The 57,671-nt window shown below is 45.0% G+C and carries 48 protein-coding genes and 1 pseudogene (1 of these 49 running past the window's edge); 5 read left to right on the top strand and 44 right to left on the bottom strand.

Annotated elements, in window-relative coordinates:
* Nucleotides 1–355: 355 nt before the first annotated feature.
* The gene (locus tag PAHA3_RS08015; RefSeq protein ID WP_062834253.1) at nt 356–892 is read right to left on the bottom strand and encodes a GNAT family N-acetyltransferase; all 537 of its coding nucleotides are present in this window, start codon (nt 890–892) and stop codon (nt 356–358) included.
* 11 nt (nt 893–903) lie between these two features.
* Nucleotides 904–1,761, bottom strand: coding sequence for a MerR family transcriptional regulator (locus PAHA3_RS08010; RefSeq protein WP_062834252.1), 858 nt, complete (start codon nt 1,759–1,761; stop codon nt 904–906).
* A gap of 139 nt (nt 1,762–1,900) precedes the next feature.
* Here PAHA3_RS08010 and PAHA3_RS08005 point away from each other — a divergent pair, with 139 nt between their 5' ends.
* Nucleotides 1,901–3,406, top strand: a complete 1,506-nt coding sequence (locus PAHA3_RS08005; protein WP_062834251.1) for an MFS transporter — start codon at nt 1,901–1,903, stop codon at nt 3,404–3,406.
* 349 nt (nt 3,407–3,755) lie between these two features.
* Here the strand turns inward: PAHA3_RS08005 and PAHA3_RS08000 are convergent, their stop codons facing one another.
* The 27 genes and pseudogenes from PAHA3_RS08000 to PAHA3_RS07870 form a co-directional block, all read right to left on the bottom strand.
* Complete coding sequence (locus PAHA3_RS08000) at nt 3,756–4,118, bottom strand: hypothetical protein (RefSeq protein WP_062834250.1); 363 nt, start codon at nt 4,116–4,118, stop codon at nt 3,756–3,758.
* Between the two features lie 18 nt (nt 4,119–4,136).
* Nucleotides 4,137–4,742 carry a pentapeptide repeat-containing protein gene (locus PAHA3_RS07995; RefSeq protein WP_062834249.1) on the bottom strand — a complete coding sequence of 202 codons (606 nt, stop codon included), beginning with the start codon at nt 4,740–4,742 and terminating at the stop codon, nt 4,137–4,139.
* Between the two features lie 244 nt (nt 4,743–4,986).
* Nucleotides 4,987–5,595, bottom strand: coding sequence for a GNAT family N-acetyltransferase (locus PAHA3_RS07990; RefSeq protein ID WP_062834248.1), 609 nt, complete (start codon nt 5,593–5,595; stop codon nt 4,987–4,989).
* A gap of 32 nt (nt 5,596–5,627) precedes the next feature.
* Nucleotides 5,628–5,990, bottom strand: coding sequence for an Asp23/Gls24 family envelope stress response protein (locus PAHA3_RS07985; RefSeq protein ID WP_062834247.1), 363 nt, complete (start codon nt 5,988–5,990; stop codon nt 5,628–5,630).
* 162 nt (nt 5,991–6,152) lie between these two features.
* On the bottom strand, nt 6,153–6,629 hold the full coding sequence (locus tag PAHA3_RS07980) for a hypothetical protein (protein ID WP_062834246.1): 477 nt from the start codon (nt 6,627–6,629) through the stop codon (nt 6,153–6,155).
* A complete protein-coding gene (locus PAHA3_RS07975; RefSeq protein WP_062834245.1) occupies nt 6,626–8,644 on the bottom strand; it encodes a S9 family peptidase in 2,019 nt (672 codons plus the stop codon). The genes PAHA3_RS07980 and PAHA3_RS07975 overlap by 4 nt, the downstream gene beginning before the upstream one ends.
* Before the next feature lie 21 nt (nt 8,645–8,665).
* Nucleotides 8,666–9,595, bottom strand: a complete 930-nt coding sequence (locus PAHA3_RS07970) for an ABC transporter permease (protein ID WP_153028184.1) — start codon at nt 9,593–9,595, stop codon at nt 8,666–8,668.
* A gap of 16 nt (nt 9,596–9,611) precedes the next feature.
* Nucleotides 9,612–10,529 (bottom strand): ABC transporter permease, encoded by a 918-nt coding sequence (locus PAHA3_RS07965; protein ID WP_062834244.1) that lies wholly within the window; start codon nt 10,527–10,529, stop codon nt 9,612–9,614.
* Between the two features lie 103 nt (nt 10,530–10,632).
* Nucleotides 10,633–12,198, bottom strand: coding sequence for an ABC transporter substrate-binding protein (locus PAHA3_RS07960; RefSeq protein ID WP_062834243.1), 1,566 nt, complete (start codon nt 12,196–12,198; stop codon nt 10,633–10,635).
* The gene (locus PAHA3_RS07955; RefSeq protein ID WP_062834242.1) at nt 12,195–13,406 is read right to left on the bottom strand and encodes a M20 metallopeptidase family protein; all 1,212 of its coding nucleotides are present in this window, start codon (nt 13,404–13,406) and stop codon (nt 12,195–12,197) included. Before PAHA3_RS07955 ends, PAHA3_RS07960 begins: the two co-directional genes overlap by 4 nt.
* A complete protein-coding gene (locus PAHA3_RS07950; protein WP_062834241.1) occupies nt 13,403–14,155 on the bottom strand; it encodes a FadR/GntR family transcriptional regulator in 753 nt (250 codons plus the stop codon). The genes PAHA3_RS07955 and PAHA3_RS07950 overlap by 4 nt, the downstream gene beginning before the upstream one ends.
* 188 nt (nt 14,156–14,343) lie before the next feature.
* Nucleotides 14,344–15,057 carry a glycosyltransferase gene (locus PAHA3_RS07945; protein ID WP_062834240.1) on the bottom strand — a complete coding sequence of 238 codons (714 nt, stop codon included), beginning with the start codon at nt 15,055–15,057 and terminating at the stop codon, nt 14,344–14,346.
* 166 nt (nt 15,058–15,223) lie between these two features.
* Nucleotides 15,224–16,321: a Gfo/Idh/MocA family protein gene (locus tag PAHA3_RS07940; protein ID WP_062834239.1), complete on the bottom strand. Its 1,098-nt coding sequence runs from the start codon at nt 16,319–16,321 to the stop codon at nt 15,224–15,226.
* A gap of 12 nt (nt 16,322–16,333) precedes the next feature.
* Nucleotides 16,334–17,257: an AraC family transcriptional regulator gene (locus PAHA3_RS07935; protein WP_235599387.1), complete on the bottom strand. Its 924-nt coding sequence runs from the start codon at nt 17,255–17,257 to the stop codon at nt 16,334–16,336.
* A gap of 24 nt (nt 17,258–17,281) precedes the next feature.
* Nucleotides 17,282–18,286 carry a Gfo/Idh/MocA family protein gene (locus PAHA3_RS07930; RefSeq protein ID WP_062834237.1) on the bottom strand — a complete coding sequence of 335 codons (1,005 nt, stop codon included), beginning with the start codon at nt 18,284–18,286 and terminating at the stop codon, nt 17,282–17,284.
* Nucleotides 18,287–18,615: 329 nt separating this feature from the next.
* A complete protein-coding gene (locus PAHA3_RS07925; protein ID WP_062834236.1) occupies nt 18,616–19,149 on the bottom strand; it encodes a DUF5412 family protein in 534 nt (177 codons plus the stop codon).
* 88 nt (nt 19,150–19,237) lie between these two features.
* Nucleotides 19,238–19,885, bottom strand: coding sequence for a restriction endonuclease (locus PAHA3_RS07920; protein WP_062834235.1), 648 nt, complete (start codon nt 19,883–19,885; stop codon nt 19,238–19,240).
* Between the two features lie 208 nt (nt 19,886–20,093).
* Nucleotides 20,094–22,886, bottom strand: a complete 2,793-nt coding sequence (locus PAHA3_RS07915; protein WP_062834234.1) for an alpha-mannosidase — start codon at nt 22,884–22,886, stop codon at nt 20,094–20,096.
* A gap of 18 nt (nt 22,887–22,904) precedes the next feature.
* Nucleotides 22,905–23,729 carry a carbohydrate ABC transporter permease gene (locus tag PAHA3_RS07910; RefSeq protein ID WP_062834233.1) on the bottom strand — a complete coding sequence of 275 codons (825 nt, stop codon included), beginning with the start codon at nt 23,727–23,729 and terminating at the stop codon, nt 22,905–22,907.
* Between the two features lie 22 nt (nt 23,730–23,751).
* Nucleotides 23,752–24,618: a carbohydrate ABC transporter permease gene (locus PAHA3_RS07905; RefSeq protein WP_036608294.1), complete on the bottom strand. Its 867-nt coding sequence runs from the start codon at nt 24,616–24,618 to the stop codon at nt 23,752–23,754.
* A gap of 67 nt (nt 24,619–24,685) precedes the next feature.
* Entirely contained in the window at nt 24,686–26,065 is a 1,380-nt protein-coding gene (locus PAHA3_RS07900; RefSeq protein ID WP_062834232.1) for an extracellular solute-binding protein, read from the bottom strand.
* A gap of 79 nt (nt 26,066–26,144) precedes the next feature.
* Nucleotides 26,145–27,435 (bottom strand): annotated as a pseudogene (locus PAHA3_RS07895) (glycoside hydrolase family 125 protein).
* Between the two features lie 232 nt (nt 27,436–27,667).
* On the bottom strand, nt 27,668–28,831 hold the full coding sequence (locus PAHA3_RS07890; protein ID WP_371327930.1) for a GntR family transcriptional regulator: 1,164 nt from the start codon (nt 28,829–28,831) through the stop codon (nt 27,668–27,670).
* Nucleotides 28,832–28,985: 154 nt separating this feature from the next.
* Complete coding sequence (locus PAHA3_RS07885; protein WP_062834230.1) at nt 28,986–29,168, bottom strand: sporulation protein Cse60; 183 nt, start codon at nt 29,166–29,168, stop codon at nt 28,986–28,988.
* 140 nt (nt 29,169–29,308) lie between these two features.
* Nucleotides 29,309–30,070, bottom strand: coding sequence for a YheC/YheD family protein (locus tag PAHA3_RS07880; RefSeq protein WP_062834229.1), 762 nt, complete (start codon nt 30,068–30,070; stop codon nt 29,309–29,311).
* A gap of 200 nt (nt 30,071–30,270) precedes the next feature.
* A complete protein-coding gene (locus PAHA3_RS07875) occupies nt 30,271–35,520 on the bottom strand; it encodes a S8 family peptidase (RefSeq protein ID WP_062834228.1) in 5,250 nt (1,749 codons plus the stop codon).
* Between the two features lie 648 nt (nt 35,521–36,168).
* Nucleotides 36,169–37,626, bottom strand: coding sequence for an alpha-L-fucosidase (locus tag PAHA3_RS07870; RefSeq protein ID WP_062834227.1), 1,458 nt, complete (start codon nt 37,624–37,626; stop codon nt 36,169–36,171).
* Between the two features lie 122 nt (nt 37,627–37,748).
* On the opposite strand from PAHA3_RS07870, the gene PAHA3_RS07865 reads away from it, so the two are divergent.
* Nucleotides 37,749–38,582 carry an AraC family transcriptional regulator gene (locus PAHA3_RS07865; RefSeq protein ID WP_062834226.1) on the top strand — a complete coding sequence of 278 codons (834 nt, stop codon included), beginning with the start codon at nt 37,749–37,751 and terminating at the stop codon, nt 38,580–38,582.
* Between the two features lie 27 nt (nt 38,583–38,609).
* Here PAHA3_RS07865 and PAHA3_RS07860 read toward each other — a convergent pair whose 3' ends face one another.
* The 6 genes from PAHA3_RS07860 to PAHA3_RS07835 all read right to left on the bottom strand — a co-directional run bounded on the left by PAHA3_RS07860 (nt 38,610) and on the right by PAHA3_RS07835 (nt 45,217).
* Nucleotides 38,610–39,962, bottom strand: a complete 1,353-nt coding sequence (locus PAHA3_RS07860; RefSeq protein WP_062834225.1) for a glycoside hydrolase family 30 protein — start codon at nt 39,960–39,962, stop codon at nt 38,610–38,612.
* A 22-nt stretch (nt 39,963–39,984) separates the two neighbouring features.
* Nucleotides 39,985–41,625 (bottom strand): hypothetical protein, encoded by a 1,641-nt coding sequence (locus PAHA3_RS07855; protein WP_062836016.1) that lies wholly within the window; start codon nt 41,623–41,625, stop codon nt 39,985–39,987.
* Nucleotides 41,626–41,665: 40 nt separating this feature from the next.
* A complete protein-coding gene (locus PAHA3_RS07850) occupies nt 41,666–42,553 on the bottom strand; it encodes a carbohydrate ABC transporter permease (RefSeq protein ID WP_062834224.1) in 888 nt (295 codons plus the stop codon).
* Nucleotides 42,554–42,568: 15 nt separating this feature from the next.
* Nucleotides 42,569–43,558: an ABC transporter permease gene (locus PAHA3_RS07845; protein ID WP_201028075.1), complete on the bottom strand. Its 990-nt coding sequence runs from the start codon at nt 43,556–43,558 to the stop codon at nt 42,569–42,571.
* Nucleotides 43,559–43,669: 111 nt separating this feature from the next.
* Complete coding sequence (locus tag PAHA3_RS07840) at nt 43,670–44,692, bottom strand: LacI family DNA-binding transcriptional regulator (protein WP_062834223.1); 1,023 nt, start codon at nt 44,690–44,692, stop codon at nt 43,670–43,672.
* A 180-nt stretch (nt 44,693–44,872) separates the two neighbouring features.
* Nucleotides 44,873–45,217, bottom strand: coding sequence for a thioredoxin family protein (locus PAHA3_RS07835; RefSeq protein WP_062834222.1), 345 nt, complete (start codon nt 45,215–45,217; stop codon nt 44,873–44,875).
* 118 nt (nt 45,218–45,335) lie between these two features.
* On the opposite strand from PAHA3_RS07835, the gene PAHA3_RS30380 reads away from it, so the two are divergent.
* The gene (locus tag PAHA3_RS30380; protein WP_167350856.1) at nt 45,336–45,473 is read left to right on the top strand and encodes a hypothetical protein; all 138 of its coding nucleotides are present in this window, start codon (nt 45,336–45,338) and stop codon (nt 45,471–45,473) included.
* A gap of 79 nt (nt 45,474–45,552) precedes the next feature.
* Here the strand turns inward: PAHA3_RS30380 and PAHA3_RS07830 are convergent, their stop codons facing one another.
* Both PAHA3_RS07830 and PAHA3_RS07825 read right to left on the bottom strand, forming a co-directional pair.
* Nucleotides 45,553–45,846 (bottom strand): DUF3817 domain-containing protein, encoded by a 294-nt coding sequence (locus tag PAHA3_RS07830; protein WP_036608336.1) that lies wholly within the window; start codon nt 45,844–45,846, stop codon nt 45,553–45,555.
* A gap of 205 nt (nt 45,847–46,051) precedes the next feature.
* Nucleotides 46,052–47,020, bottom strand: coding sequence for a LacI family DNA-binding transcriptional regulator (locus PAHA3_RS07825; protein ID WP_062834221.1), 969 nt, complete (start codon nt 47,018–47,020; stop codon nt 46,052–46,054).
* A 380-nt stretch (nt 47,021–47,400) separates the two neighbouring features.
* Between PAHA3_RS07825 and PAHA3_RS07820 the strand changes: the two genes are divergently transcribed.
* Entirely contained in the window at nt 47,401–48,834 is a 1,434-nt protein-coding gene (locus PAHA3_RS07820) for a glycoside hydrolase family 1 protein (protein WP_062834220.1), read from the top strand.
* Nucleotides 48,835–49,017: 183 nt separating this feature from the next.
* On the opposite strand, the gene PAHA3_RS07815 is transcribed toward PAHA3_RS07820, so the two are convergent.
* The 5 genes from PAHA3_RS07815 to PAHA3_RS07795 form a co-directional block, all read right to left on the bottom strand.
* Nucleotides 49,018–49,623, bottom strand: a complete 606-nt coding sequence (locus PAHA3_RS07815) for a sugar O-acetyltransferase (RefSeq protein ID WP_153028243.1) — start codon at nt 49,621–49,623, stop codon at nt 49,018–49,020.
* Nucleotides 49,624–49,661: 38 nt separating this feature from the next.
* Nucleotides 49,662–50,228, bottom strand: coding sequence for a sugar O-acetyltransferase (locus PAHA3_RS07810; RefSeq protein WP_062834218.1), 567 nt, complete (start codon nt 50,226–50,228; stop codon nt 49,662–49,664).
* A gap of 289 nt (nt 50,229–50,517) precedes the next feature.
* Complete coding sequence (locus tag PAHA3_RS07805; RefSeq protein WP_062834217.1) at nt 50,518–51,468, bottom strand: hypothetical protein; 951 nt, start codon at nt 51,466–51,468, stop codon at nt 50,518–50,520.
* Nucleotides 51,469–51,806: 338 nt separating this feature from the next.
* Complete coding sequence (locus tag PAHA3_RS07800; RefSeq protein WP_062834216.1) at nt 51,807–52,970, bottom strand: MFS transporter; 1,164 nt, start codon at nt 52,968–52,970, stop codon at nt 51,807–51,809.
* A gap of 127 nt (nt 52,971–53,097) precedes the next feature.
* Nucleotides 53,098–53,850: a TrmB family transcriptional regulator gene (locus tag PAHA3_RS07795; RefSeq protein ID WP_062834215.1), complete on the bottom strand. Its 753-nt coding sequence runs from the start codon at nt 53,848–53,850 to the stop codon at nt 53,098–53,100.
* 308 nt (nt 53,851–54,158) lie between these two features.
* Here PAHA3_RS07795 and PAHA3_RS07790 point away from each other — a divergent pair, with 308 nt between their 5' ends.
* A complete protein-coding gene (locus PAHA3_RS07790; RefSeq protein ID WP_062834214.1) occupies nt 54,159–54,419 on the top strand; it encodes a hypothetical protein in 261 nt (86 codons plus the stop codon).
* Nucleotides 54,420–54,503: 84 nt separating this feature from the next.
* Here PAHA3_RS07790 and PAHA3_RS07785 read toward each other — a convergent pair whose 3' ends face one another.
* Nucleotides 54,504–56,147, bottom strand: a complete 1,644-nt coding sequence (locus tag PAHA3_RS07785; protein WP_062834213.1) for an extracellular solute-binding protein — start codon at nt 56,145–56,147, stop codon at nt 54,504–54,506.
* 118 nt (nt 56,148–56,265) lie between these two features.
* A protein-coding gene (locus PAHA3_RS07780) for a response regulator transcription factor (protein ID WP_062834212.1) crosses the window boundary here: on the bottom strand, nt 56,266–57,671 show its 3' portion. The gene runs 274 nt beyond the window's last position; 1,406 of the gene's 1,680 nt are visible here — the last part of the coding sequence; the start codon falls outside the window, past its right edge; its stop codon occupies nt 56,266–56,268.

Raw genomic sequence — 57,671 nt, 5'->3', positions numbered from 1 at the left:
AGTAAATTGACGGGATTTCACCATCGAACATGGCATGGATTCCCTCACTTTAATATTTGAACATAATCAGAATTTAGATCGCTTATACGATAAAGAAACCTGACGATATAACATTCAGCGCCAAGTAGATCTATGCATAGACGGGATAACGTGTCGGATTCTGATTAGTAATATTGTGAACCATGCCACTGTTCATGTTCGTTGACAGGTCCACATAAACATCTACAACCTCTAATTCAGTCATGACTCTATCCCCCTTTGAAAGCTCAAAATTTAATACAGAAAACTTAACATGGAATACAACATGGGTCAAGGCGCTCAATCAGATAAAACCTCATCTTATAACCCACCTTGATTAATATAAATATCCTAAAAAATCGAGTTCTCCTTCTTCCCATGGCAGGGTTCCGACTTCTTTAATCATTAACCCCTCTACCTTTTGAGTTCCAACTCCAATTGAGGTTAAGGTTTCATGATCAATTTTCAACCACTTACATATGTTACTTACCGTTTTAAATCCATTTTTGCTATACAATCCCTCATGATCCGCAAATAAAAGGACAAAATCAACACGCCCTTTGGCCATCCTATCCACTTCGGAAATTAACAATGACGCGATTCCTTGAGAGCGAATAGCAGGAGAAACACACAAATCGATTATCCCCAACACTCTTATGGGTTTTCCATTTAAATTCATCATCCTGTAATCTAGTCCTACATGCCCAACTAATTGGTTATCCGGGTTAAATGCCAGCACTCTGCCCTGTGGTATTTGCTTGAAAAACAATCTGTCCTTCGGATAAACCTCTGGAAAACTGGCTACAAGTAATTCTTGAAGAAGTGCTGACCATTCTTCACTTAGATCCACATCATATGCTTTAATTAATTCCAAAAAATATCCTCCTAAATCAAGTCATTCTGTTTTTTGCTTGTGTTATCAGCCTTACACACCTCTACATAAATCTTGATGAGATACTCGTCGGGATTACTTTCTGCAAAATAACTGAGCAGATCCAGTGCGTACACATGTCCGCAGACTCGTAGTCCTTCTCTTTCTATATCCTCTTTCATGATGGAATACGTCTCTGGCATGCTTTCATATGAACCCCGATGATTCATGACGGCATACATCCCTTTAGGCTTCATCAATATCGTTTGCCCTGAAATGGGAGCTTTTATTTGGTTGCCAAAGTAATCCGGATAGTATTCTCCTGCTTCAAAGTGCTCCTGACGTAAGATCGTCCATACCGGAAACTCATAGTCGATCATCTTCTCATCACAATGACTGCGATATTCAGTGAACTTACGGGAGAATTCCTTATCCCCATCCCCTTGCTCCAGTTGAACAGCAATAAAATACTCCAGCTCACATTGTTCAATATTCAGTCCTTCATGCTTAGCATCCGTGGCTTGTTTCGTCATTTCAATGGCACCACTTAGCAGCTTTTGCATACGTTTGATTCGTTGTTGCTCCAGCTCAAGTGCCTTTAATTTCTGTTCAAACAGCTCGATTAACAATGGCGTATTCTGGTTTTGAATAAACGACTTAATCTCTTGGAGTGAGCTTCCTGCTTTCTTCAGCACATGTATGACATCCAACACATACGTTTGTTGCACACCATAATAGCGGTAGCCCTTGTCATTGGTATATTCAGGCTTTAACAGCCCAATTTCGTCATAATGAAACAAGGTATGTTTGGTCACTCCGCAGACCTTGGCAAATTCACTGGTGGTAAAGTGTTGTGCGTGATGTCCAGCCATCTTTGGGCCCTCCATGTACATATGTGGTCTAAGTTTTATCAATATAGATGCATTATAGTATGCAAAGAAAAGTTTGACTATAGGGTTACCCGATAGTTTAGTCTGGGATTGTAAGTTATTCATATCGTCGGAGGGAAACATGTCAAAATTCAAACGTTGGATGATTCTTGTTATTGTCTCAAGTGCACTATTACTCATTGTGATGGATATGACCATCCTGTACACGGCTTTACCCAGCTTGACCCATGATCTCGGTGCATCAGCTTCGGAGAAATTATGGATTCTGAACGGGTACTCCCTTGTCATGGCGGGTTTGCTGCCTGCTATGGGAACGCTCGGGGACCGTCTTGGTCATAAAAAAATATTCACCCTGGGATTGCTCGTCTTTTCTGCCGCTTCCCTTGTTGCTGCCTTTTCTCCAGTACCAGCTGTGCTGGTCATGAGCAGAATTCTTCTTGCCGTAGGCGCATCCATGATGATGCCAGCGACATTGTCGATCATCCGGGTTACGTTTACGAATGAACGAGAACTCGCACTAGCGATCGGCATATGGGGTTCCATTGCATCCGGTGGTGCAGGACTGGGACCAATTGTCGGCGGATTACTCCTCCAACACTTCTGGTGGGGCTCTGTGTTTCTGATTAACCTGCCCATAGCCATTATCGCGTTTATATTCGCCTTGAAAATAATCCCTAAACATCAGGGGGATTCGTCGAAAAAGTGGGATTTCACCAGTTCCATTCAGATCATGATAGCCATGGTCGGAATTATCTATTCCATTAAGGAATTCACAAGACGTGAAGGATCTCTCACACTTGCTATCCTTGCTGCTGTGATCGGTGTTCTGTCCCTGATCATCTTTATTCGCCGTCAGAATAACAGTCCCAACCCGCTTCTGGATCTGTCCTTGTTCAAAATCCCAAGATTCAGTACCGGCTTTATTACCGCACTGGTTGGGTTGTTTGCACAAATGGGGGTGCAATATATGGTCACTCAGCGGCTTCAGCTGGTGGAAGGCATGTCACCGCTTCAAGCTGGACTATTCACCGTATCCATACCTGTTGCAGCACTCATTGCCGGACCTGTTACGGGGGCCATTATGCACCGTGTGGATGTTGTCTATATCAAAAGCTTATCCCTCTTCATCGCCGCTCTTGGCATGGGGACGTACCTGATATATTTCAATGCAGGGTTTACCGGGCAGATTCATGGTTTGGCATTGCTTGGTGCAGGTCTTGGATCAGGGATGACCGCTGCTTCCCATTCCATTATGAGTTATGCCCCACCTCACAAAGCGGGTATGGCCGCTTCCATTGAGGAAGTAGGTTATGAGCTGGGTGGAGCATCTGGTATTGCCATCATCGGAAGCATGTCTACCCTTTTCTACACACTCGCTATGAAGATTCCTGCGGGGATTAGTGTACCAGCCAATGCGAAGGACAGTCTGGATGAAGCGCTTATCGCTGCCGAAAGCTTGCCTGCGGCGTCTGCTGAATCGCTCAGAAATGCCGCCTTTGCTGCATTTGACCAATCCTTCTTTGTCGTCATTGCAGGTGTGACCATATTACTGATTATTGCTGCTCTGATCATGAGCTGGGTTGCCGTGCGGTTGAAACGAGCCAAAAATAAAACTGCGGAAGGTTAAACCTAAACATATTGCTTCTCAAAAGTGGAGGTGAATTCGGTTATGTGGTTTCCAATAACGAATGGAATTATTATATTAATCGGCATCACTTTTATTTATCTGGTCGTTAGAAAGTTATCCAAAGAAGAGGATTGAACCTGTGATCTAAATGTACCGTAACCGTAGCTAATCGACACCAAAAAAACCGCTCATCAAGCGGTTTCCTGGTGTCGATTTTTTAGTTAAGGACATGATCTTTCATTGCATCATGACTTTTCCTAAGCTCTCTCCGTAGATATTGCCCCGTATAACTTGCTTTTACATACTGAACGTTCAACCTGTATTATTCCAATATAATCCCTGAATTTCATCATGATCTATGAACGTTGAACTCCAGCTGACGCTTCTCCATATCCTCTTTCACATACGTGGAAGCATCTTTGGTAGCGGTATTTAACACATGCATGATCTCATTGACCAGCATCTCTTTCGCCATATGAAGGATGGATCTGTCATTATTATTCAGCTTCAAACTATAGTCTTTCGCACACAACGTATCCCTGATAATAGCAAAATGATCTTGAAGTAGCCCGGACTCCAGCTTCATCTGCAAAAGTATACGACGTTTGGATGGGTCCAAAGGTAACCGTTCAGGCTCTCCATTTCCTTCAGTAAGCGAGCCACTGCCTTTAGAAATGAAGCCCAGTACACGAGACGCGTAACTGAGCTTCATACAGGCATCGAAGTATGATTAGTCTACTTTCGCACCATAAGAGCGTGCAAACAGAACGGCTTGTTCGCGATCCAAACGTACGCCTTTGATATCCAGTGATTTCAGATCGATGCCTTCCAGGTTAGCCCCTCTTAGATCGGCCCCTTGCAGCTTGGCTCTGCTCAATACGACTCTGGTAAGGTCACAGTCTCTCAAATCCGCTTTGGTGAAATCCGTATCTGTAAAGTCAGCTTCATAGAAACGAATTCCTCGCAAATCCTGTTTGCCTAATCGGGTATGTCTCAGATTCGTATAAGACCAATCACCGTGACTTAGTGTAATGCCATCCATTTGCGCACCCGAGAAATCCGAGCCTGTCATCTTGCAAGAGCTGAATTTGGAAGCAAAGAGATTCGCACCACCGAAGGTGCAGTTTTCAAAAGCTGATTCCGTATGAATCGAACCATTCATCGAAGCTCCTTTGAAGTCACACTCGATAAAACGGCAGTTACTGGTTTCGATTTCTTCCATAGAAGCGTTCATGAAAGTACACTGTTTGAAAACACAGCTTATCAGTTCTCCATATCTCAGATCGCGTCCCTCAAAATGTACTGCTTCATATTCCTGATCCTTATATTGATACACTGGTTACACCCCACATTGTATATTTCTCCGTCTTTCTTCATTAAAAGAACTTTTTATACTATACCACACCCCTGTCAAGTACCTGCTTAAACACCCACAAAAGTCAAGTTACTTTTTTTAGAGGAAATCTCTGAAAACTAAAAAAGGGACGCATAAAGCGTCCCTCCAGCCCACACCCCTAACTGTTCCAATGCGGGCTTATGTATGTGAACCTTCAAGTTTACACTATTCTTCTCAGAGAGCACTACACCAGTATTTTGGACATCCGGTACAGGGATAGCGCAGGTTTATTGATTTCCCCAACTCTTTGGTATCCCAAACGTTCATACAGTTGGATAGCCCGTGCATTTTCCTTTTTAACCGTGAGCGAAGATTTGGATAGACCTTGTACTAAAGCTTGCTGTTCGGCAAATTGAATGAGCTGCGTCCCCACGCCAAGCCCTCTGCTTTCAGGCAATGTAGCCAATGTTCCAATATGGTACTCGTCGTTCTCCGCTTCTTTCAATGTCACCATGGAGTAGAACTCTTTCCAATGTTGAAGATTATACTTGATCAGGCTCCATTTCCGAAGTTCATACAGCTTGGAGAACGTTGGCAAAGCGAGTTTGTTCATTATGGTGGTCGGATAACACATGATCATACCCAGCGTTTGGCTACCCATTTTGGCTTCATAAGCGTATTGGTGACTGAATCGGTTCTGATTCGAGCGCCATAACTTGTTAAATGTTTTTTCTATAATGCCTTTATCCTTGGTACCTGCAAGCGAATATGCCATATATTCAAGTGCCATCTGATTTAGTTGCCCGCCGACTAAAGATTGTGGACTGGCTTTTATAATGGAAATCTTATTCATCGCTGTCACTCCTCTAGGTAGCTGAAATTGGATTAAAGCTTGGCAGCAGGTTGGTTAAATGATAACCCCTCAACGATCACATTCACCGTATCAATGGTTAATCCGGTCAGCTGTTCCACATGCACTCTCACATTGTTTTGTAATTCCCTGCAAACTTCATGCACTTTTGTACCATAACAAACGACAACCTTTAAGTTTATCTCCAGTCTGGATTCTACCTTGCGGATGGCAATGCCATTTTGCAGACTTTTGCCGCTCCACTTTTTGGTGATGCCTTCTACAAGTCCTGTCGACATGGAGGAAATCTCACTCGTGGTATTCGCGATCTTGCCGACAATTTTGGAGATCACATCATCCGATATTTGAATTTTTCCCAGAACATTTTGAATGGACATCCTAGGGCCCCCTTTTTACGCCTGTATTTTTGATAGATAATAATATCATTTAATATAAATATAAATCATACGAAGTCCGATTTCAACTTTTGATTTAAGTCGTCTACATTTCTACCTGTACATACCAAAAAAGCCGCGATCATCGCGGCTTCTGCTGGTCTATTATGGGAATTTTAATTGAATACGGACAGGAAGGTGGGAGGATGACTCGTCCTTTGTTCTGCCTTCTTCTGCTGTCTCTGTTTCTTCTACTTGCACGAGCCATTGTCTGCCAATTAACGATTGCAGCAGTTCAATCTCTTGTGCGGTCAGACGAATATGCTTCAGTGACAGTTCATCTTGAACATAATCCCGATCCATCTTACGGTCAAAACGGAAATCGAGCAATCGTTTCAATCCGTTAATATGCAGAAACTTGAACTCATAACCTTGACGTATCGCTTTTTCCCAATCGTCTCCGATATCCGTTGCTGTCTGTAGTCTTTCATCGAAATCCATCGCGGGTTCCTTAACCAAAGGCAACAACTGGGAGTAGTCTCGACGTTGTAAATATTCAATAATTACTTCTCTCGGTACCCCACTTGTCAGCACATTCTCTACAAGGAGCCCTACAGGAATGGACAGCTGAGTTCGACTCATTGCTCCCCCTCCTCATTGCCGAGATACTGATTGAACCAGGCATTCACCTGTTCGAAGCTATCGATTCGAAGTGAAGGTTTACCACTTTTGAGCAAACTGTGGTTAGAGCCTGGGTAACGAATCAGTTTGGTCTTTTTGCCGTATCGTTTTAGCGTGGTGTATAATTCCTCCGCTTGTGCAATCGGTGTCCGATAGTCCTGCTCTCCGTGCATAATCAGAAGTGGCGTCTCAATGTGATGTGCATGGGCAAGAGGTGAGCGGGACCACAGGAATTCAGCGTTTTCTGCCGGATTCCCCCCAATGACTCCCTGAACATAGGAAATTCCGATATCGCTCGTTCCATACATGGATAACCAGTTGGAGATGCAACGCTGAGTTACAGCCGCCTTGAAACGGTGTGTATGCGCTACGATCCAGTTGGTCATCACCCCGCCATAACTGCCACCCGCTACACCCAAACGTGATGCATCTAGGAAATCATATGTAGCCAGGGCATAATCAACAGCTTCCATCAGATCCCGGTAATCGCCTCCGGCAAAGTCACCACGGCATGCTCTGGCAAACTCCTGACCGTATCCTATGCTTCCGCGAGGATTGATCCACAGCACAGCGTATCCTTGCGCAACGAGTGTCTGCATCTCATGACTGAATGTTCCCGTATACATCGCGTGAGGTCCACCATGAATTTGCAAAATCAGTGGCAGCTTACCATTGGATGAACGTACTGCCGATGTAGCTAACCACCCTTGAATCGGCCATCCATCGGAAGACGTAAACTCTATACGTACAGGTACATTAACAGCTAATTCAGCCAAGAATTCATCATTTCGGCGGGTGAGTCTGAACATTTCACCACTGGCGATATCCACGCGATATAACTCTCCAGGATGTTCAGCAGTCAATGCAGCGATAACCAGCGAGGTACCGTCGGGTGTTAAGGTATACTGATACACATCCTTTTCACCAGCACCCGTCACCACTTTACAAGCCCCATTTTCTTCAATGCGATACACATCCACATTCCCGTTATGCGTTCCGAGCACATATACACCACGTTCCGGATGATGGGCATCTGAAATAGGAGAAGGTGAACCACCTGCCGACTTCATATCTCCAAGCGCCGCATTACCAATCTGCATATCTACTTGCGGTGCGATTGACCTGGGTACACCTCGATGAACGGGGACTGCATATAACCTGTTGTGACTCCCACTTCCATATACGCGATCACTGGCGATCAGGATCAACTGCTGTCCATCGGGTGAATAGGAAAACTGGCTAATCGCCAGACTGGAATCCGTCACTTTGAAGAGATCACTCTCTCCCAATCGAATGCTGTATACATCCGTAAAGTACAACAGGTCTGCATCAAGTTTTTCATCCTCCACTTGCTTGGATATGAAGGAAAGGTGCTGGCTATCTGGCGACCATGCCGGAGCACTGATATTCCATAGCCCGGAAGTCACCTGCGTGATCTCCCCGCTCTTGATCTCATATACAAACAAATGGCTGTATTGACCATCCCACCAGCCGGCCCCTTCCGCCTTTGGCGTTGTACGCTCGAAGACTTTACCTCGCAGCACAGGTGCAGACTCCTGTTGGGTTTCGGCTTTCTTCTGTTGGTCCTCCGGTTGCACTTTGCTGGTAAACGCAATGTACTGCCCGTTCGGCGACCAGATATAACTCAATATTTTACGTGCGGGAGGTATCAGCATGACCGGCTCTTTTTGATCTGTATGGAGCGTCCATAGTCCTTTGCCACCATCCACTGAGCGAATAAATGTGAGCTGTGTGCCATCCGGCGACCAAGCAGGTGAGGAATCCTTCGTTCCATCCGAAAGTGCTATATCTTCATCACCATCGAGGGAAATTCCTCGAATTTGTGTGTTATATTCGTTTTTATCCTGATCTACGGTCTGTTCCACATAAGCCACTTGTCCGTTAGGACTGATCACCGGCTGACTGATCCAACGATAGTGAAGCAGATCCTCCGGCATAATTGGTCTTTGATTCATAATGATGGCTCCCTTCTCCGTTTATTTTTGGGTTGTCTCCGTACGTGGATCAAGCACATCACGCAGCCAATCTCCAAGGAAAATAACACCGAGTACGGTAAATGTAATGGCTAGTCCCGGGAATGTAGCGACCCACCAGCTTGTTGCAACGTATTGTCTGCCATCACTGAGCATACCTCCCCAGGATACATCGGGTGGTTTGATACCCAGACCCAGGAAACTGAGTGAAGCTTCCATAATAATGGTCGTGCCCACATTCATACCGCAGATCACGATAAAGGATGAAAGGATATTCGGCAAAATGTGTTTGAGAATCAATCTGCCATTCTTCGCGCCAATCGATCTGGCCGCATGAACAAAATCACGCTCTTTGATACTAAGGACCTCACTTCTTACCACACGGGTGAATGGAACCCAGTTCGTCACCCCGATGACAAAGATCAGCGTCGTAATACCCGGGCCAACAATCGCCATCACAACGAGCATGAACAGAATGGTTGGAATCGCCATGAATGCATCACCTACACGCATGATTACAGCGTCTACCCACTTCCCGTAGAATCCGGATACCAGCCCCAGAATCGCGCCAATGATTCCGGACACAATCACTGCACCCATACCCACGATTAAGGAAACCCGAGCACCATATACAATTCGGCTCCACATGTCTCTACCCAGATTATCCGTACCGAGCCAGTATTCGGCCGTTCCGCCCTCAAGCCATGCTGGTGGTTTAAGTCGATTGAGCGGATTCACCGCTGCCGGATCATGACTCGTTAATAGAGGTGCACCTATGGCAATTAACACAACCAACAATACAAGCACAGCACCAAACATTCCGGTCTTGCTGATGATCAGTTGTTGCCAGATATAACGAAATCCCGTTGGTGCACGCCCATTGTCTTGTTCCTGTTCTGTACCCGGAATTGGCATTTCATTGCTGCCTGTCATATGATTGCACCTCCTTCTAGTCGTATTTGATGCGCGGATCAAGTAGCCTGTAGGCCACATCCGTCAAGATGTTAGTTACTACAACGATAACCGCAATGACAAACACTGCTGCCTGCACGATCGCCATATCATGTGTGTTGACTGCAACGACCAGCAATTGACCCAGTCCAGGCCAAGAGAATACCGTTTCCGTAATCAAGGTTCCCCCGATCAGACTTGTAAACTGCAAACTCATAATCGTTACGACTGGAATCAGTCCATTCCGAAACGCATGTTTCACAATGACAACCATCCGGCCTAGCCCTTTGCTACGGGCTGTTCGAATATAGTCCTGGTTCAGAATCTCCAGCATGCTGGAGCGAATCAGCCGGGTCATCTGCGCGGCCAGTCCGACGCCAAGCGTAAATGCCGGCAAGATCAGATGTGACAATCCTCCACGACCAGAGACAGGCAATACCCCCAACATGACGGAGAACAAGAGGATAAGCATAATCCCCATCCAGAAGTTTGGCATCGCCTTACCAATGACGGATATCCCGGAAATGATGAGATCGGTAAACGTATTACGTTTGACAGCTGAAATGACACCAAGTGGCACAGCCATCAACACGGCAAAGAACATGGCGGCTACCGCCAGTTCGAAGCTAGCAGGCAATCTCTCCAGCACAAGCTCTAATGCAGGCTGATTGTAGCGAAAAGACTGACCAAAGTCTCCCTGTAACGCACTGCCCAGAAACTTCACGTATTGCGTATATAAAGGCTGGTCCAAACCGAGTGCCTGCGTCAAGACAGCACGATCTTCAGCGGTAGCCGTTTCGGGCAACATTAGCGCAACCGGATCACCGGTAACTCGAACCAAAATGAACACAATTAATGAAACAATGAACAGCACCGGAATGATCTGTAGTAATGACTTAAGTACGTATTTGCCCATTCCTTGTTCACCTCCCTTTTAAAAAAGAACGGCAGGAACATGGTTATCCAGTCCCTGCCGTTCACGGCCTTAACTTTTCAATGACCGGTTATTATACTCGATGTTACTGTGCAACAGGTGTAATCTCGTCAGCATAGAACATCTCGTCACTGCGCGGCGCGAAGTTCACTTTAGCATTCGTTCCGTACACACCTTCCATTTGATACAGATATACAGCTGGGCGCTCTTCGGAGAAGATCTGTTGTACTTGTTGATATTCTTTCTCACGAGCTGCAGGGTCCATGTTCACCAATGCCGATTGAAGCAGTTTTTCTACTTCAGGATTGTTATAATCCGATTCGCCTTTTGCTTCTTCCAACATATAACGATTGTAGTTATTCGAAGCATCGAACAAGGAATTACCAATACCGATCATGAAGATTTCTTTGAATGATTTGGAGCTGTAACGTTCACTGAATGCACTTGCTTCAAGGACATCCAGGTTAACTTTGAATCCGGCTTGTTCGAGCATCGCTGCAACAACTTCAGCCTGTTCTTTGTACTGTGCGGAAACCGAGATCGTCATCTCTGCTTCACCTTCTGCATAGCCAGCTTCTTGCAGGAGCTGTTTTGCTTTTTCCTGGTCATAAAGTGAAGTTTTGTACAATGAAGGATCAGCACCGAAGTTGCCCGGCGTTACGGATGTGCGAGTTACGATACCTGCTCCGCCGGCAATGCTGTCCACGATTCCTTGTTTGTCGATAGCCAGGTCAATCGCTTCACGTACTTTCGGATCAGCCGTGATGCTACCTTCTGTCTGACGGAAGATCAACTGAAGCACACGCTGGATTGGGGCTTTGACAATCTTCTTATCTGCTTCGCCTTCGATCCGGGCAATATCAGTGGACGGAATGGAAGACGCCACATCTACACCACCAGCAAGCAATTCGGATACACGTGTGGAGGCTTCAGGAATAACGCGGAATACCACTTCATTCCATTTTGGTTCTCCATCGAAGTAGCTCTCGTTTTTCACCAGTTCCACACGATCATCTTTCGTCCATTTACTGAACTTGTAAGGGCCTGTTCCAACCGGTTGTTTCAGGAAAGCATCAAAACCGTTGTCTGCAATATATTTTGCCGGCAGAATGCCTGCTCCCATTTTGGACAAACGATTCAGGAGCAATGGATCTGGGCCATCCGTAATAATGTCTACGGTATAGTCATCCACCACTTTAACTTCTACAATATTTTTGAAATAGCTGTTTTGTTTCAGTGTCTCGTCCTTGGCTACGCGCTCCAGCGTGTATTTTACATCTGCCGAAGTAAATGGATCGCCATTGTGGAAGGTCACGCCTTCACGCAGCTTAAATCTCCATGTTGTATCGTCTACCTGATCCCATGATGTCGCAAGTCCTGCAACTTTCTTCTGTTCACTGTCGTTTTTGATCAGATAATCGAAAACGTTGACCAGTACCGCTTCACTGGATGTATTGTTGTTGTTGTGCGGATCGAAACTCTCGATGTCTGTTGCTGCAGCAATGGTCAGTGTTGTACTTGCGCTTCCACTGCCCGTTCCTTCTGTTGAGGCACCATCATTCGTGCTTGTCGTTTTTCCTCCGCAAGCGCTGAGTACCATTACGACTGCCAGTAACGTGATCCACATGCCTGTCCATTGTCTTTTTTTCATTGTGATTGCTCCCCCTCAGAAGTTGTATTCCTTGCCAAAAATTCAAGTGCTACTGCAGACAACATGCCCACACCATAAGGCATTGCTGTCTCATCGAGATCAAACATGGGATGGTGAAGTGGATAACGAGTACGTTCCTCATCATTCCCAGATCCTAGTCTGAAAAACACACCCGGAACCTGCTCACAATAAAAAGCGAAATCCTCGCCCCCTGTGGAGGGTTTGATATAATTCCAACCCTTCTCCGCATTAACCTGATCACAGGTCTCTGTTAGCAGGTCAACCATACCGAGATCATTCACGACAACAGGGTATCCATCGCCGTAGACAACTTCGTATCCTGCACCGAAAGAATCACAGACCCCTTTAACAACCTGTTCGATCAAAGCTGGCATCCGCTCACGAATGGCAGGTGAGAGTGTACGAACCGTACCGATCATCTCCACTTCCGGGGCGATGGCTGTTCCCATATAACCTCCGGTGATTTTGCCAATCGTGACTACAGCGGGTTCAAGCGGATCGACCATGCGACTGACGATATTTTGCAATGCGGTGATGACCTGAGCAGATACCGCAATCGCATCGATGCCCTCATGCGGACGAGCTGCGTGGCCACCCTTGCCGAAGACCTTGATAATCAAGGGATCAGCTGATGCGAACGCAACGCCCTGACTTACACCCAATGTTCCCGTGTTCTGTCCAGGTGTCATGTGTAATCCTGCGATGGCATCAACCTTCGGATTCTCCAGAACTCCGTCCTGGATCATGGCTCTTGCCCCTGCAAGTCCCTCTTCTGCTGGCTGGAAAATGAATTTGATGTTGCCTGATTTCGGTCTTCCAAGGCCGGTAAGCAGCTGAGCTGCACCCATCAGGATGGAGGTATGAGCGTCGTGTCCACACAGATGCGCTTTGCCTTCCACTTGCGAGCGGTATTCCACCGCTTTCTGATCCTGGATTGGCAGGGCATCCATGTCCGCGCGCAAGGCAAAGGTTGGTCCATCTGTCTCTCCGCGAAGCAGGCCTGTAACCCCGGTCTGTCCCACATTGCGTGTAACTTCCAGCCCCAGGTTTTCCAGATGCTCAGCTACGATAGCAGATGTGCGATGCTCCTCGTAGCCGATTTCCGGATGGCGATGCAAATCTCTGCGCCAGGCGCTTAACTGGGCTTGTAGTGGCTGAGCCAGCTGTATTAGTTCTGAATGATTCATTCGCTGTCATTCCCTTCATTTTCGTCCGATTCAGAAACCAAACGGGCATAGATCGCGTCAGCCGAGAATTCGATATGTCTTTTCATCGTCTCCCGGGACCTAATACTGTCATGTGCTTTCAGTGCTTCAAGAATCTCCATATGTACACCGTAGTTGACGGTACGTATCCGGTCATCATAAGGCATCAAATCCAGCGCCGGATTAATTTTGGTCCGGATCTGTCTGACGGCTCTCTCGCAATATGGATTCCCTGACGCTTTGGCAATCGTCAGATGAAATTTCACATCCAGCGCCCTGAACCATTCCCTTGTACAATCTGGCTCTATACTTTGTTCCATATAGCCCTCAAGCAGCTCCAGTTCGCCTGCGGTGATCCGCTCAGCAGCCAGAAAAGCCCCCTCCGGCTCGATGATGGTTCGATATTCAAACACCTTCAGCATCTGTGCCCAATCTCGTTTAATTTCTTCTCTGGTCCGTTTATGCGAATTGGCTGTCAGAGGCAGTACAAACGTTCCACCTTTGGCACCCACCCGTTTCTCAATCAATCCTTTATCTTCCAGTGAGGAAAGTGCCTCGCGAACCGTAATGCGGCTTACATTAAAGATCTCTGCCAGATCTCGCTCGGCTGGAAGTTGTTCTTCACTCATTAATTCTTTCAAAATAATGGCTTCTTCCAGTTGTTCCCTAATGAATTCACTAACCTTTTTGGTGGATACTTTCTCAAAACGAAATGAAAACGTACTGGACATCTAAACACTCCGATCTGTATATGGTCTAGACCTTATACCATTAATATAATTCCGACTAAACTTATATGCAATACTTTTTTCTAGTAAATTCATAAATATTTTTTTCACTACCTCCAAATTGAACCATTTTGGGCACAAAAAAGACGCATCTGCACGAGCAGATGCATCTTTACTTTCGTTATTCTCCTCTATAACTTCTTATTGGCAAAGGGTCTGAAATCCTCTGTAACCGCAAGTTTGGTGCTTCCCTCCAGGTAAAAGCTATCATCCGCTCTCCACGTATGACTTTTTTTGTTCTGTCTGCGGTGATAGACATAATTGTATGGTGAGGTCGCATACGCTTTGAATCCTCTTTTCCTACATTGTCTCAGGAAGGTTACATCTTCCCCTATTGAACGGTCCGTGAAGCGGACTTTTTTCAAGACCTCTCTTTTAAATAAGATAGTACCTCCTTGTACAAATTCAACCGGTTTATTCTTTTCTGCTGGAGATCTGACCAACAGTGTCTTGGATGCACCCAAGTAGACCAGGCATGAATGTTTGCCCACAATATCACTTTTGGTCCGTTTAAGCTCTCTCACCTGTTCTGTTAAATAATACGGCGAATAGTAGTCATCATCATCAAATTTGGCAATCAACGAAAAGCGAGCCCTTGTTATTCCAGCATTCAGGCTTTGTCCTAACGAAATGCTCTCCGGAACTTGATATACATGAACATTGGCAAGATTTCGAACCCGGTTTTGATATAATGCCAGATTCATACGGTCATGATTCAGGACAATGATCAGCTCTTTGCTTTTATAACGCTGCCGACTGTAATTTTGCAGGATGTTGTCAAAAAATTGCGGCCGATTGGTACACACAACAATGGAAACACCATGACCCGTTTTGTGTTTAGTCAAGACATACCCTCTTTTCAGCTCAATTTTCTCCTATCATATGTGCCGAAATAGAGTCTGGTATGGACCAATAGCTAGGGCGTGTCTCAAAACTCGCTGAATTTACCAAAAAAAACCCTCTGTCTCCAAATACCAGGACAAAGGGTTTTGTAATCTATTCTATTCTGTTCTATGCTTCGCTAGCATTATTCAAGTAAACAGCCTTGCCTGTGCGAGCAGATTCATAGAGTGCTTCCAAGATTTGAGATACAACCAGCGCTTGTTTTGGTGTAACGACTGGCTCCTGATCGTTCTCAATCGCTTCAATCCACTTTCTCATCTCGACATCAGGCGCGCTCTCACTCTTGCCATCGTAGAAAGCTACCCCACCTGCACTCAGTTCAATCTCGTTGGTATATAGACGGCTGAATTTCTCGCCATTGATACGCAGTCCGTTCTTCATATCCGCACCTGCTTCGCTGCCGCTCAAGCTACATTTGGCCTCATCCACGTCCAGGGAGTTCAGTGCCCAGCTGGATTCCAGCATAATCGTTGCGCCATTCTCCATCACAATCATGCCGAAGGCCGAGTCCTCTACAGAGAATTGTTTAGGGTCCCACGGGCCCCAGGCATTGGCTGCATTTTCACGTTGCGAAAGCTCATGATAAGTCGTGCCCAGAACGACTTTTGGCTGATAGTTATCCATCATCCAGAGCGTCAGATCGAGTGCGTGCGTACCAATATCAATCAGTGGACCTCCACCTTGCTTCTCCTCATCCAGGAAAACACCCCAAGTTGGTACTGCTCTACGTCTAATCGCATGTGCTTTGGCAAAATAAATATTACCCAGGTCACCCGCTTCGCACACCTTCTTCAAGTACTGACTGTCTTCTCTGAAACGGTTGTTGTATCCGATGGTAAGTTTCTTGCCGGTACGTTCTGCCGCTTCCAACATGAGTTGTGCTTCAGCAGATGTCTTCGCCATTGGCTTCTCACACATCACGTGTTTGCCTGCCTCCAGAGCAGCAATAGAAATCTCGGCATGAGAAATATTCGGTGTAAGCACATGCACAATGTCCAAAGACTCATCCTTAAGCAATTCCTGATAATCCGTGTAGACTTCGGCTTCAGTAGTGCCATATTTCTGCTTGGCTTCATCCGCACGTTCCTGAACGATATCACAGAAAGCCACCAGTTCAACATTATCCAGTTTACTCAGACTCGGCAGATGTTTACCATTTGCGATTCCACCACAGCCAATAATTCCGATACGATATACTTTACTCATATATATTCACCCTCACTTAAGTATTGGTTGTTTCATTTTACGAAAAGCCGACGGGGTCATCCCCAGACGTTTGCGAAATACAGCATGCAAATAGTTGGCATTATTGAAACCTGAAGCGAGAGCGATCTGTTCAATGGACACGTTACTTTCCTCCAGATTGCGGCACACGGCGCGCAGACGAATATCCTCCAGTACGCGGCTGAATGGCATCTCCGGCTGTACCTGATAGAAGATTCGCTGCAATTGTCTGCTGCTAATATGAAGTTTCTCAGCTACATGCTCCAGCGTGACCACTGTAGGGTGGTTCGCCTCCATATACTGCACTGCATACTCATAGCGATACACCGACATATCCCGCACCGGGGCTTCCGGTCGATTCCCGCCGGTGTCGTAGGCTCGCACGGTTTTAAGTAATATGCTGATGACCAGTTGTTTAATGGACGTATAATATCCTATCAATTTGTGATCACAAGCCTCATAAGCTTCCAAAAAGCAATGCATCGCCCGATGATAATCATTCACTGGTGTATGCGGAAGCGTTCTCAGCTTCTCCATCGTTTCCTCGGATTCAGCGGCTTCCCAGGGATCGACATACTCTCTTGGCTTATGGACAATATCCACATGAAGACATAGTTCATCCATATCCTCTTCGGTGTCGGCCTCCTGATAATGAACAACACCCGGTCCTGTTAGATACAGCATACCTTCCGAGAGTGCATGTGTCTGATCATCCAGAATAACTTTGCCTTTACCTCTCGGGATAAAATGAAACTCAAACTCCGCATGATTATGGAAATCCACAACTCGGCCCGCTGGAAAAGAAGTCAGATGAAATCGCATCACACGAATCTCATAATGTCCCCAAACCATTAAAATATCCAGTCTCTCCAGGAGATCCTGCCGCTCAAGCATTTTCTCATAAGGATACAGGCTCAAGATTGCACCCCTCCCTAATAAAACCTAATCCTTCAACTCATTCAGAGCTATTCTGCGCCCTTCCTTGGCAGAGAGATTCGCAGCTTCCATCAACCGGGTTAGCTCCATAGCGATCTGCACGTTTTCGGTTGCATCCGCATCATTTTGTATATGTGCAACCCATTTATTGAATGCGCTTTCTCTTTGGTCTACCAAAGGAAGTTCAGTCCACTCTTGATACTGTCCCTGTACTGCTTTCGTGCGAATCAATAACTTTTCATCAGGTGTTCCATACAGAAGTGTACCTTCCGTACCATGAACCTCAATCGTAAATGGAGAATGGCTGTTCACAAAACCAGCTTCAACAACGCCGACTGCTCCAGAATCCGTAAACAAGGTTGCGACGGCATTATCTTCCACTTCTTTGCCTGTAATATATCCAAAGTTCGCATTAACCGCTGTTACTTCCTGACCCAGAAACAGTTTGGCGAGATACATTGGATGACAACCCAGATCAATTAGTGCACCGCCCTGACAATCCTTCAGATCATAGAAGTGTTCAGGCAACCAGTTCGAAATCGCTCCATCATGCGATAAACGCGCTCTAACATAAGTCACTTTGCCAAGTAATCCTTGGTTAAGTACATCCTGAATCGTTAGCGTATATCCTGCATTCAGGCGTGGTAAGGAGACTGTCATCTTGACCTTGTTTGCCTTTACCTCATTAAGGATTCTGTTGGATTCCGCCTGTGTCGACGCAATGACCTTCTCCGTAAAGATGTGTTTACCTGCTTTTGCAGCAGCGGTGATTACCTCTTCATGAATGCGAGTTGGCGCATCTACAATAACGGCATCGATGTCGTCCTTGGCGAGCATATCTTCGAGTGAAGCATAGAATGGTACGTTTAAACGTTCAGCTGCTTCCTGCCCCCGCTTGGCATCCTCATCCCACACGGCGGCGATGACTGTATCCTCATGTTCCTGTGCTTGCTTAATGTAATCCCATGCGTGAACATGCCACAAGCTAATTTTACCAATTCGAATGGTCACTGTTGTCTAACCTCCATACTATATAATATTCTGACATTTATCTATAAGTTATCACAGACTTAATCTATTTTTAATAGAAACTCACGACAATTATTGTATAAAATCACGACATGTATTACTTCCCTATTTCATTCATAAAAAAACAAACCAAAGGATTTCAACACAATCTTTCAGTGCAATCCCTTATCGTATCCTTAGTGCATATCAACTAAGTGTAGCCGATCCAACTTCTCTTAACCTTTTTTTCAATATAACGTAAAAAAAAGCGAAACTCCGTAAAGGAATTTTGCTTTAGCTGTCAGTTAACTCTCAAAGAAAATCTTATAAAGTTAAGGGCTACGGCGTACCATTTCACCGCTCAATACATTAACTTTTTGATCATTAATTGAAATCGTGTGGTTATCGACCCATTCCAAGTCTACCTGATCCGTCTTTCCCTCATAGTAAAATACTCTTTTAAACCAGAGTGGACCTTTTAATTCCCCTACAACGCCAAAGGATCCCATGGCTCCAGCGTCAGTTTTATAGAAACTTATTGTATTGTGCTTATCTGGTGAATGCGTAGTCGTAAGTAATTGTTTTGATCCAGAAAATATCGATGTAAATGACAAAGCACCCAACAGTATGAAGATCAATACTACGGAGAGAACCGTCGAGATCCAACTTCTTACCTTCGTAGACTTGTTAGATGTATCTTTAAAACCAAGTATAGCTAGAGCTAGTCCTAAAATAGAGAGAATTAGAATTACATAGTTGGGAGGACTAACTAGCCATTTATTATTCATATGAGAATATAGTGAGTAGATCGAAATAAAGTACAAAAAAAGCACTAAAAATAAAGCAACCCAACTCAATTTCCTCACTAAAATTGCCCCCCTCTTCCCACTTAGGTTATGTATGAATAGTCAACGTAATTAATCATTTTACTACTGAATACTATGCTATGTGTTTTCAGTTACTCATCACTTTTTTTACATACTTTTCTGCCTTGTAATCTTTTCGAACCTCATGTAGCGTGTTGCTATTCGCTTCCGACCAGGATTCAAGTATCATCCTCGGTTCCCCTTCAATGATGTCACGCGCCTCAATCACATCACCGTCTTTAAAAGCCTCAATCACATGAATTAAGTCAGTTCGATCAATCAACTTTACAAAGTTAATACCAGCTAATGTCTCACACGACTCTGTGAAATGAGATGAAGTAATTACGATTGCTTTCTTAGCCTTGTAATATCTCATGCAAGAAAACACCTCTTGTACAGCGCTGATGCCAACTGGATACTCTATTGAGTATCGCTTTGCTTGGATGACATTTCTTACACCTTCCCGATCAGTGAAAACTACGTCTGCACCAAAATCGCGACTTCCTAACGTTTTGTAGACTCCTGAATAACCCAACTCAATTAACAATCTGTACAAGTACATCTCGAAGCCAGAGCCATCCTCCATCCTGTCTATATCAGCGATAGTAATGGCTTTTAAGTCGTAATTCTCCTCAAAAAGCACCGCTGATTTCTTTTGTTTACGTGCTAAACTCAGAACCCAAAGGCTAAGTGCAATAATCACTACAACGAATAATACAAATAAAATATAGATCATTAGCTCTACCTCCATTACAACAAACTAGCACAATAATACCACATTTTTCTATATTGGAAATTAATTATTTTATTGGATAAAAAGAACTTGTACCGTGCAATAAAGTTACTATAGCCTTCAATAAGACCATGTTTTGACTAACAAAAACCTCCTGTCCACACTACCGTGAACAGGAGGTTTCGAAAAGTTATAATGTTCAATAATCAACTCAACGGAACGCGTACCCTTGTGTAACAATCTTGTACCCCGATACCGTCTGGCTGTGCCCCTCCAACGTGTCCTTAACCCGTTCCAGCACATCGCTCTCATAGACGGTGATACATTCAACTCCGAGCTGTACGTTCAATTCAACGGATTCGGAGTTCAAATTATACCACCGAGCAATCAAATCTCCGGTTTCCTCTGCGATCTTCAGTGACGAGAACGCCAGTGCCGAACCTTGTGCATTCCACGCCAGCCATTGCTTCGACAAAGGAAGTTCCACCTTCTGCCCATTAGCTTCGACGTGACTTTCCCGCTCAAACGTACGCGCTAATGACCCTAGCTGTACAGTCGTCCACGGAATCGGATACACATATGCGGATGCACATGCACCTGACTGAGCAGCATCGCCCGCAAATGGAATAATCGCATATTCCACGCTCTGAGGTCCCAGACATTGGGCTTCCGGTGTTTCAAACACACCCCAATCTCCCAGCTCCGAAGAGGCACGGAGCAGCGTAACCGCAATCGTACTGCCCTCTTCATGCTGTAAAATTTCGTATTCATTCAGCCCTTTGTTCGCAATCATCAAGCCATGATCACCATCGGTCACATGTACAAATGCCTGCTGATGCTGTGCATTACTCGGATTCACCCATTCTTTGGCCGGTGTATTGGAGCGTTTGGCGATTTCAAAGATGGAGTCCGCATAATGATCCTCTGTCACCAGTCCTGATGGAAAGAGTGCGCGCAGTCGATGATCCTTGGCCTGATTATTAAAGTCAGACTTTACCTTGACCATATTACTGCCTGCTTCCAATGTATACGTTGTCGTAATCATCAATGGAACAGTGTTCTTGACTCGCTGCGCCTTCCGTTCAGTAAAAGGAACCATCTGTCGCTTCTCCAGCTCGAACAGTTCGTCTGCTCCAGCCGGAATATCCCAGCGTAATACACTTTCCATAACTGCCCGATACGGAGACTGCTCCACAATCCGCAGGTCTGCCTTCAGATGCTCCGTGGTCAGCGTCGTCTCTCCCTCAGGCTGACGATAAACGTATTCATTGCCGATATCACCGGTATTTTCATATGAATTCAATCCCTTGTATACAGCACCAGAGACCTTATCTTCAATCGTTGCCGTACCATTCTCTTCAACTGTCACCCGCAAATGACCGTTCTCCATCATCATTCCCTCAACCTGGATGAGTTGGCTCGAATGGGGCACTTCAGCCATTTCTGCTTGTTTCGCGACTGGAATGAGAGCATACGTTTTATAACCCAGAGAAGGTATATCCATCGCCTGGAAAGTCACTTTTACTTTACGAGCCATATAGGGCTGTCGGAAACGATCCTTCGGAAGTTCATAACCGAAATGTGCACCCAGATCCTTGATTTCTGCCGAATACGTGCGTCCATCCGAATCGACCAGCTGATACACTGGCAGTGCCTCTTTTTCCACTTTCTGAGCAAGCGCTTGAGGATTAGGACCTTCTGGGAAAAATGCTTTATCCACAATCAGATCCATCTCAATTATCCCATTTCGATTCCACCCACTCGTGTTGAACACAGTGAACAGCACTGCTTCCTCTCCCCAAACCTCAGCAGGTTGCACTTGTATAGACTCAGCAATCGCCTGCGCGCTCTGGGAAACCAATTTCTCTGCAAGCTGTCTGCTCTTCGCAAAGCGGGTCACCATCTCACGGTGAACCTCATCGACACTGCATCCGCAGATGCTATCATGCGGGTGGTTCTGCATCAGCATCTTCCAGGCATGTGTCAACAGATGATGCGGATAATCTTTTACCCCAGCTATATGGGCCATGGCGGCCAGTGGTTCGGCTACATTTTCAAGTAACGTCTGCCCCTGCTGATTCAACTGTTTCAAGTAAACTCGTGCGGATGCCGTATTCACCAGTGTTCCCCAACCATCCGTGTGCTGACTCCGAAGCTCCCCCTCAATAGTCGCCAGATGCTCAGGGACTTCCGTCGTAACAGCCTCAATGTAATCGTCAAAATTGGAGTGGATAAATTCTACATCAGGATACAAAGCCGCTGCCGTACGTAATGCCTCGGGCAGATCCGTCTGGATCGGCTGGTGATCACAACCATTCATGAACAACAGATGTGGGGTCGAGGCGAATTTCTCGGCATCTTCCAGATTTTTATCCCAATAGGCTCGGGCTTTCTCCGGATCAACCGGAACTTCCATCCCATTGCAGTACCAATTCGCGAACAAAATGCCGAGTACTTCCGAACCATCCGGCGAACGCCAGATCATCTCGGAATAGGGAGATTCATAACTGTCTGCATCAACCACCGCATTATTGAATCCGGTAGGCTTCACCCCGCGCCCGAAGATTGCGTTATGGATGTCCGCCTGTTGCAGAATCTGCGGTGCCTGTCCCATATTTCCAAACGAGTCTGGAAAATATCCCGTCTTGGATATCAAGCCCAAAGGTAGAGCATCACGATGACCGATGAGCAGATTACGCAAGTTGGCCTCGCTGCTGGTCAGAAATTCATCCTGTAACACATACCATGGGCCAAAATGGATGCGTCCTTCACGAATATAACGGTCGAGCCTCTCCTGTTGTTCAGGCCGAACCTGCAAATAATCTTCACGAATAATCGTCTGCCCATCCAGATGGAAATAGCGATATTCCGGGTCCTGATCGAGCGTGTCCAACAGTTTATCCATCAGCTCAATGAGCAGTACATGATGATGTTCATAAGGCATATACCATTCGCGGTCCCAATGGGTATGCGAGATGAGATGTGCCGTCTTTTTGGTTGTCATGTTGCGTACCTCCTGTCATTAACCTTTGGTTGCCCCGCCCATGCTGAAGCCCTTGGACATGTAACGCTGGGAGAAAATATATAGCACAACCGAAGGCATTGTATAAAGTAGTGAAAATGCAGCCAATCTTCCGTATTCAACCATACCGTGGCTGCCGAAAAATTGATAAATCGTGACCGATGCCGGAAGTTTCTCCGGTGTCTGGAGCAGGATGTATGGCACGAAGAAGTTACCCCAACTTCCGGAAAAGGTAAATATCGCTATCGTTGCAATACCCGGCAGCATCAACGGAGCTACAATTCGTCTCAATCCATTCCACACGGATGCACCATCAATCCATGCCGATTCTTCCAGATCAATTGGCACCGAATCCATGAAGTTTTTCATCATCCAGATGCCGTACGGAAGTGAGGATGCCGTCAGGAACAGCATCGTGGCAATGATGCTATTTTGCATTTTGAAGAACAGAAACATTTGAAATACCGGAACCATCACGGCAGTAATCGGAAGAGCTGTCATGAACAGAATGGATAACAGGAAGCTTTTTTTGAATCTCATTTCATAACGGGATAAAGGATACGCAGCAAGAACCGATACCACAACAACTAATATCGCTTGCCCTCCCGACAGAATCAGGCCTACACCGAATGAACGAAGATTGCTCGAATCCCCGAGTACATCTTTGAAATTTTGAATGGTCCAGGTACTGGGCATTTTGATGCCCTGCTGCGCGTTCGGGTCAAATGAAGCCAGAATGATCCAGAGCAGCGGCAATAAAAAACAGAGCCCTAGAAAAACTAGAATCCCGTACTGGATTTTGCGTTGAAGCCCATGTTTGACCATAGGGATCGAACCTCCTTCATGGTTACACTTTCACTTTCATGGATCGCATGTAGAACAGGCTGGCGATAATACCGATGAACAACAGAACCAACGAGATGGCTGTGCCGTATCCAAATTGATAGTTCACAAAGGCCTGGTTGTACATGAAGATCGGTAAGGTTTGTGTTGAAGTACCCGGGCCACCACCCGTCATTGTATAGATCAGCGTGAACACACCCAGTGTCTGTAGGGTAACCAACATCATGTTGGTCACGATGGACCCTTTTACCATTGGAATCGTAATGTGTCTGACAATCTGGAACCCGGTGGCACTATCAATAATCGCAGCTTCTTCAACTTCCTTCGGGATATCATCCAGTGCCGACTGATAGACCATCATCGAAAAGGCTGTGCCGTGCCAGATATTTGCGATGATGACACTCACCATAGGGAAACTGAACAACCAGGAGACTGGATTCGCTCCAAACCAGCCGAGAATCTGATTCAATGAACCATTGTCACTGAAAAAGGCCACCATACAGAATGCCACGACAATCTCAGGTGTCACCCAACCGGCAATGACGATGATGCCAATGACCCGGCGGAACGTCACATTTTTCTCCTTCATTAGAAGAGCTAGAATGAACCCAAGCAATACCTGACCAATCACTGCGGAGAAGATGAGAAAGACCAGCGTGCGCCAGACACTAATCCTGAAGTCCGGATCATGGAACATATTAATGAAATTCTGGAATCCGACAAATTCCAAACTCTTGGCTGCCGCCCCGGTCAAAGCCATGTTCGTAAAGGCAAAACAGATCGTCAGAATGATGGGAACAATGAAAAACACAAGTAATAACAGTACGGAAGGCATTAGAAACAGAAATGAGCCTGGTGCTTTCCTTTTCATAAGTCACTCTCCATTCGAACCGGAAAAAGGGGAGATTGTGCCTCCCCCTCCGAATATATCGATATCCTTATTTCTCTTCGATGCTGTCCGCGCCAAGGGAACGGGATACGTTGTCCTTCAATTGCGTAATTCCCTCTTCCGGCGTCAGCTTGCCAGAGGCAATGCTCTCAACAATGCTTTGCAATTGTGCAGATACCGCTGCATATTGATCATTCGCTGGACGGAAGTGGGCCACATTCAAGAGTTCCTGTGCTTCTTTGGTATATGGACGATCCGTATAACCTTCAACTTCAGTGGAATCATTACGCGGACTGAGGCTGCCTTCTGCTACTACACGAGCAGTCGCATTTTCTTTATTCATCAGGAACTCGATAAATTTCCAAGCCTCTTCCTTGTTCTTCGCTTGTGCAGGAACAGACCACGCCCATCCTCCAGACATCGTAGTTGCTCCAGGTTCTTCCCCATTTTGTGTTGGGAATGGCGCAAAGCCTATTTTCTCTTCGACGTTGGCAATTGGAGCAGCACCGTTCTCGGCCCATGTCGAACCTGCCCAGCTACCATCTACAGCCATCGCCAGTTTGTCTTGTGGGAACTGTTGCTGGAATGCAATACTGCCAGCTTGTCCATTCAAGGCTACCTGCATGGTCGGACCTGTTTTATCCGTGTTAAACACTTGATCTATGAATTTGAAGGAATCCAGCAGTCCCGGGCTGTTCACGACCCATTTCTTGCTGGTGTCGTTATACAGCGTATCCGCCGTACCATAGAGCAGCATTTCCAGTGTTTGCATAGTAACTCCTTCACCGTTCGCTTTGCCCACAATCATATTAAGTGGTGTCACACCCGGCAGTTTTTGCTTGATGGTACGTGCTGCTTCGAGTACTTCTGCCCAGCTTGCAGGTTTGAAAGGAACTTCGAGACCCGCTTGTTGGAACAGTTCCTTGTTGTACCAGATCCCGCGTGTGTCCGAGGTAGCCGGAACGCCATACACCTTGCCGTCTTCACCTGTAACCCCTGCCTTCAGGTTGTCGATGATGTGTTCTTCCCAATCGGACCATCCTTGAACCTGTGAATCCAGCGGCTCCAGATATCCGGCAGCAGCATCGGATTTGATGATGGATGTATCTTCTGCAATGACATCTGGCGCCGTATCAGGCGATTTCATCTGCAAAACCATTTTGGACGTATAATCACCCTCACTTGCCAATACAGGCGCGATGTTGATTTTGATATCCGGATTTTCTTTCTCAAATTGATCCACCAAACCTGATTGGAAAAACTTCGTAAGTGTATCTTCAGATCCTGAAGAACGGAACGATACAGTTACTTCCTTCTTGCCATCACTGGTTGTGCCTGTGCTTGAGCTTCCGCCCGAACAGGCTGTAGTAAGAATGAGCAAGGATGTCATAACTGCTGCTACCGGCATTTTCAATGATATTTTTCTCATGATTCGCTCTCCTCTTGTCGGAATTCAACGAACTCCGAACGTTATGATGTACTCGCAGGCTATCTCTTGCTTTCCTATCCTATTTCTGTACGCGGAATCCGCAATAATCCATCATCAGTTCACTAAAGAGCATGTTGGACCATGAAAACCATGGACGTGTATATTCATGTGGATTGTTGGCCGAAAAACCTTCATGGGTCCGCATCCGTCTTATGGATGAGCTGCAGCAATCGTAGTTTTTCGTTGCGATCCTCTGTAGTCAGCCCCTGCATCGATAAAGCGATATGCCAGATGTACCCTTCCGGTGTATGCGGACTACCAATTCCCGCTGCCGCTGTTCCTTCATAAAAATACGGGTTGTGCGAGGATAGAATGAAGCGGCGTGTATTCTGATACACCACGTCGTTCTCATCCACATATCCGAGATAAGGTAAAGACAGCAGACTCGGCACATTGGCATCATCCATCAGATTGTGATTGCCTTTCCCATCCGTTTCGTATGCATATATGGTTCCATATTCCGGATGTTCAACGGTGCCGTAATCCTGAATACCTTTGTTGATCTGTTCCTCCAACTGCTTAGCAGTCGCTGCCAGCGTTTCATCCTTGAGCACAGCTTCAGCAATTTCCTGCAGATATCGAAGCGCCACAACGGCGAACATATTGGATGGAATCAGATATCCATATTCACAGCGATCGTCGCTGGGACGGAATCCCGACCAGGTCATGCCTGTGTATACCGTTTCAGTACCTCGTCCCTCTCGGGTGAGCGTATCGGTTTCGGGAGCATCCAGACGTTGGAACGTGTAGGGTGATTTCGTCTCATGATGTTGCTCCACTTGCCATAACTGCATGATGATCTCGGCTGCTTTACGGAACGTATCATTGAATTGAGCTGTTCTCCCCGTGTTCTTCCACAGGAGATAACTGAGCTGAATCGGATAAGCCAGTGAGTCGATCTCATACTTCCGTTCCCAGATCCAATCATTCATCTGCGTCAGGTCTTCCTGATGTCCTTTTCCACTCTCCGTCTCATTAAAAGCGTTTGCATAAGGGTCCAGGAGAATATAATTCAGTTGACGTTCAACCAGTCCAGCGATCATGTCAGCGATATCTTCATCCTCTAAAGCGAGAAGCAGATAAGGTCTGACCTGAGCGGCAGAATCACGTAACCACATCGCAGGAATATCTCCTGTAATCACAAAAGTTGTTCCATCTTCTTTGCGCTGAATTGTGGTCGCCATCGTATTGGTGAAACAATTTTTGAACATTTGGTTAAGTTCCGGATGGTCCGGCATACGTTTGTTAACCTGATCAACCATGTCGTATATCGAGGGGGAAATTTCTTGATTATCTCTGGGTGTCAGCATGTTGTCCTCCTTATGTAATCCAGTTTGTTAACCGCTTTCATCATCCTAAAACGAATATAATGTTATGTCAATATATTTATTTATATATTAGCATGTTATTTTAATTAAACGACAACAAATAGTATACCAATCAAATTAACTATCCCCTTTTTATCCGCACAAAAAAGAGGCCTCGTTTACACGAAGCCCCTGATTCAACACAATGAATATTAAGCCATTAAAATTCACCTTTTTATCTCACCGTACTCGTCGATTTCCCCTTCACCAAGCGGGCAGGAAGAACGACTCTATTCACTGCAGTTTCGTTGTTCTGCATACTTTGAAGCACCATTTCGAATGCTTGTTTTCCCATATCAAACTGGCTTTGTCTCATATGTGTTACACGACTGCCTTCGGCAGCGTTCGGACTATCAAAGCATATGATGGACACATCTTCCGGAATCCTCAGACCAAGCCGATCTGCTGCCTGCTCTGCAAGTAAAGCAATATGATACTCCGCAGCAAAGAGTGCAGTAATCTGCGGGTATTTCTGTAAATGTTCCACCAGTGTCTCCACATCACGGACCTCGACTTGAGGATCGAACACACTGGGCAATGTCGAAAGAAAAGATTCCAACCACAGTTCCCTGTTTACCAGCACTCCTTGATCGTGATGAGCCTCAATGATGCCTTCAATTCGTTCTTCAATTGGAGTGGTGTTCGCTGGAGGCTCTGTCAGAAAAGCGATGTGTCGGTGACCTAGGTTGAACAGATAATTCGTCCCTTCTCTCGCCGCGCCTACGTTATCCGTACTGACAGATGAAGCCGGAATGCCTTTCAAATACCGATCAATCAGGACAAACGGGAATTTGTTAACGACCAGTTTAAGAATCTCATCGCTGAAGTATTCACCCTGTGCGGGAAAGATAATCAATCCGTCCACACCCAGTTCCAGCAGTTCCTGAATACTCTGTTCCTCCTGCTCGGGAATCCCGAAGGATCGTCTAAGGACGAGAAAACAATCATGCTCTCGCGAAGCTTCTTCCATCCCATATAACAGTTCTGTACCGTACATGTCACTGAAGTTGGTCATGACCAGGCCAATGAGCAGCTTCTTCTCCGGATCTTTAACCGCAGCACGCGGAGCAGATTTGGCAGGTCTTTCCTGTAACATATCTGCCGTATCAGCTACAAAAGAACCCCTTCCCGGCTGACGAACAATTAATTGTTCACTCGCCAACATCTCAAGCGCTTTTTTCGTCGTAATCCGGCTAACTCCGAATTCATCACATAATTCCTTTTCCGAAGGAACACGCTCACCCACTTGATATTGATGAAGCTGTATCCGTTCACGCAAGGATTCAAAGATCTGTTCATACATCGGCTTGGATGCCGAGTCTTTCCCCAATACAAGCACCTCCATAAATACCCATACTTCTCATGTTCTACATCCTAATATATCATGTTATATCATTAATGTGAAGAAAGAGAAGACTCACCTTCTGTCATATGAGCGCAAAAGAAAAAGCATCCCCATGGAATGCTTCATTTTCTAAAGTTCATGATTAAATTTATTTGGCATACATAACCATAGCCGAGAAATGATTTATAACATAACCACCGTTAGAAACGGCTACTTGAGAATACTTGATATCCACTACATTTACAGTATTGATCCCATTTAAAAATTCATTCATTTCTTTCTCCAACTCTAAAGTACTTGCATTTTCAAATATTTTCACTTGTGTTCTCATCGTTCATCTCCCTATCCATCTGATAATGACTTAAGGGATATACGTCTTTTAGGCATTTAGGTCGCATATCAAACTGCCTTTCTCCCACCCGCCCCTTGCAAAACTTATATTTTTTGGCTTCTTTTTGACTACGGTATCTTTTAGGGTCTGTTCTGACGATCATATTGGATCACCTTACGATACATCGTCTTGTCCTTTAGCTGATTGAAAATATAGGGATCTGGCTTGGCATTTACCTCAATAATCCATGGCGTTAGACTTCGATCAAGCCCGATATCCACCCCAATGCTCTTCAAACGAGTGTACTTCTTACTCATGTGTCGGGCTATGTCAATGCCCAAGCGGTTCATCTCTTGGATCAATTTTTTAATCCGCTTGTCGGAAGCGTGGGATTTAAGCAAGGTGTGAATACTCATTGGCTTGGCACCACTATGGTAGTTGGTCACGATTTTCTTGGGATGACCCAGTCGGCCGATGACCCCGGTCGCTTCCCATTTCTGCCCGGGATTCAACTGGACCATTACCCGTATGTCAAAGCGCCTGTTGTGATATTGCAAGAGATGAATACCTCGCTGAATGAGATAGCTTTTCTGCTTAACCAGATGGGTCAGACTTCGATGAAACGACTCGAAGCTGTTGAACGTCAGGCGCTTTTGATGGATCTGGTAGGCAAAATGGTGATGATTGTGCATCTCAGCCTTAATGACTCCCATTCCAAAGGTGCCTATCTCAGGTTTGATATATACCATTCTATATTTCCCCAGCATGGACTTAAGGTTAGATTGGCTATATCGCTGTGTATCAGGGATGAATGGTTTGATAGCCGAGTTGTTCAGCAGTATTTTAGTTTTGAGCCATTTACTTCGTAACGGTTGGGATCGTTGTAATGCATCAACTCCCACTGTTCACTCCTCCTGTTGTCGTATTTGTTGATCCTAATGCTGCAAACCATGCAGTATATGCAATTCTCTCGAACTAATCTTAGGCGTCAGCTATGAAAAGAGAATATAACAAAAAGCCGACAAGCCCTGATACCTCGGCTTATCGGCTTCTTGCTTAGATAGTCAAAACACAGTTAACATCCGGTTCACACTTTGAATAATTAAGATTGCAAACCCTCAGTGGACGGTGGACTGGATTCATTAGATTCCGTCTCTGCTGGGCTCGAATCTGGTTCTGGAACTGATTGTTCTTGTGCTGCGCTGACGAACAATCGTCCAGCTGCTTCCGTCTCTACTTTGTTGCCAGCTGCATCCTGGGCACGAATCACGATAACTCCGCCCTCAAGAACAAGGGATGAAGGTGTAGTGTACGTACCTGTGTAGCGACCAGGCGCAGTCTCCACCAACGGAATCTCTCCTGCCCCTTGGGCACTCAGATTCAGCGGTAACTGAATTCGGAAAGAGGCTTGCAGACCAGGTTTACTGTCAAATGAAACGGTGACACTCTCCCCTGATGTGATGCGAACATCTTCAGCTGGCGTAATGTTCGTAAGTTCTGGCAATGCCGTTTCCACGTAGACGGTACGCGTTACGGTTGTTTTGTTGCCAGCGATATCGGTTGCTGTAATGGTAATCGTGTTCTCGCCTTCATTGACCAATACGCGATGACTGAAGCTTCTGTCTTTGCCCACTTGTACGGTTTGTCCGTTAACGGTTACTTTATCGAGGAATTGTTCCACGACATTACCCGTTACGTGAACCACTTCTGCATTGATGCGATCCCCTTGAGCAGGCGTGAGAATCGTCAATTGCGGTTTGGTCTGATCCAGAATAAGGACGACGGGGAGTGAACGGTCGGTTGTTTTGCCATCCACCACGGCCTCGGCAGTAATCGCATTAATCCCAGAACGGAGTTTCACACCGTACGAGAATTTCCCATTCGCCACGGTTGTAGTGCCAGCCAGATCCTTGCCGTTGTAAAACTTGATCTGGGCACCGGATGCCGGAGACGTTCCCGATATCGTAAAAGTTGACTGATTCGTGTATGTGTTCGCTGGTGTCGTAAGCACAGGTGCATTTACCGGATATCTCACAACTGCACGAATCATGTAGTTACCTTCTTCTGCAGGTGAAGTGCTCCACGCGCCACCTACTCGCTGCCAGCTTCGACCTGCATTCGTACCATTCTCATCAGTAGCCAGTCCCGGAGCACCAGTTCCAGCTACACTCTGTACATACACAATATAGAAATCACCTGTTACAATGACCGGTTCCGGGAATTCAACGGTTGTCCATTGATCGTTACGAAGTGCAGTACCGTCAAATGGTCCAGCCAGTTGTCGTCCCGGAGCACCGCCAGTACCCGAAGCATCATAGACAGCATATTGGAACGCTGTACCTCCAGGTACAGGCCATTCGGTGTTCCAGAATCGGAACGATGCACCTGTTAGTTGAGCGGTCTCCAGCTCTGGTGTCATTCGAACCGCCCAAGCGTTATCCGCAGCGTTAAAAGCTCGTGCGTTCTCTGCTGTTCCATCATCATAAGCAATTTCCCCTGGGAAACCGATGAATGGTTTCAAGGCAACATTCGCCTCTGCCGTACCATTACCAGGTACAGTTACAGTAACGGTTTTACTGTAATAATCAGCAGCACGGATGGACAGAGTATAACTTCCTTCCAATACCTGAATAACGAAGCTGCCATCTGAACCTGTGCGGACTTCACCTACCTTCGCATCTTCCACCACGAGAACGGAAGCATCAGCCAGTGGTTGTCCTGTCCGCTCATCCGTTACTACACCTTCAATCTGTCCATGCGGAATTGCCTCCAGATTAAAGTTGGCTTTGGCTCCACTGCCATCGGTGATCGTTACCTGCTGAGTTCGAGGATAATATCCATATGCCTCAGCTTTTAACGTGTAATCACCAGCTACGTGTGTGAAGCTATACTTGCCTGTAGCCGAATCCGTTTTCACTGAACGACCGGTTTCCAGCACCGTAACCGTTGCACTTGCAGGCAGGCTTTGCGGATTAACCGAACCTGTTCCTGGTTTTTCAACTTCCGGTTGTTGCTGTTTCGTTTTATTAAATTCGGCTTTGTCAGTCCGTGAAATTTTGTACCATGGGTTATCATAGGACGGTTTCGGTTTGTCGCTATTAAGCACAACCGCACTGTCCTCGGTTACGGTCTCCGCAGAAACACCCAGTACACGGAAATCATCAATGAACCAGCCTGTCTTCACGACACTGTTGTCTGAGGTCAGACGGAACCGGAATTGAACTTCATTGCCGGTAAGTGCATCGAGGTCATAGAATACCGGTGCCCATTGTTTGCCGTTTGTACTGTGTGAGAATTTGCCCAATTCCGACCATGTTGTTCCACCATCTTTGGTAGCTTCCACATAACCGTAATCGTATCCACTCTCAATCTCGTACCAATGATTAAACGCAAGGGTCCCTTCGGATACATTCGTCAAATCAATAACCGGAGATACGAGTGAATAGTTAGAGCCATTCTCGTACGTATTGTCCAGATCAGTCGCCCAGACATTCGGCGGAGAAACAGCACTGGCAGGTCCCGTTACCGGAATGCCCCGTTCCCACTCATCTTTGGTTCCCGAGTGAGTCCAGCCATTATCATCACTGCCGTCAAAATGATCGATATAGATGTCCTGAGGCACCTCTACTGTAATGGATACCTCATTCGACTTGTCGCTTTCATTGCCACTATAATCAAGTGCGGCAACGGTATAGTAATACGTCGAATCCGTCACGGTAGACGTATCTGTAAACGTTGTTCCTGTTGCAGTTCCAATGGATTCATAACCTGTACCTGCGGTTGTGGAACGATATACGATATAGGATTCGAGATCCTCATCGCTCGGCCCAGTCCAGCTCAAGGCTACATTGCCCAGAATATCAGCAGTCGCAGACAATCCGGCAGGTGCCCCCGGCGCAATCTCATCCAAGGCTTCTACTGCGAAATCATCAATGTACCAACCTGCCTTTTGCACCGAGTTATCACTGGTCAGATTGAATTTGATAAATACCTGCTGTCCCGCGTATTCGCGAAGGTCCACATATTGTGTCTTCCAGTTACCGCCAGTGCCCGTGAAGCTCAGCAACTCTTCAAACACATAGTCGCTGTCCTCGGAAGCAATGTATACCTTGCCAAAGTCGATGTTATTCTCCAAATCATACCAGTGCTTGAAGGATAATAATGCACCTTCCGGACTCTCGGTAAGATCAATTGGCGGCGCAAGCAGATATGCATTACTATTCGCCACATAAGTCCCTTGCAGGTTAGTTGCAATCACCTTCTCACCAGAGTATGCACTTCCAGGACCGCTGCTTGGCGCTCCCCAGACCCAGGTACTTCCGGTCCCACCAGTGGTGAATCCCAGCTGATCTTCTTCAAAATCCTGAAGATATCCTGGCTGAACACCATTGGACACAGCCACTTTGTATACCTGACTTTCGAATCCGTTGTTGCCGTAATCGTTCACACGAATATAATACTCCACGCCTTGTGGCTCAATAAGAAATGCCGGAATGGTCGCTGTATACGTACCATCTTTGCTATCTCCAGCAATTCGATTCATCGGCAGATAAACGTACTGGTTGGTACCTGTCGTTTTGGCAAAAGCCTCGACGGAGACTACCGCGACGTTATCTGTCACATGAGCGGTTAATGGTATATCGATGCCTGTAAAGGCAGAATTGACAGGGGTATGTGCCAGTACCGGCTCTTCCAGATCATCTCCGGCAGTAACTACTCTGCCGGATACCGTACCGATTCCTTCGAGTACAGAACCCACAGCATCGAGGGCATTAATGATGCCGTGACCGTAACCGTTATTAGGGGAGGTCGGATATTGACTGTCCGTTCTCGGTGTTGCTGTATCTGTAATGATCTGCTCCAGCTGATCCACAGTAAGGGAATGATTGGCCTGTAGCAGGAGTGCGGCAAGCGCAGTTGTATGCGGGCCTGCCATCGACGTGCCGTTCCAGCCTCCCTCATATACACCACCCGGAACTGCTGAACGGATATTTACCCCAGGGGCAGATACTTCTGGCTTGATCTCACCATACGGAGATGGACCCAGCAGCGAGAAGGAAGCCAGGTTACCATTAATATCTGTGGCTCCCGTGGCGAAACTTTCAGGGTAATTGGCAGGGTTCGCGACAGAGCCAGGACCACCCGGATTCGTCAGTCTTACATTACCTGCGGAGAACTCGGGAAAGATCTGCGCATCACGCCAGGCTTGGACCATAGGCCGGAACCATTCATCCAGTCCTGCGCCTCCGCCCCACGAGTTGTTTACGACATCCGGTGCAAGTTCAGGATGCAGATTGCCTTCTGCATCGACCGGAGCGATCAACCACTGTCCACCATCCAGAATAATGGCATCCGTTGTTTCCGGATTGAATATGCGTACACCAATCCATTTTGCACCGGGAGCAACCCCGATCTGGTTGGTGCCATCCGCTTCAGAGCCAACCATCGTACCCATCGTGTGTGTACCATGTCCGTCTTCGTCCGCAGGAAGGGAAGCATTACTATGCGGATCATACCAGCTCAGTTCGGGATCAACGATATTGCCCGAAGCATCCAGTCCCCGCCATTTGCTGCGAAGCGCCGGGTGGGTATAGTCCACACCGCTGTCCAGATTGGCAACGACAATTCCTGTTCCATCAATGCCCCGATCCCACACGGCTGGCGCATTGATGTAATCCAGGTTCCATTCCACATTCTCTGTCGCAAGCTTGTCCTTCGCAGCAGGTTCCTTGTCTTTAACTCCGACTGCCGAGTCTTTAGCTGGCGTTTGGTCAACATCCTTGGCTGGAGCCGCATTTGCCGCTTCTTTACTTACTTCCGCTTTCTGTAAGTATCTTGTCTCATTCGGTAGAACTTTCTCTACCTCAGGCAGCAGCGCAATCTGCTCCATGACTTCTTTGGTACTCGTTACTGCCAATGAATTGACGATAAAATAGCTTTTATATTCTTTGACCTTGCCCAGGTCAATTTCCTTTTCCAGATAACTTTCCAATGTATATTGTGTACGTGAGGCCGTTTCCCGCAGAGAGCTGACGACGGAATTTCGAACGGACAGCTTCGTGGCTGAGGCCGTTTGTTTGGCGATCGTCGCCTTTTCCAACGCCTGTTTGGAGACCGCTGCTGTATCCACCTGCTCCTTCATTTTCACCAGATAGGTAACATATTCACTACCTTCAAATTCTTTGGTCAACTTGGCGTTTACTTTGGATTCCGTAACTTTGGCGAGTCCAGATTTCATATCCAATTTGGATGATGGGGAGTTTTCAGCTGAAACCGGATGAACGATCGAAAATGCAAGGAGAAGCGAGAGCCCCATGGAGATGGGCTTGCGTAACCGATTAATCTTTATCAAACTTTTCCACTCCTTTTACCCGGTTTTGTAATTTAGTCTGGTACATATGCCCTTCTCTGCAGAATAAAACGGTAAAATGATCTTTATTACGGACGAAATAGACGCCCTGGTTTTCACATAAAGCCTCACCTCCTTTACAGGTCTGGTTAGGGAACAATATGAGTCAGAAGAGATAACTAGATCATTCTATGATTTTTCGCTTGGACGTTTAGGAGATGGAACAACTCGGATTAAGCCATGAGAGTGAAAGGTGTGGGTGTTTGAGTAATGCAACGAGAGTGAATGTCTATAAGCATTCATGTGGAAGGGTGATCTAGAGCGTTAGCAGAACGCTTGCTAAGGAGTAGTCAATATGTATTTCGATCGTGGTTCGAGTGAGTTAGAAAACAGTTTAAATTACATATAATAGGCAATTAGGAATTTAATTGGATTTTCTTGGTATAGTATAGAATCATTATTCGATATATACAAGTACTTTTATTGAAAAATATAGAAAATAAGTCTATTTAATGCTTTTATATGTCTCATGTCGCTTGTACTTCTCCTTACACTTTGCGTATTCACGCAAATACACCTATTAAAAAATAGTCCAAACAGACCCTGAAAAACAAAAAAAGAACCGGCTCTTTAACCGATTCTTTTTCCCTCTTAATCCAATTCAATTTTGAAAACGACAGGTGCTATACTCTTCACGTTGGTTGTAGTAATCGTCAGTGCCTCCGCTGTTCTCTCCCATTTCGGTTGTTCCTCGTACCCAAGGACCTGAATGTCCTGAATAACGCCTTGAAAATGGTGAGAATGTTCCTTCAGCGATTTAATGTGAATCACCCCGTTATCCGGGTAGGCAAGAACCGTCGCGTACAGACTGCTTTCTTTTACCGTAAACCGTATATCTTCACTCGTAAATACCTTCGTATCCCCATCCGTGAATTGCCCTTCCTTCACCTCTGTTGGACCCTCGCCAAACGTACGCCAGAATGACGTGTCATAGATCGCTTCCCCATTCACTTCCAGCCACTTGCCGATGGTCAGTAGAATGTCCCGATCTTCATCCGGTATGCTGCCGTCTGCTTTGGGTCCAATGTTCAGCAGCAGGCTTCCGTTTTTGCTTACAATATCCACGAGATCCCGAAGGATTTCCTCGGCCGATTTATAGTTATTATTTTCCGTGTAACACCATGAGTTTTTAGCGACAGCCGTATCGGTTTGCCAAAAATAGGGCTTGAGTTCAGCAAACTGCCCCCGCTCCACATCCGGAACGGCGCTACCAAACATATAGGCCTCATGTTTATAATTGATCGCTACAGGCACGCCCCATTCTTCGCCTTTGTTATAATAATAAGCAGTGAATTTCTTAAGATAGGGTTTGAATGCAACCGTTTGAATCCACCAATCGAAATAGAAGACCTTTGGCTGATATTGATCCACCAGCTCACAGCAACGAATCAACCAGTCTTCCAGATACTCCTCGGTTGGAGGCGAACCATACAGATCATGATGATCCGGTTCCGGCATGGCAGGCCAATAGAAATCACCGCGCTTCAGGGGCTCCTGAATATCTGACTCAAATTCCTTCCCGTGAGACATGAAGAACCAATGCTCGGCACGGTGGGACGATACACATAAGGTCAGTCCCTGCTTCTCATAAGCAACCTTCATCTCACCCAGAAGATCCCGTTTGGGGCCCATTTCATATGTGTTATAGTGAGAGATATCGCTCTTGTACATCTGAAAACCATCGTGGTGCTCAGCTACAGGCATAACATATCTGGCTCCGGCCTGTTTAAATAACGTTGCCCATTCATCTGCATCGAACTTCTCTGCACGAAACATCGGAATGAAGTCTTTATATCCAAACTCCTTATGAGGTCCGTACACCGCAAGGTGATGTTCATAAGCTTTGGAACCTTGAATATACATATTTCGCGAATACCATTCGCTATCATAAGCCGGGACGGAGTACAGCCCCCAGTGGATGAAAATGCCGAATTTCGCCTTCTGGTACCATTCAGGAACTTGAAATGCGCTAAGTGAACTCCAATTGTCCTTGAATTTCCCCTTGGCAATCGTTGCTTCGATCTGTTGCAAATATTCGTTTTTATCCATGCTATTTTCTCATTCCTTCCGTTATCGTCTGCACTTGTATTGTAGTTCTACAGCGGAAGGATAGACATGCAGAACACTAACTTTTAGATGGACAATACTAACCTTGTATGGAGATGAAGAATATGAATCACCAAACTTTGCTTACGAACTACCTGTCCAATCTGCAAGTTGAATTATTTATGGTCAACTACAATCGGTGCGACACCGATTGGCGGGATCTGGATTACACGCCGGATTACAGCAAATTTTATTTCATATGTGAGGGTGAAGGTTGGCTCAAGATTGGCAATGAAGAGTATTACCCTACGCCTAATCAGCTTATCTTAATGCCAGAGGGGATCAAACAATCCTACTCTGCAATTAACGATCGTCCTTTTCTCAAATATTGGTGTCACTTTAGTGCAAAGGTTGGGGGTATCAATTTGTTCCAAATTCTAAAGTTCCCGCACATCTGTACGATAGATCACCCTGAGTTGATTCAGGAAATCTTCAGCAGTATTCTGACATATGCAAAATCCGATGAAGTCTATGCCCATATGATGGCCAAGAGCAAACTGACCGAGTTATTGTCCCACTATATAATGAATCTCGATCTGGATCAGATCTCTTTTATTAACGTGCCTGTCATGGAGAAATTGTCTGCCATTCTGGCTTACATCGATTCCAACATCGAAGAGAATATTTCGGTTCAGGATCTGGCTCAGATCGCCTATATGCATCCCAATTATTTCATTCGATTCTTCAAGCAACAGATCGGTGTTCCTCCAATCCTCTACATTACTGGCAAAAAAATCGATAAAGCCAAGGAACTGCTCACCTGTACACCGAACACGATAACGGCCATCGCCGAGCATCTCGGATTCAGTGATTTGTACTATTTCTCCAGGCAATTCAAAAAGCATACAGGGCTCACGCCTACGGAATACCGGAGACAAACAACGGTACTGACAACGTAAGACGTAAGCCCTGATGCTCAGCTCTTTTTACTGGTTGGGATCAATTAAAATGGATATGGCACTTTTGCTTTCCATTTGGAAACATAACAGCTCTTCATTTCGCAGCTTAGTCTGCACATTCTCCGTCTCTTCTCCATCGTTGAAAAGGACTACTGCGATGGAACCGTCTATATTTTTGAACGCCACAGAAAAGATCGAATCATTACTGGACGTTGATTCAATGCGAACAGCCTTTGGACGGATCAAAGCACTAAAATGAGCCAGGGCATAATAATCGAGTGTATACGTAAGCTCCTTCGTCTGCTGATTCACCTGCACGATCCCACGGCACGTACTGCGGCCAAAGCCCGGAACCGTAGGCCCGTTGTTCTCATCCAGTGCCATGTTCCACAGCACAAAAGACTTGCTGTAATTGCGAAGAATCTGAATTCCCGTTCGCATCACATTGGAGAAGGCCTGTTCAAATGGCGGTATCCACTCCCCGCCTGAGCCTTCAGTGAAGTGCACTTCTTTGCCTGCAAATGCTTCATAGACCTTCGTTTGAGCAGAAGCATCGCCCCCGTACCAGTGCCAGGCCACTCCATCCACTTCCTCTCCCGCTTGTTCCAACACGGTCAGGGGATAGACCGGTTGATTCCAGTTGTGATCGTAACAGAGAATTTTGGTAGAAATATCGTTTTTGACGAAGGCTGGTTTGAGATGGTTTTTGATAAAATCTGCTTGCGCTTCGGCAGGCATCAACATACCGGGATAATGCCCCGGTTCATAAAGCGCCTCATTCTGTGGTGTGATGGCATGGATCGGTAATCCATGCTCTGCATAGGCTTGAATGTACTTCACAAAATATTCGGCATAAACAGGATACCATTCAACCTTCAACTGTCCGGTAATCATCGATCCACTCGTTTTCATCCAGCCGGGTGCACTCCACGGTGAAGCAAACAGCTTCAGTTCAGGATTCAATGCCAACGCCTTTTGCGTTAAAGGAATAACGTCCCCTTCATCATGTGCAATGCTGAATTGGGTTAATTCCGGGTCTGTCTGCTGTTCTGGCATATCGTTATAACTGTATACCGTTCTCGCATAATCTGAAGCCCCCATCGGATTACGGATGACGGACAGCCCGATCCCTTGCTCCGGATGGAATAGTCGGGTCATGACCTCATCCCGTTGCTCCTCATTCAAGACTTGGTTGATTAAATAGGCAGAAGAATCGGTAAAAGAAGCACCAAATCCGTCCATCTCCTGATACGTTACCTGATCATCCAGAAGAATGGTCGTTGTCTCCAGATCGGAGGCAAGCGGTTTTAATTGTTCCGAGGATACGGGGACAAATAATTCGTCCTCTCCCGTCGATTTGTACATTTTGAATGTAGTCATAGGATTCTCCTTCATATTTCTATTATTGAATGCCTAATTTCTCTTTGTTCAGTTTCATCTTCTCACTGCGAACCTTCACAATCTCTTCCCAGCGGTTTTCGCCTAGAAATGACTTGTAAACAGCTAGTGCATTGTCATACGAAGCATCATCCTTGGAACGTACCATACTGACCAGTGTTGTATTCCACTTGGTGTTAATCGCCGACAACGCACGGGCTTCAGGTGTGCCTTGATCCGGACTAATATTCTCCAGAATGAAGTGTGGTTTCAGCTTGCCTTTGCCCCACTCCTGCATCTGTTTAATCGCTTCCGGAAAAGCATCTGCACTGAGTGCTTTGTGGCGGTCATGGCCGAAGAACATAAATTCACCCATCCGATAATCCTTTTTGAATTGATCCGCATTATTGAGTTGCAGGTCTTTCACTGTTGGCAGCAGTTCTACACTACCGTCGGCTTTGGTTTGGTAGGTTTCCCCCTCAATCCCGTAATTCATAAGCGTCTGTCCTTCTTCACTCAGCAAGTATGTGAATATCTGAATGGCCTTGGCCGGATCTTTACAGTCTTTGGAAATGAAATTGATCATCCACCCGGTTATTCCGGATTGATTCAATGTTGGTGCATTACCTTTGGTACTCTGCGGTCCATCGATAGCAACATATTCTTTGCCTGGATTCGCACTCATGTAGATTTGCAAGTTCCCCCCTTGTTGAGGTGTACCGTCAAGCAGCATGGTCGCATATTTACCGGACTTCACTTTTTCCTCAAAAGCGGTTCCATCATCGGCAAAACTGTCATCACTGATATTGCCGTCTCTATACACGGTGTTCAATGTTTTCAACCACGTGAGGTAATCTTCATCCAGATTGCGATCATAGAATTCTCCTGATTCGGTCTCTAACGGAACACCTATGAAATCTTGTAACGTATCCCCTAGTGAACCTGTTCCTTCACCAATGGAGTTGAATCCAAACGGAATCAGCGCAGGGAACTCTTGCTTAATTCGTTTCATCACACTCTGGAATTGCTCTGGCGTTCCTATGACCGGACTACCCAAAGCTTCGTACACATCTTTACGAATGATAAATGCCGTTTTGGCAGGAATGTTACCGCTATCATAATCCTCTTGTGTATTGGAATAGTTCGGGTAACCATAGGTTTTACCATCCGCCAATTGGAACCAGTTCAATGTATCGGCAGCCGCAACTTTATTGAAGTAAGGATCGTATTTCTCCGCCAGATCATTCAGCGGCATAGCCCAGGTTGCAGCTTTTTGCACCACTGGAGAATTCGAGTCAAACACCGTCAACAAGTCAGGCATATCTCCTCCGGCGAAAAAGGTGTTTAACTTGGTATCATCACCCGTGATGAATTTAATATTGATGTTCAAATCCTCTTTGATTTTCTTGGTAACAATGTCCTTGCCAAAATCAGTGTTCCACCAGTCCGCATTGACGTACCATGTCAGGTCGGTAGCCTCTTCCTTTTTATCCAACTGCCAAGTTGGCTTTTCCGGGTCGACCGTATAACGATCTTCAATGGATACCCAGTTCCCTTCACTGGAGCCACCCGATCCACCACTACAACCTGTAATCATAAGTACGGCTGTGAGCAGTGTTGCGAGCAATTTAATCCCTTTTTTGCCTGATACCTTATTCAACTTCATCATATTTTTGTTCCTCCTCAAAATGGGGTATTTGTTGCTCCTATTCCTTGACCGCACCCAGCATCATTCCCGAGATAAAGTATCTCTGAACGATGGGATAGATCAGCACGATAGGTAGCGTGGTTATGACAATCGTGGCTAACTGTACGCCTTTGGTTGTTGTTTCAATAACAGCGGAACCCCCGACATTTTGCATAGATTGGGTCTGGGACTGCACGATAATCTCATACAACATCATCTGGAGTGGATACAGTGACTGATCGGTAATATATAACTTGGTCGTCATGAAGTCGTTCCATTGCCCCACCCCATTAAATAGCGCAATCGTCGCCATGGCAGGCATGGAGAGTGGAATGAAGATTTTCAGGAAAATATGCCAATCCCCTGCGCCGTCAATTTTGGCCGACTCTTCCAGCGAATCCGGGACATTCCGGAAGAAATTCATCAGAATCACGACATCATAGAAGCTGAACAACGCCGGAATAATGTACACCCAGAAGCTGTTTAACAATCCGAGTGATTTAATTAACAGGTATGTTGGGATCATGCCACCGGAGAAGAACATGGTGATGACACCCATGGCAACGTATAATTTACGGCCTCTTATGTACTTTTTGCTCAGACCGTAACCAACCATGGCACAGAAGAACACATGTGTAACAACGCCAATCGTTGTTTTGGACACAGATATGAAGAAGGCCTGCCAGATGCCCTGATCGTTGAATACAGCTCTGTAATTCTCCAGCGAGAATTCCGGTGACCAGAAGATGAATCCACCTTCCGCCAGCGCTTTGCCTGAACTAAATGAAGAGATGATGACATTCCAGAGCGGAACCAGGATAACGACCGTACAGATGATTAACAAAATTATATTTAAGGTATCAAAGATCCGACTATCGAGATCTTCTTTTGCCACCTTTCCATTCACGCGGGATGCCTCCTTCTACAACACAGATTGATTATCGTTTAATTTGCTTGTGATTTTGTTTGCCGTGACGAGTAGAATGACAGAGATGATGGACACACCCAAGCCAACGGCCGTTGCATATGAAAAGTCACCCTGAGACATCCCCATACGATAGACGTACGAGTTAATGACTTCCGCTTTGTCGCGGTTCTGGGAGTTCATGAGAACCAGTGTCTGATCCAGATTGGACCCTAATAAACCGCTTACAGTTAGAATCAAATTTAAACTGATGATTGATCTCATGTTAGGCAATGTGATATTCCATATCTGTCTAAGACGGCTTGCACCATCAATTTTGGCAGCTTCATAATACGTAGGATCAATCTTCGCCATGATCGCCAGATACAGAATCGTTCCCCAACCTGCTTCTTTCCAAATATCCGATAACGTAGCAATCCACCAATACTTGCCTGCATCCAGTAAGATGTTCTGCGGTTGCGAGATCACTCCCAGACTAAGCAACAACTGATTAAATAAGCCCGTTGTGGAAAACCAGGTAATCAGCATTCCCCCCAGTACGATCCAGGACAGAAAGTGAGGTAAATATGAAACCGTTTGCACAAACTTTTTGAAGCGCCCGCTGTTTAACTCATAGATCATGATCGCGAGAATAATGGGAATGACGAACCCTATACCCAATTTCAAGAAACTGATCCCCAGTGTATTCACCACTGCATCCCAGAAGTATTTGTCAGACAAAATGATTCTGAAATTATCCAGCCCTACCCAAGGAGCAGTAGCCAGTGTATCAATGACTGTGTAATTTTTGAATGCAATCGTCAACCCGTAGATCGGGATATAACAGAAAATAATCATAAAGATAATGCCAGGGATAATCATCGATTGAATCTCCCATTGTCTTCGATAATCCACTATGAATTCTTTGATTCGTTGTCCGATCGGCTTCTTTCCATTGGGACTGATCGGATTTTTACCGGTTGATGTCTCTACGGCTAATTTATCCACGTTCTTTTACTCCCCTCCATCATGCATGTTTATAAAAACGTTTTTATTTTTCGACATAAAAACCCCCTTTACTTTTATTTGTGTAAAAAAGACCGGAGAAGATGAGTCAGCTTATGTACGATAATCTTTCCGGTCGATCTTCACATGGCTTGAACCTCTCACCACCAGCTCACCCGCCAATTTCTGTGCAGCCCCTTGTTCTTTCTCCTTGATCATACCGACCAGTTGATTGATGGCCAGGATACCCTGTCTTGCAATTTGATTTCTTACCGTTGTGAGCGGTGGGGAAAAATACTGGGCGATATCGATATCATCGAAACCCACGACACTAACGTCTTGAGGCACTTCAAATCCCTCAGATTTCAACGCATGCATACAACCAATGGCACTCAAGTCATTCCCTGCAAGGAATGCATCAGGTCGCTTCCCGGGGTGCAAGTGAAGAAAAGATTTTATAGCACTATACGTGCTCTCCTCCTCAAAATACCCTTGTATAATGTAATCTTCATCGATTGGAAGCTGGTATTCACGCAGAGCCGCCAGATAGCCATCTTTACGCTGCACACTATCAAACATCGTGTCCACACCCGAAATATAAGCAATTTTCTTGTGCCCCAGCCCAATTAAATACTTGGTTGCTTCGTAAGCCGCCACATACGAGTCAAAAATGACACTTCCCATCGTATCGCTCTGATAGACCCGATCCAAAAAAACAGCCTTGATCTTATCTTTCTCCATAGCAATAATATCTTGCTCATCGATCCGAAGCTCTTCGTAGATGATGACACCATCCACCCGCCGCCCCAGAATGTTACTCATAATTACGTGTTTATCCTTAGTCACAAATACATTCAAACCATACCCAAGCCGATCACATTCGCGAGACATCGACTCCACCAGCTTATAGAAATATGGACCCGATACACTTGTGGTGAAAAAACCCAGCATTTTGGTTTGACCGGACTTCAATAGCTTGCCGTTCAGATTGGGCACATAGTTTAAACGCTCTGCCACCTTGAGAACATGCGATTTCGTCTCCGGGTTCAAGACATCTACACCATTCAAGGCGTTGGAAACCGTCGATATGGATACGCCCGCTTCCCTTGCTACATCTTTAATCGTTATTTTTGCCATAGATTTTGTTCCTTTGCTATAAAAACGTTTTTATAATGTTTAAATTATCATAAAACCGTTTTCATGGCAACACTTTAATTTGCGAGTTCAGGCATCATGTACTTTATTCATAGCTATAGGCCACTGCGGGCGCAAAAAAACGGCTCATGTATGAGCCGCCGTTCATGAAGCTTTAGCTTTCTATTCCCCATCCTGTTTATACATGGAGTGGATCTGTTGCAGTTGCTCTTCCAGACGTTCCAAGCGAACAAAACGATCCGCTCGAATATATTTCTTCTGCTCCACAAGCATGATCATTGTTGGAACGGTAAAAATAAGAAACTTGGACGCAACCTCTTCCACTTCATTAGCATTAATGTGACCCAGGTATATTGATGGATAAGGTTCAAGCAAAGCCCTGATCTTGGGGAGTAAAGCGTGACATACACTGCACTCTGGACGAGATACATACAAAAAAACCAATTCATGTTGTTGAATAACTTCTTCAACCATTTCTATGGAAGTTAACTCATGAATATCTTTCATTGAAGCTCAACCCTTTCAGTCATTCAATAGCTTGCTCATTTAAACTTTTTCTTTTCAAGTATAGCCTATGTGCGTTAGAATCAAATGGAATATATCCCCATATGAAAGAGGTTATAGTATGAAAAAATCATTCTTATTTCTGTTCACAGCCCTGGTAGTTGTTACTTCCTTCTCGGCGTATGCACCTGTGTCGAATGCCTCTGGCGATATTGGAGTAAGCCTGCTGTCCGATCGTCAGCAAGGTACTGTAAAGTAGTACTTGTACAGAAAGTAACAGGCGACAATTCGGATAACATCTGAATTAGTCGCCTGCTTTCATTTAGTCATATTAAATTTTATTTCCAATCTCTCTTCCGAAGATAAGATTCGAATACGAAAGTTCCGAAAGGCAATAGACCCGCCAGTCCACCCATCAACCAGCGTGTTATCTTCCACTTTTTGACCAGAGCCAAATGCACTAGTGCAATAAGGTATAAAGGAAACAAAATACCATGAATCATGCCCATTACGGCTACAGCGGAAGAGATATCTGCAAAATATTTCAGAGGCATAGCAATAAAAATCAATAGAAGTAAGGATACGCCCTCCCATATGCCCGCAATTCTGAATCGGCCTGTCACTGTCTTCATAAAGTCCATTCTCACCTTTCCCGCTAATCGTTTGTGAAATATGTAACTTGTAACATGATAAGAAAACTTCACGCCACATCTCCGTTCAGATATGTCGTTCTGAAGCCCACCTTCAGTATAACGTATGAATTTGTTTCGAAGATGCTTCAAATTTGAATAATTATTGAATCCATAAAACCATATTTCCACATCAGGTCTTATGGATTCAAGTCGTCTCACGCTCAATCAGATGGTATGTCAGCTGCTCCGTCTTCAACTCTGTTTTACCCAATACGGCCCACAATTGATGGAAAGCCTGGGTGGCTTGCTCCGCAATCGGATTGTGTATAGTCGTGATTCCGAGAACACGGGAAAGCTCTATATCATCAAACCCCACAATGGCGAGTTGTTCCGGTACCTGTATATTTTGTCTGCGTGCTTCACTCAGAATGCCTATGGCTGCATAATCATTCGAACATAATACGGCCTGTGGAAGTTCTGGTCCCTCAGCCATTCTCCGCATCGCTTCTTCGCCATCGGAGGAGCTAAATACGGAATATTGATATGCTTCAGTCCACACCTGCAACCCTCTACTCTTCATGAAAGATTCATAGGCTTTACGGCGGCTCTGGGTATTCAAACTTTCAGCTCTACCAAATGCATTCGCAATTCGGGTGTATCCTTTTGATACCAGATGCTCTAGAGCTAACTTATACCCTTCTGCCTGATCCATCGCAACAGACGGAATCTCGTCATTCCCCATTCGCTGCCAGGAGACAATGGGCCCATACTCCATATAAGCCTTTAATTTCCGAGGATCATTGACACAAGCAATAATAACGAGTCCATCCACTCGTTTGCTACGCAGATCTTCGAAAGCCTGTAATTCAATATCCCGATCTCCACGGGATGTATAGATAATCGTCTGAAATCCAAAATCCATGGCTGTATCAATGAATTGATTCATGAACGTAAGAATGATCTCACCTGTGGTAGATGTCACAATTCCAATCTGCTTGGTCTGCCCGGTAGATAACGATACCGCATTTCGGTTGGGAATATAATTCAACTGTTTCATAATATCCGTTATGATCTGTCTTGCTTCATCACTAACATGCGGAGAATGATTAATCACGCGTGACACGGTCGCTTTTGAGTAACCGGACCGCTTCATAATTTCATCAAACTTGGACATCGGAGACTCCCTTCTTGCTAACGAACTATATAAGTTCAACTAAGATTATTTACACTGGCACTTCGATGACAGAACAACCTTCCGATCGCTGTTATCCCCAGATTTTTTCATTCCCTTATCTAATTGGGAAAATCCGAGGATAGCGTATGCTTCCGATGTAGCTTTCTTTCAGAGAGCTTTCAGGCGACCGCTTCGCTTCTTCTGGTTATTTCTGTCCTCTCCGTTTTCGTGTAAATTTTAGTTGAACTTATTTAGAATAATAGTATGCCTTAATTTGGGGTCAAAAGTAAAACTTGACGTGTAACCCGTTACAACGTTTAAGCTTTTTTATGTCATACATGAATCATCTTAAAATCAATTTGATGAATGGAGCGATACACATGATTAACTCTCAAAATCAAACCTATCAATTCCCGGAAAATTTCCTTTGGGGTGGCGCAATTGCAGCCAACCAGGCTGAAGGTGCATACAATCAAGGCGGCAAAGGCCTGTCTACTCAGGACGTAGCTCCCAAAGGCATCATGGGGCCAATCACAGAAGAACCTACTGAGGATAACATGAAACTGATCGGTATCGATCTGTATCATCGCTATAAGGAAGATGTGAAACTGTTTGCCGAGATGGGCTTCAAAGTATTCCGTACTTCCATCGCCTGGTCCCGGATTTTCCCGAAAGGTGATGAGTTGGAACCGAATGAAGAAGGTCTGCAATTCTACGATGATCTGTTTGACGAGTGTCACAAATACGGGATCGAACCGCTGGTTACACTGTCCCACTATGAGACACCACTTCACCTGTCCAAAGAATACGACGGCTGGGTTAACCGGAAAATGGTTGGATTCTATGAACGTTATGTAACTGCCGTATTCAAACGGTATAAGAACAAAGTGAAATATTGGCTTACTTTTAACGAAATCAACTCCATTCTCGAAGCACCATTCATGAGCGGTGGTATTTATACGCCGAAGGAGAAGCTTAGCAAGCAAGATCTGTATCAGGCGATCCATCATGAGTTTGTAGCCAGTGCTTCTGCTGTGAAGCTCTGTCATGAGATTATTCCTACGGCACAGATTGGTTGTATGATGCTCAGCATGCCGACTTACCCGCTGACACCGAATCCAGACGATATGATCAAAGTCATGGAATTCGAGCATAGCAACTATTTCTTCGGTGATGTGCATGTAAGAGGTCGCTACCCTGGTTATATGAAACGCTACTTCCAGGAAAATGGGATCGAGATTCAGATGGAAGCTGGCGACGAGGAAATGCTGCTTAATACAGTAGACTTCATCTCTTTCAGTTATTACATGAGTATCTGTCAGACAGCAGACCCGGAGAAACAAGTCGCAGGAGAAGGTAACCTGCTTGGTGGTGTACCTAACCCTTACCTGCCTGCAAGTGAATGGGGATGGCAGATCGACCCGCAAGGATTGCGTTATGTGCTTAATATGTTCTATGACCGTTATCAAAAACCACTGTTTATTGTAGAAAATGGTCTCGGCGCTGTCGATGAGTTGATCACGGGTGCGGACGGCGAGAAAACCGTCGAAGATGACTACCGCATCCAGTATTTGAATGATCATCTGGTTCAGGTTGGCGAAGCCATTAAAGATGGCGTGGAGATCATGGGATATACATCATGGGGTTGTATTGATGTTGTCAGTGCGTCTTCTGCCCAGTTGAAAAAACGTTATGGCTATATCTATGTTGATCGTCATGATGATGGGTCAGGAACACTTGAACGTTACCGTAAGAAATCCTTCCATTGGTACAAAGAAGTCATCAGCAGTAACGGGAAAAGTTTGCAGCGTTAAGGTTTTTTAAGCAAATGTAACAGATACATCCGTATTCCCCAGACAAATCACATGAAAAAGTGTCGATTATACGATACCTTGGCATGTTTTCTGTCTGGGGGATTTTATTTTCAAAAAGAAACACCCGATGATAGACATCAGGCATTCTCATTAATGACTATCACGTTGTTCACTATTTATTCTTCACTTTATGTTCTTCACTACATCCCTGCTGTACTTTGTTTTGTCTTCTTCTGTTATCTTGCGAATGACCCTGCAAGGATTACCCGTAGCAATCACACCAGACGGTATACTCTTGGTCACTACGCTCCCTGCGCCGATGATCGTATTATCTCCAATCGTCACACCAGCAAGAACGGTCACACCGCCACCGATCCACACATTATTGCCCACCGTGATGGGTCCAACGATCTCCAGACCTTCATTGCGCTGCTCAACATCATAAGGGTGGCCTGCTGTATAAAATCCGCAATTGGGAGCAATAAAAACGTTATTACCAAAAGTAATTTTGCCCCCATCCAGCATGACTATATTATGATTGCTATAGAAGTTCTCACCAATTTCAATATTATAGCCGTAATCACATACAAATGGCTGTTCTATCAGGAAACGATCCGTCGTTTTCCCCAGCAGTTTCTTGATTAACGCTTCTCTTTCATTGATCTTGGCTGGATGGAGCTGGTTATAATCGTAACAAAGTCCTTTGGCGTGCAGACGCTCTTCAATCAACTCTTTATCGTAATTGGCATTATATAAGAGCCCTAATTGAGATTTCTCTTTTTCAGTCATCATTTCGTAAGCACTTCCCATCTTCTATCTAAAATAAGTTAAAGCTCTATCTCTCTAATGATTCTAGCAGGATTGCCGCCCACGATCATATTATCCGGAACATCCTTCGTAACCACAGCCCCGGAAGCAATGACCACGTTATGTCCAATGGTAACGCCCGGGTTAATAACAGCTCTACCGCCAATCCATACATTATTTCCAATCTTGACTGGCTTGCCATATTCTGCACCCGAATTACGTTCATGTGGATGTAGTGGATGAGTAGCCGTATAGATATGTACATCTGGCCCCATTAAGCAATGGTCTCCAATACGAACTTCACACACATCTAATATCGTACAGTTAAAATTGGCATAAAAATGATTGCCTACATGAATGTTATATCCATAATCTACATGAATATTAGGTTCCATACTCAGGTGTTCACCTGTAGATCCCAACAATTCCTTCAATAACTTGGTCCGAAGCTCACCGTCCGTTTCCGTCGTTTGATTAAACGTCCGCGTCATTCTTCTTGCATACTCCCTGTCCTCAGATAATTCGAGATCCGAAGCCATGTACAGCTCGCCATCCAACATTTTTTGTTTTTCCGTCTTCGTGGTCATGATCACCGCTCCCTTGGTACACATCGTGTATTTCGACATTAGACAATACTTTTTAAAACTATTTTAATTATATAGATTACGATGGATAAAGCAAGTGTTGCTGCACATGAAAGTAGATTAATTACACATGATTAGATAGCAGAAAACACTTGAACTTTATGTACCTATATCATCACTACTCGGATAGGATACAACGAGAAAAAGCCGCTACAGTTTAGCGACTTTTAATGAAGCCATGCTCTCATTCACATGTTTTTCGACATTTAAAAAAATTTTCAAGTAATTTTAATTACTCTTGAATTGCTGTTACTATTCCGTCCTCAAGATAAACATAACGATAATCAGAGTACACCCATTGTTCATGTATACCAAACTCATACGTGGTTTTGTTGATTTTCTTTGGGGTTCCCCAACTTGATATTCTCATTTCAGCTGCAGACATGCCAATGGCGGGTAAATAAACCATAATTCTTTCTTTTTCTTCTATAGGTTTTTCGCGAATTTCACTTATGTATCTTTCAGCTGCAAGCCATTTATCTTTAGGTTGAATCGATAATTTATAATCTGAAATTAGACTAGCATACTCTCCTTCATACGCCATAGGAATCAATTCTAAATAATCAATCATCGATTGCTCATCACCTTTTTCTCTTTCCAATTGTGCTGAAGCAAAGATGTATAGATTATAAATATCTATGTCAAGATGAGTATGAAGAATAATCAGATCTAGTACACTTTCATAATCTCTATTTTTTATAAGGTTAGACACTTTTTTTTTGATTTCTTTAGCAACTATTTTATCTTCTTGTTTATGTGTTTTTATTGTTTCTTCTCTACTCTCTTTTTCTTCTTTACTTTGTTTAGCATAAAAATCCTTATAAAACTTATCTCTCTCCTCTATTAACTCATCTTTAAAACCCTCGATCTCTGCTTTCAAAACGCCATTGTATGTATCTAAATCTATACTTCTTAATTTTGATATAATTGGTTCATATGATATGTTTCCATTTTCATTATTAATGTAGTCATTTCTTGCATCAACATAAGAATATAACGCCTGATAGTCCTCTATGCTTTTAAACTCCTCTTTTTCTAAATTCATTTTGGCTTCAGACCATTGATCAGATTCAATTAATTTAAGTATTATATCTTTTTCTTTGGTTAAATCGATGTCATTACATCCTCCTAAGATAAATACTGAGCAGATAAGGACAAGTATTAAATAAAATTTCTTTTTCAAAGTACACTCTCCTAGTTCCTATATTTTATGTAGCAAATATTATTGTACGATAAACGTAGTTAATTTGCTGTATTTTTCTGCCTTCTAATCCTAAAACGAAAATACAGGTTAATTAGTTCACGATATTTTGCGACTGCCAAGGACGTTGATTAAAGAATATTTTATTCCGATATGAAAGCCCCAAAGTGCATCAGTAATCGCCTTAGTCAGGTAAACAAAAGACACTAATTTGTTGCTTTCATGGAAGAACGATCTTTTCCATCGATAAAATAAAAAAACGCTACATTCCCATAAACTTTGGGAATGTAGCGGGTTAGACTATGCTTACGTATTTTATTCTAAGCAACCGCCTGAACTGTTTTTTCCTTAACGCTGATGGCATAGATGGCAGACACCAAACCAAGCAAAATCAGCACAGAACCAACCCATCCGGTGTTCAGAATTGATGAATGATCGATCACCATACCACCGATATAGGTCCCCAGTGCAATACCTGCATGTGCAATACCTGAATTGGTGCTGATTAGCGTTTCTGCTGTCTCCGGTGAAGTTTTGATAATGAGACTATTCTGTACCGGCGTAACGGTCCAGCTCAGTGCACTCCAGATGCTTAACAGCAGCAAGAAGGCGATCAAAGGCAGTCCTACGCTAAACGGAATGACAGCCATACTCACGATAAAAGGAATCAGCACAATGACAATCGCTTTAGCAGGATGCAGACGATCGGATAACATGCCTCCGATGCCTCCCCCTGCAACAGCGGCGATACCAAACATCATATAGATAAAGGTAACCATCGTCGCGCTGGCTCCCAGCGTTTCTTGCAGAAATGGCGTGAAATACGCATATAAAGTCAAGTGACCCGCGAGTACCAGCAAAGTCGTAGCATGGATTGCCAACATTTTCGGATTCCACAGCGCCGTAAGCTGTTTCTTCAGGGATACAGCAGGAATAGGCTGCACACGATCCATCGCAATCCAGATCGCTACCATAACCACTGAGGTCAGAATAGCAATCAGCATAAACACCTCACGCCAGCCTGCCAAGTTGCCTACAAAGATACCAAGTGGTACACCCAGGATGAGTGAGGCGCTTCCTCCCATGGTAATGATCCCCACGGCGCGTCCTTTATACTGTGGTTCCACAATGCGCGCTGCAAGTGTCAGGGAGAGTACAAATATAAGTGAACCCGTTGCGGCTCCGAGTGCTCTACCCGCCATCAGCATATAAAAACTGGTACTGAATGCAGAGATTAGATTACTGATCAGAAATACAAACAACGTACACATATATACTTTTTTACGTTCAAATCTGGCCGTCATATTTAATAAGATCGGTGCAGACAATGCATAGACTAGTGAGAAAATAGAAATTAAATACCCGGCTTTCGCCAGTGAAAGATGAAGATCTGTAGCAATTAGGTCCAGAATGCCGCCCAAAATCAGTTCAACGGTTCCGACCACAAATGCTGCAATAGCAAGCACGTATACTTTCTTATTCATGTTGAATCCTCCTCAAAAAGTTACAACTACGATAGTAACCTATAAAACTGAAAGTTTCAATAGTTATTTTCATGATCGTTTTCATACGTAGATATAACAAAAAAAACTATCCTCCGAGAGAATAGTTTTAATATATCAACCTGGTTAGCAGTCGCTCGATTTCAGCATCTTGTAACAGTTGATCACCGTATTTTTTAGTAATTTGGGTAAGCGCAACATCATGATAGAAATAATCAGTCATGGCTTTAACAATCGGTTTGGACATCGTCTTGATGGCTCTCCATGAATCGTGCTCCACACCGGCAAACAGCAGATAGGCATGATCTACAATGAGCAGCTGTGAAGGTTCCGGCGCATCAAGTAATGGAATCAACGAGTATTTCCGGGTTAAGGATGTCTCCATACCCCCAACAGCAAGCACTTCAACATAAACTCCCTGTTGTTCCTTCTGCTCCAGCAGTTCACGATATTTCTCCATTCGTTCATTCCAGGCCAGAAAAAGAATGGATGAGTCTGCTTCCTCGATAAGCTGTTCAATATTCGAAGCAATGGATGACTCATCCTTCAACGTCCAGATATGCTCGTCCGTGAAGGTACGTTTGATTTTGTAACTCTTCAATTCCTCAATATCTTTCTCAAAATCAGCCTTGATCTTATGAATAATGGACTGAAGATCCACTGCCATATATAGTTTTTTCTTCCCATCCATCGTTGTCAGCACCGTTCCCTTGTCGATCAGCCGGTTGAGCACTTCATAGATCTTGGCTTTGGGAACGTTGGAGTGATTAACAATGGATGTGGCATCAAGCGGTTCATCCTGCGCAAATATAGCTTCGTATACCTGACTTTCATATTGTGTAAAACCGAATTTCTGCAACATGTGTGGATCGGCGCATCCCTTCTTATTGTGTCTGGTCTATCTAGTTTAGACGGCTACACTTTCCATGTCCAGTTTGTCCTTGCTTACCTATAAAAACAACGACATAGGAACCCCGGTGATAAGTTGCCATCGAAACAGCATTCTACGAATAAATAAGCAACCATCGACGAACTGGGAAAACTGTATCTCATTATTGATTTGAATCGTTATATCCGTCTGTTTGTAGAACAGCATGTCTTTTGTCCAGCACCTTTCCCACACCTTTTCATCTACTATTAAGAACCTTTAATAGAAAAGAGATGATTTAGATGGCTCGTGTCAATGCTGTTCCACAGCCGGATCTGGTATTAATCTATTGGTCTAGAAATCCGCTCGTTCCCGGTTCTGCGCGCAGAATCCAAAGTGTGCGTGTGATTGGTAATACGTCTCCATGTACATTTACATTGGTTCCCGGTGCACGCCTGATCAATGCACTGAACTGCTTGCTGGACAATGATATTGGATTCAAAGTGGTATACCGCTACAAAACGTCAGAAATCAGTGGCATTCTGTTATTGAAACGCAAATGATCAAAAGCATAAAAATGGTGCCTCCCTTTGGGGAGCGCACCATTTTCTCGTTTTTCGTACTTGTATGATATGAATCCAATGATTCTATTGGTTAGCAGCGATGGTATCATTCACTTCCTGTGTGATCTGATCTCCACCGAGTTTCTTCCAATTAGCAACAAAGTTATCGAACTCGTCAATCGACAAGTTACCATAGATGATTTTTAGAAACGTCTCGGCTCTCAGTTTGTCCAATGTTGCTTGCTTGGTGTTCATCGTTCTCGTTGGTGCATAGATGAATTCATTCATGACAATCAGATCATTGTTCCGATAGTATTTAATCACACCTTGTGAACTCTCTGGACCAAAGATGCGCTCCATATGCCACTTGTCGAGATTTCCATTCCGATAATCCATAATATCGTCATAGAACAGCTTCGCTTCGAGTTCCAATCCAGACGTATCTCCTGTTTTGAGCGCCTGCTCTACTTCATCCTGTGCTTTCACATTTTTGTTGGCTGGCAGGTTGGAGACCGTCGCATTATGAAAACCAAGACCCGTCAATCCGTTCAAATAAGCAGCCCGTTCTTCCTTGGCAGACTCACCAAACATTTTTTCAGCCTGGAAATTGAGCAGCTTAACTAACGCTTCTGGATGCTCGTAGCCTTTGCGAACGGCAAATATACCGCCCAGACTAAGATGATTCTGTGTTTTGGCTGGCTGATCATCAATCGATTGAACCGGGTAAGCCATCCAGTCGATGTTCTTGTCTTTTTTGATCATGCTGCTAACCTGAAAAGGTGCCCATTGTGGCAGGAAGAACATGCCTGACTTGCCTGCATTCACATCCTCCATCATTTTTGCAAAATCCTTCACGCCAAATTCGGGATCAAGTACCCCTTTCTGATAGAGAGTCTGAAGCTCACGCAATCCTTCTTTCACTTCCGGTTGGATCGTTCCGTTCACGACTTGACCTGAAGCATCCTTAATCCAGGTTTCGAGATAACCATGATAGCCAAGCAAGAACGCGTTGATAGGCAAATCCTTGTTCAAGGCAATGCCATACGTATCGTCTTTGCCATTTCCGTCTGGATCTTCGAAGGTAAAGGCTTCTGCAATCTGGATGACATCCTGCATGGACTTGGGCGCTTCAAGACCGACCTTTTTCAGCCAGTCCTGACGAATCCAGATCATATCCGAGGAATCCAGCGAGCCTGGGAAGCTCACCATGGCGTATATTTTGCCATCCTTCGTTACCGGCTTCAAACCCGCTCCATCTTCAGCGGACATGAACTCCTTCACCAGTTCGGATGCATACTTGTCATATACTTCCGTCAAATCTTCCAACATCCCCGCTTCATGAAGTTGTTCGAATTGAACAGCACTCACTTTCAATACATCCGGCAGATCACCACTCGCCAGCGTGACATTCATCTTATCGTTATAGTTGGCATCCGGAACAATCCATTCGTACGTTACATCAATACCAAGTTCATCCTTGTACCCTCTAGTCCAGATGTTATTGGCGTGTGTATCTCCTTGGGCGAGCGATTCTTTCCCCGTTTCATTCATGGTGGAAGTCAATTTAATGGGTGGGTCATATTTCGTAAGTGGTCCTCCTGCATCCTGCTGTGTGTTCGGCTCAGCTTCATTCTCGGCACTTCCCGCACCAGACGAACAGGCTGCAAGCGTGGTGGCCAGCACCATGATTAATGTTAACAATGAGAACTTCTTCAATGATATATTCATGCGAATCCCCCTTTTTATCCTCCCGTGAGGTATATTTTTATTTTATAAAGAAAGCGCTATCACTTCGAGTGTATCCCGTTGACATCTGGTATCTTTGATTTACCATTTGAGACATGATCTAACTTTTCTGATCCCGATACTCTTGAGGGGTACAGCCCGTTGCTTTTTTGAAGAAACGATAAAAATAATGCTGATCGCTAAATCCAACCTTTGCCGATATTTCATGCATTTTGCAGGAAGAACCCAGGAGTAACTCTTTACTTCGCTCTACTCTGCGGTCATGGATGTAGTCGGATATGCCTTTGCCTGTAATCCGTTTGTACCAACGCGACAGATAAGAAGGGTTAAGAGAGACTTCCTGTGCGATCCGTGTGAGTGAGAGGTCATCCTCCAGATGGTGCTTGATATAATGATGGATCGTAATCAGAATCTGTGATTGGTCATTCAGGCGGGCATCACTTCGTTTGGAGATCATCCATTCGTATGCAGATTGATAAAAGATGACCAGATCGGACCATCCGGTATGGATGTCAAAATGCAGCATTCGGGAAAGCGATATTTCTTCCATTGCCGACTCATACAACCCCAATTCGTGCAGAACTTCAATGAGTACATTGGCTGCACCTGTATAGGTTTTCATGCGGAAGAACGGATCTTGAAGCCCTTCCTTCGCGGCCTCGGTCCATTTATGAAAGGACTCTATCCATTCCCGATCCCCTGCGGTTATTCGCTGTTTGATCTGCTCCAGATGCAGTGCTACCACACCCTGTTGATTCATAATGCTGGGGGTGTACGGCAATTCATCCTGGATATTGACACGCAGCAGCTTCTCCATCCCCAACCCCGGACTCTCATGAACCGACAGACGTAGTTGCGCAATGGCCTGATTAACCCTGTTCCACTCTACCGCCTGTTCGCTGACCATGATGGATACAGACAGGTTCAGACAGTCCGCACAGGATTGCTGCACGGACTCCAGTGTGCCATAGACAAAACGAAGGGTCTGATTCCAGCTGTCCAGCTGACTCCCTCGTTCCACCTGTGTAGTAGACATATGTGAATGAAGCTCTTCCTGCGGTTGAATAAAACACGCGATGACCTGAGCGTCCAGATCAATCGCCTTCACCTTAGCCTTGTCTTGCAGCAGCTCCTCCGCAACATTGGCAACCGCATAGCGGATGAGACTACGATCCGCCTGAGACTGATAGTTATTCCACTCCTCTACCCGTATAATCACAGGAATAACGAGTTGATCGGATTCAAAAGGCAGCTGTACAGCATCCAGTTCTTCCTGAAGTGAAGCGATATCATGTCTATCCGTTCGCTTAAGCACATCCAGTAACAGTTGACGCTGTAACTGGGGCAACGCTCGCGGCAATTTACTACGAAACCATGCAGCTTGGTAGCGAAAATCATTTTCTTCCGATATCTGTGTTAACGCCCGTTCTACCGCAGCTCGAATGTGACTCATTCCCTCTGTCTTTAACAGATAATCCACAACGCAAGGGTTACGAATGGCTTGGT

Source organism: Paenibacillus amylolyticus (assembly GCF_001570725.1).
GTDB classification, from domain to species: Bacteria; Bacillota; Bacilli; order Paenibacillales; family Paenibacillaceae; genus Paenibacillus; species Paenibacillus amylolyticus_A.
This window is presented reverse-complemented; position numbering and strand designations above follow the sequence as displayed.

What these genes read in the sequence shown, in the direction of transcription:
- PAHA3_RS08010 (WP_062834252.1), bottom strand. Translation starts at nt 1,761, where the DNA reads ATGGCTGGACATCACGCACAACACTTTACCACCAGTGAATTTGCCAAG.
- PAHA3_RS08005 (WP_062834251.1), top strand. Translation starts at nt 1,901, where the DNA reads ATGTCAAAATTCAAACGTTGGATGATTCTTGTTATTGTCTCAAGTGCA.
- PAHA3_RS08000 (WP_062834250.1), bottom strand. Translation starts at nt 4,118, where the DNA reads ATGAAGCTCAGTTACGCGTCTCGTGTACTGGGCTTCATTTCTAAAGGC.
- PAHA3_RS07990 (WP_062834248.1), bottom strand. Translation starts at nt 5,595, where the DNA reads ATGAATAAGATTTCCATTATAAAAGCCAGTCCACAATCTTTAGTCGGC.
- PAHA3_RS07985 (WP_062834247.1), bottom strand. Translation starts at nt 5,990, where the DNA reads ATGTCCATTCAAAATGTTCTGGGAAAAATTCAAATATCGGATGATGTG.
- PAHA3_RS07980 (WP_062834246.1), bottom strand. Translation starts at nt 6,629, where the DNA reads ATGAGTCGAACTCAGCTGTCCATTCCTGTAGGGCTCCTTGTAGAGAAT.
- PAHA3_RS07975 (WP_062834245.1), bottom strand. Translation starts at nt 8,644, where the DNA reads ATGAATCAAAGACCAATTATGCCGGAGGATCTGCTTCACTATCGTTGG.
- PAHA3_RS07970 (WP_153028184.1), bottom strand. Translation starts at nt 9,595, where the DNA reads ATGACAGGCAGCAATGAAATGCCAATTCCGGGTACAGAACAGGAACAA.
- PAHA3_RS07965 (WP_062834244.1), bottom strand. Translation starts at nt 10,529, where the DNA reads ATGGGCAAATACGTACTTAAGTCATTACTACAGATCATTCCGGTGCTG.
- PAHA3_RS07960 (WP_062834243.1), bottom strand. Translation starts at nt 12,198, where the DNA reads ATGAAAAAAAGACAATGGACAGGCATGTGGATCACGTTACTGGCAGTC.
- PAHA3_RS07955 (WP_062834242.1), bottom strand. Translation starts at nt 13,406, where the DNA reads ATGAATCATTCAGAACTAATACAGCTGGCTCAGCCACTACAAGCCCAG.
- PAHA3_RS07950 (WP_062834241.1), bottom strand. Translation starts at nt 14,155, where the DNA reads ATGTCCAGTACGTTTTCATTTCGTTTTGAGAAAGTATCCACCAAAAAG.
- PAHA3_RS07940 (WP_062834239.1), bottom strand. Translation starts at nt 16,321, where the DNA reads ATGAGTAAAGTATATCGTATCGGAATTATTGGCTGTGGTGGAATCGCA.
- PAHA3_RS07920 (WP_062834235.1), bottom strand. Translation starts at nt 19,885, where the DNA reads ATGATCTATATTTTATTTGTATTATTCGTTGTAGTGATTATTGCACTT.
- PAHA3_RS07915 (WP_062834234.1), bottom strand. Translation starts at nt 22,886, where the DNA reads ATGACAACCAAAAAGACGGCACATCTCATCTCGCATACCCATTGGGAC.
- PAHA3_RS07910 (WP_062834233.1), bottom strand. Translation starts at nt 23,729, where the DNA reads ATGGTCAAACATGGGCTTCAACGCAAAATCCAGTACGGGATTCTAGTT.
- PAHA3_RS07905 (WP_036608294.1), bottom strand. Translation starts at nt 24,618, where the DNA reads ATGAAAAGGAAAGCACCAGGCTCATTTCTGTTTCTAATGCCTTCCGTA.
- PAHA3_RS07900 (WP_062834232.1), bottom strand. Translation starts at nt 26,065, where the DNA reads ATGAGAAAAATATCATTGAAAATGCCGGTAGCAGCAGTTATGACATCC.
- PAHA3_RS07885 (WP_062834230.1), bottom strand. Translation starts at nt 29,168, where the DNA reads ATGAGAACACAAGTGAAAATATTTGAAAATGCAAGTACTTTAGAGTTG.
- PAHA3_RS07870 (WP_062834227.1), bottom strand. Translation starts at nt 37,626, where the DNA reads ATGGATAAAAACGAATATTTGCAACAGATCGAAGCAACGATTGCCAAG.
- PAHA3_RS07865 (WP_062834226.1), top strand. Translation starts at nt 37,749, where the DNA reads ATGAATCACCAAACTTTGCTTACGAACTACCTGTCCAATCTGCAAGTT.
- PAHA3_RS07860 (WP_062834225.1), bottom strand. Translation starts at nt 39,962, where the DNA reads ATGACTACATTCAAAATGTACAAATCGACGGGAGAGGACGAATTATTT.
- PAHA3_RS07855 (WP_062836016.1), bottom strand. Translation starts at nt 41,625, where the DNA reads ATGAAGTTGAATAAGGTATCAGGCAAAAAAGGGATTAAATTGCTCGCA.
- PAHA3_RS07840 (WP_062834223.1), bottom strand. Translation starts at nt 44,692, where the DNA reads ATGGCAAAAATAACGATTAAAGATGTAGCAAGGGAAGCGGGCGTATCC.
- PAHA3_RS07835 (WP_062834222.1), bottom strand. Translation starts at nt 45,217, where the DNA reads ATGAAAGATATTCATGAGTTAACTTCCATAGAAATGGTTGAAGAAGTT.
- PAHA3_RS30380 (WP_167350856.1), top strand. Translation starts at nt 45,336, where the DNA reads ATGAAAAAATCATTCTTATTTCTGTTCACAGCCCTGGTAGTTGTTACT.
- PAHA3_RS07830 (WP_036608336.1), bottom strand. Translation starts at nt 45,846, where the DNA reads ATGAAGACAGTGACAGGCCGATTCAGAATTGCGGGCATATGGGAGGGC.
- PAHA3_RS07825 (WP_062834221.1), bottom strand. Translation starts at nt 47,020, where the DNA reads ATGTCCAAGTTTGATGAAATTATGAAGCGGTCCGGTTACTCAAAAGCG.
- PAHA3_RS07820 (WP_062834220.1), top strand. Translation starts at nt 47,401, where the DNA reads ATGATTAACTCTCAAAATCAAACCTATCAATTCCCGGAAAATTTCCTT.
- PAHA3_RS07815 (WP_153028243.1), bottom strand. Translation starts at nt 49,623, where the DNA reads ATGACTGAAAAAGAGAAATCTCAATTAGGGCTCTTATATAATGCCAAT.
- PAHA3_RS07810 (WP_062834218.1), bottom strand. Translation starts at nt 50,228, where the DNA reads ATGACCACGAAGACGGAAAAACAAAAAATGTTGGATGGCGAGCTGTAC.
- PAHA3_RS07800 (WP_062834216.1), bottom strand. Translation starts at nt 52,970, where the DNA reads ATGAATAAGAAAGTATACGTGCTTGCTATTGCAGCATTTGTGGTCGGA.
- PAHA3_RS07795 (WP_062834215.1), bottom strand. Translation starts at nt 53,850, where the DNA reads ATGTTGCAGAAATTCGGTTTTACACAATATGAAAGTCAGGTATACGAA.
- PAHA3_RS07790 (WP_062834214.1), top strand. Translation starts at nt 54,159, where the DNA reads ATGGCTCGTGTCAATGCTGTTCCACAGCCGGATCTGGTATTAATCTAT.
- PAHA3_RS07785 (WP_062834213.1), bottom strand. Translation starts at nt 56,147, where the DNA reads ATGAATATATCATTGAAGAAGTTCTCATTGTTAACATTAATCATGGTG.